General features: G+C 41.6%; 47 protein-coding genes (2 of these 47 running past the window's edge). 30 read left to right on the top strand and 17 right to left on the bottom strand.

Features of this window, described 5'->3' with window-relative positions:
* The 6 genes in view from DSM08_RS17985 to DSM08_RS17960 are tightly spaced (at most 21 nt apart) and all read left to right on the top strand, a layout consistent with a single transcriptional unit that may run on beyond the window.
* Positions 1-2,764: the 3' portion of a SusC/RagA family TonB-linked outer membrane protein gene (locus DSM08_RS17985; RefSeq protein ID WP_149527428.1), read on the top strand. Its footprint begins 200 nt before the window's first position; the window shows 2,764 of its 2,964 coding nt (coding positions 201-2,964); the start codon falls outside the window, past its left edge; it ends in the stop codon at positions 2,762-2,764.
* Between the two features lie 17 nt (positions 2,765-2,781).
* Positions 2,782-4,362 carry a RagB/SusD family nutrient uptake outer membrane protein gene (locus DSM08_RS17980; protein WP_149527427.1) on the top strand — a complete coding sequence of 527 codons (1,581 nt, stop codon included), beginning with the start codon at positions 2,782-2,784 and terminating at the stop codon, positions 4,360-4,362.
* Positions 4,363-4,379: 17 nt separating this feature from the next.
* Positions 4,380-5,396 carry a SusE domain-containing protein gene (locus DSM08_RS17975; RefSeq protein WP_149527426.1) on the top strand — a complete coding sequence of 339 codons (1,017 nt, stop codon included), beginning with the start codon at positions 4,380-4,382 and terminating at the stop codon, positions 5,394-5,396.
* Positions 5,397-5,409: 13 nt separating this feature from the next.
* Positions 5,410-7,245 carry a glycoside hydrolase family 13 protein gene (locus DSM08_RS17970; protein WP_149527425.1) on the top strand — a complete coding sequence of 612 codons (1,836 nt, stop codon included), beginning with the start codon at positions 5,410-5,412 and terminating at the stop codon, positions 7,243-7,245.
* 9 nt (positions 7,246-7,254) lie between these two features.
* On the top strand, positions 7,255-7,905 hold the full coding sequence (gene pgmB / locus DSM08_RS17965) for a beta-phosphoglucomutase (protein WP_149527424.1): 651 nt from the start codon (positions 7,255-7,257) through the stop codon (positions 7,903-7,905).
* Positions 7,906-7,926: 21 nt separating this feature from the next.
* Positions 7,927-10,236 (top strand): family 65 glycosyl hydrolase domain-containing protein, encoded by a 2,310-nt coding sequence (locus DSM08_RS17960; RefSeq protein WP_149527423.1) that lies wholly within the window; start codon positions 7,927-7,929, stop codon positions 10,234-10,236.
* Between the two features lie 76 nt (positions 10,237-10,312).
* On the opposite strand, the gene DSM08_RS17955 is transcribed toward DSM08_RS17960, so the two are convergent.
* Together DSM08_RS17955 and DSM08_RS17950 are read right to left on the bottom strand one after the other, a co-directional pair.
* Positions 10,313-11,227: a nucleoside hydrolase gene (locus DSM08_RS17955; protein ID WP_187773911.1), complete on the bottom strand. Its 915-nt coding sequence runs from the start codon at positions 11,225-11,227 to the stop codon at positions 10,313-10,315.
* A 98-nt stretch (positions 11,228-11,325) separates the two neighbouring features.
* Positions 11,326-12,384 carry a sugar phosphate isomerase/epimerase family protein gene (locus DSM08_RS17950; protein ID WP_149527421.1) on the bottom strand — a complete coding sequence of 353 codons (1,059 nt, stop codon included), beginning with the start codon at positions 12,382-12,384 and terminating at the stop codon, positions 11,326-11,328.
* A 313-nt stretch (positions 12,385-12,697) separates the two neighbouring features.
* On the opposite strand from DSM08_RS17950, the gene DSM08_RS17945 reads away from it, so the two are divergent.
* The gene (locus DSM08_RS17945; RefSeq protein WP_149527420.1) at positions 12,698-13,108 is read left to right on the top strand and encodes a putative periplasmic lipoprotein; all 411 of its coding nucleotides are present in this window, start codon (positions 12,698-12,700) and stop codon (positions 13,106-13,108) included.
* Positions 13,109-13,161: 53 nt separating this feature from the next.
* On the opposite strand, the gene DSM08_RS17940 is transcribed toward DSM08_RS17945, so the two are convergent.
* Entirely contained in the window at positions 13,162-14,379 is a 1,218-nt protein-coding gene (locus DSM08_RS17940) for a glycosyltransferase family 4 protein (RefSeq protein ID WP_246172349.1), read from the bottom strand.
* 78 nt (positions 14,380-14,457) lie between these two features.
* Between DSM08_RS17940 and miaE the strand changes: the two genes are divergently transcribed.
* From miaE to DSM08_RS17910, 6 genes are all read left to right on the top strand, one after another.
* Entirely contained in the window at positions 14,458-15,039 is a 582-nt protein-coding gene (gene miaE, locus DSM08_RS17935; RefSeq protein ID WP_149527418.1) for a tRNA-(ms[2]io[6]A)-hydroxylase, read from the top strand.
* Positions 15,040-15,116: 77 nt separating this feature from the next.
* On the top strand, positions 15,117-16,148 hold the full coding sequence (locus DSM08_RS17930; protein ID WP_149527417.1) for an LLM class flavin-dependent oxidoreductase: 1,032 nt from the start codon (positions 15,117-15,119) through the stop codon (positions 16,146-16,148).
* 538 nt (positions 16,149-16,686) lie between these two features.
* The gene (locus DSM08_RS17925; RefSeq protein WP_187773910.1) at positions 16,687-17,580 is read left to right on the top strand and encodes a DUF4349 domain-containing protein; all 894 of its coding nucleotides are present in this window, start codon (positions 16,687-16,689) and stop codon (positions 17,578-17,580) included.
* 71 nt (positions 17,581-17,651) lie between these two features.
* Positions 17,652-18,722, top strand: a complete 1,071-nt coding sequence (gene rlmN, locus DSM08_RS17920; protein ID WP_149527415.1) for a 23S rRNA (adenine(2503)-C(2))-methyltransferase RlmN — start codon at positions 17,652-17,654, stop codon at positions 18,720-18,722.
* Positions 18,723-18,772: 50 nt separating this feature from the next.
* The gene (locus DSM08_RS17915) at positions 18,773-19,201 is read left to right on the top strand and encodes a ComF family protein (RefSeq protein ID WP_149527414.1); all 429 of its coding nucleotides are present in this window, start codon (positions 18,773-18,775) and stop codon (positions 19,199-19,201) included.
* 18 nt (positions 19,202-19,219) lie between these two features.
* The gene (locus tag DSM08_RS17910) at positions 19,220-19,459 is read left to right on the top strand and encodes a ComF family protein (protein WP_149527413.1); all 240 of its coding nucleotides are present in this window, start codon (positions 19,220-19,222) and stop codon (positions 19,457-19,459) included.
* 115 nt (positions 19,460-19,574) lie between these two features.
* On the opposite strand, the gene DSM08_RS17905 is transcribed toward DSM08_RS17910, so the two are convergent.
* Positions 19,575-19,961, bottom strand: coding sequence for a VanZ family protein (locus DSM08_RS17905; protein WP_149527412.1), 387 nt, complete (start codon positions 19,959-19,961; stop codon positions 19,575-19,577).
* Positions 19,962-20,149: 188 nt separating this feature from the next.
* On the opposite strand from DSM08_RS17905, the gene DSM08_RS17900 reads away from it, so the two are divergent.
* The 4 genes from DSM08_RS17900 to DSM08_RS17885 all read left to right on the top strand — a co-directional run bounded on the left by DSM08_RS17900 (position 20,150) and on the right by DSM08_RS17885 (position 25,623).
* Positions 20,150-20,488 carry a PadR family transcriptional regulator gene (locus tag DSM08_RS17900; RefSeq protein ID WP_149527411.1) on the top strand — a complete coding sequence of 113 codons (339 nt, stop codon included), beginning with the start codon at positions 20,150-20,152 and terminating at the stop codon, positions 20,486-20,488.
* 20 nt (positions 20,489-20,508) lie between these two features.
* The gene (locus tag DSM08_RS17895) at positions 20,509-22,329 is read left to right on the top strand and encodes a PspC domain-containing protein (RefSeq protein ID WP_149527410.1); all 1,821 of its coding nucleotides are present in this window, start codon (positions 20,509-20,511) and stop codon (positions 22,327-22,329) included.
* Between the two features lie 100 nt (positions 22,330-22,429).
* Positions 22,430-24,847: a TonB-dependent receptor domain-containing protein gene (locus DSM08_RS17890; RefSeq protein WP_149527409.1), complete on the top strand. Its 2,418-nt coding sequence runs from the start codon at positions 22,430-22,432 to the stop codon at positions 24,845-24,847.
* Between the two features lie 188 nt (positions 24,848-25,035).
* Positions 25,036-25,623: an LOG family protein gene (locus DSM08_RS17885; RefSeq protein ID WP_149527408.1), complete on the top strand. Its 588-nt coding sequence runs from the start codon at positions 25,036-25,038 to the stop codon at positions 25,621-25,623.
* Positions 25,624-25,639: 16 nt separating this feature from the next.
* Here the strand turns inward: DSM08_RS17885 and uxaC are convergent, their stop codons facing one another.
* Positions 25,640-27,043: a glucuronate isomerase gene (gene uxaC, locus DSM08_RS17880; protein ID WP_149527407.1), complete on the bottom strand. Its 1,404-nt coding sequence runs from the start codon at positions 27,041-27,043 to the stop codon at positions 25,640-25,642.
* Between the two features lie 130 nt (positions 27,044-27,173).
* Here uxaC and DSM08_RS17875 point away from each other — a divergent pair, with 130 nt between their 5' ends.
* Complete coding sequence (locus DSM08_RS17875) at positions 27,174-27,995, top strand: SMP-30/gluconolactonase/LRE family protein (protein WP_149527406.1); 822 nt, start codon at positions 27,174-27,176, stop codon at positions 27,993-27,995.
* Positions 27,996-28,074: 79 nt separating this feature from the next.
* Here DSM08_RS17875 and DSM08_RS17870 read toward each other — a convergent pair whose 3' ends face one another.
* Entirely contained in the window at positions 28,075-28,740 is a 666-nt protein-coding gene (locus DSM08_RS17870; RefSeq protein ID WP_149527405.1) for a TlpA family protein disulfide reductase, read from the bottom strand.
* A gap of 265 nt (positions 28,741-29,005) precedes the next feature.
* Here DSM08_RS17870 and nagB point away from each other — a divergent pair, with 265 nt between their 5' ends.
* Entirely contained in the window at positions 29,006-30,925 is a 1,920-nt protein-coding gene (gene nagB, locus DSM08_RS17865) for a glucosamine-6-phosphate deaminase (protein ID WP_149527404.1), read from the top strand.
* 459 nt (positions 30,926-31,384) lie between these two features.
* On the opposite strand, the gene DSM08_RS17860 is transcribed toward nagB, so the two are convergent.
* Positions 31,385-32,293: a transposase gene (locus DSM08_RS17860; protein ID WP_149524797.1), complete on the bottom strand. Its 909-nt coding sequence runs from the start codon at positions 32,291-32,293 to the stop codon at positions 31,385-31,387.
* Positions 32,294-32,530: 237 nt separating this feature from the next.
* Here DSM08_RS17860 and DSM08_RS17855 point away from each other — a divergent pair, with 237 nt between their 5' ends.
* The gene (locus DSM08_RS17855) at positions 32,531-34,948 is read left to right on the top strand and encodes a TonB-dependent siderophore receptor (protein ID WP_246172347.1); all 2,418 of its coding nucleotides are present in this window, start codon (positions 32,531-32,533) and stop codon (positions 34,946-34,948) included.
* Between the two features lie 641 nt (positions 34,949-35,589).
* Here DSM08_RS17855 and DSM08_RS17850 read toward each other — a convergent pair.
* Both DSM08_RS17850 and DSM08_RS17845 read right to left on the bottom strand, forming a co-directional pair.
* Positions 35,590-36,708, bottom strand: coding sequence for an IS110 family RNA-guided transposase (locus DSM08_RS17850; protein WP_149527402.1), 1,119 nt, complete (start codon positions 36,706-36,708; stop codon positions 35,590-35,592).
* A 186-nt stretch (positions 36,709-36,894) separates the two neighbouring features.
* Positions 36,895-37,836, bottom strand: coding sequence for a helix-turn-helix domain-containing protein (locus DSM08_RS17845; protein ID WP_149527401.1), 942 nt, complete (start codon positions 37,834-37,836; stop codon positions 36,895-36,897).
* A 90-nt stretch (positions 37,837-37,926) separates the two neighbouring features.
* On the opposite strand from DSM08_RS17845, the gene DSM08_RS17840 reads away from it, so the two are divergent.
* Together DSM08_RS17840 and DSM08_RS17835 are read left to right on the top strand one after the other, a co-directional pair.
* Positions 37,927-40,347 (top strand): TonB-dependent receptor, encoded by a 2,421-nt coding sequence (locus DSM08_RS17840; RefSeq protein WP_149527400.1) that lies wholly within the window; start codon positions 37,927-37,929, stop codon positions 40,345-40,347.
* Positions 40,348-40,358: 11 nt separating this feature from the next.
* Positions 40,359-41,705 (top strand): hypothetical protein, encoded by a 1,347-nt coding sequence (locus DSM08_RS17835; protein WP_149527399.1) that lies wholly within the window; start codon positions 40,359-40,361, stop codon positions 41,703-41,705.
* 97 nt (positions 41,706-41,802) lie between these two features.
* On the opposite strand, the gene DSM08_RS17830 is transcribed toward DSM08_RS17835, so the two are convergent.
* Entirely contained in the window at positions 41,803-42,150 is a 348-nt protein-coding gene (locus DSM08_RS17830; RefSeq protein ID WP_149527398.1) for a phage holin family protein, read from the bottom strand.
* 151 nt (positions 42,151-42,301) lie between these two features.
* Here DSM08_RS17830 and DSM08_RS17825 point away from each other — a divergent pair, with 151 nt between their 5' ends.
* The 4 genes from DSM08_RS17825 to DSM08_RS17810 all read left to right on the top strand — a co-directional run bounded on the left by DSM08_RS17825 (position 42,302) and on the right by DSM08_RS17810 (position 46,567).
* Positions 42,302-42,715 (top strand): DUF2147 domain-containing protein, encoded by a 414-nt coding sequence (locus DSM08_RS17825; protein WP_149527397.1) that lies wholly within the window; start codon positions 42,302-42,304, stop codon positions 42,713-42,715.
* A 145-nt stretch (positions 42,716-42,860) separates the two neighbouring features.
* The gene (gene kbl / locus DSM08_RS17820) at positions 42,861-44,051 is read left to right on the top strand and encodes a glycine C-acetyltransferase (RefSeq protein WP_149527396.1); all 1,191 of its coding nucleotides are present in this window, start codon (positions 42,861-42,863) and stop codon (positions 44,049-44,051) included.
* Between the two features lie 267 nt (positions 44,052-44,318).
* Positions 44,319-46,124: a translational GTPase TypA gene (gene typA, locus DSM08_RS17815; RefSeq protein ID WP_149527395.1), complete on the top strand. Its 1,806-nt coding sequence runs from the start codon at positions 44,319-44,321 to the stop codon at positions 46,122-46,124.
* Between the two features lie 86 nt (positions 46,125-46,210).
* Positions 46,211-46,567 carry a Rieske (2Fe-2S) protein gene (locus tag DSM08_RS17810; RefSeq protein WP_149527394.1) on the top strand — a complete coding sequence of 119 codons (357 nt, stop codon included), beginning with the start codon at positions 46,211-46,213 and terminating at the stop codon, positions 46,565-46,567.
* Here DSM08_RS17810 and DSM08_RS17805 read toward each other — a convergent pair.
* From DSM08_RS17805 to DSM08_RS17790, 4 genes are all read right to left on the bottom strand, one after another.
* Positions 46,564-47,973, bottom strand: coding sequence for an aldehyde dehydrogenase family protein (locus tag DSM08_RS17805; protein WP_149527393.1), 1,410 nt, complete (start codon positions 47,971-47,973; stop codon positions 46,564-46,566). The two genes, DSM08_RS17810 and DSM08_RS17805, sit on opposite strands and share 4 nt — an antisense overlap.
* A gap of 170 nt (positions 47,974-48,143) precedes the next feature.
* Complete coding sequence (locus DSM08_RS17800) at positions 48,144-48,656, bottom strand: ecotin family protein (protein WP_149527392.1); 513 nt, start codon at positions 48,654-48,656, stop codon at positions 48,144-48,146.
* Between the two features lie 70 nt (positions 48,657-48,726).
* The gene (locus DSM08_RS17795; protein WP_149527391.1) at positions 48,727-49,479 is read right to left on the bottom strand and encodes an aspartate/glutamate racemase family protein; all 753 of its coding nucleotides are present in this window, start codon (positions 49,477-49,479) and stop codon (positions 48,727-48,729) included.
* 148 nt (positions 49,480-49,627) lie between these two features.
* Positions 49,628-50,716 carry a DUF4407 domain-containing protein gene (locus DSM08_RS17790; protein WP_149527390.1) on the bottom strand — a complete coding sequence of 363 codons (1,089 nt, stop codon included), beginning with the start codon at positions 50,714-50,716 and terminating at the stop codon, positions 49,628-49,630.
* Positions 50,717-50,876: 160 nt separating this feature from the next.
* Here DSM08_RS17790 and DSM08_RS17785 point away from each other — a divergent pair, with 160 nt between their 5' ends.
* Positions 50,877-53,003 (top strand): M3 family metallopeptidase, encoded by a 2,127-nt coding sequence (locus DSM08_RS17785; protein ID WP_149527389.1) that lies wholly within the window; start codon positions 50,877-50,879, stop codon positions 53,001-53,003.
* A gap of 197 nt (positions 53,004-53,200) precedes the next feature.
* Here DSM08_RS17785 and DSM08_RS17780 read toward each other — a convergent pair whose 3' ends face one another.
* Positions 53,201-53,668, bottom strand: a complete 468-nt coding sequence (locus DSM08_RS17780; RefSeq protein WP_149527388.1) for a hypothetical protein — start codon at positions 53,666-53,668, stop codon at positions 53,201-53,203.
* Positions 53,669-53,679: 11 nt separating this feature from the next.
* Entirely contained in the window at positions 53,680-54,153 is a 474-nt protein-coding gene (locus tag DSM08_RS17775; protein ID WP_149527387.1) for a DUF4293 domain-containing protein, read from the bottom strand.
* A 108-nt stretch (positions 54,154-54,261) separates the two neighbouring features.
* On the opposite strand from DSM08_RS17775, the gene truA reads away from it, so the two are divergent.
* Both truA and DSM08_RS17765 read left to right on the top strand, forming a co-directional pair.
* On the top strand, positions 54,262-55,020 hold the full coding sequence (gene truA, locus DSM08_RS17770) for a tRNA pseudouridine(38-40) synthase TruA (RefSeq protein ID WP_149527386.1): 759 nt from the start codon (positions 54,262-54,264) through the stop codon (positions 55,018-55,020).
* Positions 55,021-55,030: 10 nt separating this feature from the next.
* Complete coding sequence (locus DSM08_RS17765; protein WP_149527385.1) at positions 55,031-56,794, top strand: ABC transporter ATP-binding protein; 1,764 nt, start codon at positions 55,031-55,033, stop codon at positions 56,792-56,794.
* 206 nt (positions 56,795-57,000) lie between these two features.
* On the opposite strand, the gene DSM08_RS17760 is transcribed toward DSM08_RS17765, so the two are convergent.
* Positions 57,001-57,540, bottom strand: a complete 540-nt coding sequence (locus DSM08_RS17760; protein ID WP_149527384.1) for a tetratricopeptide repeat protein — start codon at positions 57,538-57,540, stop codon at positions 57,001-57,003.
* A 94-nt stretch (positions 57,541-57,634) separates the two neighbouring features.
* Between DSM08_RS17760 and ung the strand changes: the two genes are divergently transcribed.
* On the top strand, positions 57,635-57,671 hold the 5' end (the start) of the coding sequence (gene ung, locus DSM08_RS17755) for a uracil-DNA glycosylase (RefSeq protein ID WP_149527383.1). 635 nt of this gene lie beyond the right edge of the window; the window shows 37 of its 672 coding nt (coding positions 1-37); the start codon lies at positions 57,635-57,637; its stop codon lies beyond the right edge, outside the window.

Raw genomic sequence — 57,671 nt, 5'->3', positions numbered from 1 at the left:
GCAAGGAATAAATGCGGGGGCTATGATCGTACAGGCGTCCTATGTTGGCCACGCCAGCTCGGAACAAAGCATAAACCTGACGGCTTCGCAAAGTTTAAACTTCACTTTATCTTCTAATGCCGCTGAAATCGGTGAGGTTGTGGTGATTGGTTATGGCGCGGTCGAGCGTAAGCATGTGACCGGTGCGGTTTCCAATGTGCAATCGAAGGACTTTCAAAAGGGCGCAATCACTTCTCCGGATCAATTGATTCAAGGTAAGGTGTCGGGTGTTTCTATTACCTCCAATGGGGGAGCGCCGGGTGCAGGAAGTACGATCCGTGTGCGCGGTGGTGCTTCATTATCCGCAAGTAACAACCCGTTAATCGTTGTTGATGGAAACCCACTAAGTGGTGAGAATGTATCAGGAGCTGCAAACCCACTTTCGCTTATCAATCCGAATGATATCGAATCGATGACCATCTTAAAAGATGCGAATGCGACAGCTATCTACGGTTCTAGAGCATCTAACGGTGTCATCTTGATTACAACTAAAAAGGGCAAGATGGGCAGACCGAAGCTGAATCTCTCAACAGTGAACTCTCTATCGACTATCGCAAATCAAGTGGATGTCCTAACGGCTGATCAGGTGCGTTCTTATGTGAATGAATATGGAACTGCAACGCAGAAAGGCTTAGTAGGATCGGCAAATACAGATTGGCAAGACTTGATTTATCACAATGCGTTTACCACAGATAACAACATCTCGCTGTCGGGCGGTGTAAAAAATATGCCTTATCGTGTTTCCATCGGATATTTGGAGCAAGCAGGGATCTTAAAGACGGATATGCTAAGAAGAGGAACCGCAGGGGTAAATATCTCTCCTCGTTTCTTTGACAATCACTTGAAATTGGATATCAACTTTAAAGGTACATTGACGAATCAAGAGTTTGCAAATACAGGAGCGATTGGTTCTGCCATTGTATTCGACCCTACTCAAAATGTATATGATCCGAACAGTCCGTATGGTGGGTTCTTCGAATGGCAAGAGGGCGCAGTTCCGAATTCCTTGTCCCCAAGAAACCCGGTGTCCTTGTTAGAGAACTATGGTAATAGAGCGGCTGCGGGTAGAAGTATCGGTAATGCGCAATTGGATTATTCTTTCCACTTCCTTCCGGAGTTACACGCGAATATTAATGTCGGTTATGATATCGCTTCAGGTAAAGGTGCCACCAGCATTCCTGATTTTGCAGCATCAAACTTTGCAAACAAAGGCTTCTTTCAACGCTATAGAGGCAGACAGAACAATACCTTTATCGAGGGATATCTGAACTACGTTAAAGACATTGAAAGTATCAATAGCAATATCAACGTAACAGCAGGATATGGCTATTACGATAATAAAGAGACAAACTACAACTTCAATTCTTATAACGCGCATGGCGATATAATCACTACGCCAGTGCATGTGGACAATGTTCCACAGAATAGATTGCTTTCTTACTATGGAAGATTGATCTACTCTTTTGCTGACCGATATATCCTATCCGGTACCATTCGTGCGGATGGGTCTTCCAAATTTAATCCGGACGGACGTTGGGGTATTTTTCCTTCAGCAGCATTTACATGGCGGATTAAAGGAGAGAACTTCCTAAAGGATAACCACAGTGTATCTGACTTAAAGCTTCGTTTAAGCTATGGCGAGACTGGAAATAAAGATGGTATTACGAACTATGGTTATATCCCGGTTTACTACTACAGTACGAATGAGGCGCAATATCAAATCGGCGACCAATTCTACCATGTGTATTCGCCAATTGCATATGATAAAACTCTCCGTTGGGAATCTACAGCGACAACTAACATCGGTTTAGACTATGGATTCTGGGGAGGACGCATCTATGGTGCAATCGATGCTTATCATAAGAAAACAAAGGATTTGTTGGCAACGACGGAAATCTCTGTAGGAACGAACTACAGTAACCAATTATTGACTAACGTTGGTAACATGGAGAATCGCGGTATTGAGGGTAGCATCAATATTCAGGCTGTGAAGTCAGAAAACTTCAATTGGGACTTAGGTTTCAATATGACGGTTAATGAAAGCAAGGTGACTAATCTAACCTTGAATGATAACCCAGGATATCAGTTGGCAGCAGGTTGGATTACCGGTGGTACAGGTAATGTGATCCAATACCATACAGTAGGTTTGGCACCATTCCAATACTATGTTTACAAGCAAGTTTATGATCAGCAAGGGAATCCGTTAGAAGGCGTATATGAAGATCTGAATGGCGACGGCGCTGTTACTCCTGCCGACCGGTATTATTATCAAAAACCGGCACCAGATTACTTTATGGGTTTCACAACATCCATCAACTACAAACGCTTAACGTTGAATACGGTATTGAGAGCAAGCTTCGGAAACTATGTTTATGATAATATTTCTTCCAACTTCGGCGTGGCTCGTAATATTTTAAATCCTTCGGGCTTCATCAATAACGCAACAACGGATATATACAACACGAATTTTAATAATAACCAATACTCAAGCGATTACTACATCAACAATGCATCCTTCCTACGTATGGACAATCTAGGTTTAGTTTACAACGTCGGAAACTTAGATAAAGAAGGAACGGTGACAATGATGATCAATGCGAATGTTCAGAATGTATTCACAGTCTCTAAGTACAAAGGCATTGATCCGGAATTGTTCAATGGTATTGACTATACGCTATATCCAAGACCAAGAGTTTATTCATTAGGATTGAACTTCGGGTTTTAACATTAAATAAGAAATTCATGAAAAGATTAATAAAAAATACGATTTGGGGCAGCATGCTGATCTTGTCTGTTTCTTCATGTAGTGAAGACTTATTGAACTTAAGCCCAAAGAATGATATTACTGCAGATCAGGTTTATGGATCTGAGCAAGGTTATAAAGAAGCTTTCCTAAAAGTGTATGGCAGTCTGTCGATGACTTCTGGTGGTGGCGAAGGAGCAAGTGATCTAGCAGGTATTGATGCCGGCCAATCTGATTTCTTGCGTCTGTATTGGAATATTCAGCAATTAACATCAGATGAAACCTTATGTGGCTGGAATGACCCTGGCGTTCCTGACATGGTTTATGGTACTCCCGACGCAGATAATATCATGGTCAAAGGACTATACACCCGCTGTATCTACACCATCACCGTGGCAAACGAGTTCCTTCGTGAAAGCACGCCAGACAAGCTGTCTGCCAGAGGAATAACTAATACTGCGGAGATTGACGCTTATCGTGCAGAGGCGAGATTCGTCAGAGCTTACCAATATTGGGTGTTGCTAGATTTATTCGGTAATCCTCCTTTTGTAACCGAGGAAAATCTGATAGGTAAAGTCTCTCCTAACCAGATCAAACGTCCCGACCTGTTCAATTATGTGGAGAAGGAATTGTTGGAGATCGAACCGTTGATGAAAGCACCAAAGCAGAACGAATACGGGCGTGCAGATCAGGGGGCGGTTTGGACCTTGTTAACAAGATTATACTTGAATGCGCAGGTGTACACAGGAACTGCTAAATACACCGAAGCAATTACTTATGCGAATAAGATTATCAACGGAGGATATGCTTTAACGAGCAATTATGCGAACTTATTCTTAGAAGATAACTATGTGACGAGCAAAGATGAAATCATCTTTACCATCAATTATGATGGCGTAAAAACCAGAAACTATGGTGGTACGACCTTCTTGATCAACTCACTGATCAATGGTGAGATGGGACCTGCTTCATATGGAGTTCCTACTGGTGGCTGGGGGGGTAATCGCGCTACGAAAGCACTTCCTACCGCTTTCCCGGATTATAGCGGCAACACCGATAAACGAGCGATGTTCTTTGGCGACAAGCTAGAGAATGATGAGCTAGGTGAGTTTAAAGATGGCCTTCGCGTAACGAAGTTTAAAAATGTGAAATCAAACGGTACGCCTGGTGCTTCGCAAGGAGGAACATTCAGCTCCTTAGACTTCCCGCTATTCCGATTGGCAGATGTGTATTTGATGTATGCGGAGGCGGTACTACGTGGCGGATCCGGAGGTTCTACTTCACAAGCATTAGGATACTTCAACCAAGTGAGAGCTAGAGCTTATGGTAATGCCAGTGGCAACGCATCGGCAATTACGCTGGATGATATCTTAAATGAGCGCGCGAGAGAGCTATACTTTGAAGGATATCGCAGAACAGACTTAATTCGTTTTGGGAAATTCACAGGTGGCAATTACATATGGCCATGGAAAGGTGGAGTTAAAGACGGAAGATCTATCGCTGATTTCAGAGCGCTCCTTCCGTTACCATCATCTGATGTTATTGCCAATACCAACTTAACGCAAAACCAAGGCTATTAACATTAATACTAGAAATTATGAACCTTATTAATAGACTTCTGATATTATTCTGCCTGAGTAGCCTGATGTTCATTTCATGCGAAAAGGATGAAGTAAAAACAATAGCAAAAGACGGGCAATCAGGTAACCTGACGAGCTCAGCAACATCTGTTGCATTATCGAAAGCAACCTTGAACGACAAGGTGATTGAGTTTAACCATACGCTTTCTGATTTCGGCTATAATGCTGGAATTACTTATTCTCTTCAATTTGGATTGAAAGGAACCAACTTTACGCCAGCAAGAGAGGTCGTACTAGAAAACGGAGTGACTACGAAATCTTATACCGGGCTTGAGCTAAATAATCTTGTGTCGGCTATGAACCTATCATTTGATGAAAACTCAGATGTAGAAGTTCGTCTGAAGTCGGCAATATCAAATAGCGTTGCAGTTTACAGTAATGTGGTCAATATCAATACTAAACCTATTCCATTGACTTCATGGATCTATCTACCGGGAGCTTATCAGGGATGGAACCCTGCAACGGCCGATAGTTTGATCTCACCTACAGGCAACGGTATTTATACCGGTATCCTACGCTTCCCGGCCAAAGATTCGGAGTTCAAAATTACGCCTGCGAAGAACTGGAATGTGAACTACGGAGATGGTGGCAACGGAACTATTAGCCCAACAGGAGGCAACTTTAAGTCTATTGCCGAGGGCACCGTGTTGATCACTATGGATATGAACAGCAATACCTGGACGATGGAGACGGCAGCGACATGGGGCATGATCGGGGATGCGGTTCCAAATTCGAACTGGTCGGTTGATGCAGACATGAAATTCGTAAATGATGGCGCTGGAAACTGGGTACTTCAGACTGTTCTTAATCCAGGTAAATTCAAGTTCCGTAGAAACCACGATTGGGGAACCAACCTAGGTGGCAGTGGAGGTACATTGACATTGGGCGGCGCCGATATCGCGATTACGGAAACTGGAAACTACACCGTGACCATGAACCCGACTGCTTTAACTTATACAATCGTAAAAAACTAAACAACAAACAAATATGAGGATCGTTATTGCCATTATCTTTATTTTCATACATCTAGCCTCCTTTGCGCAGGTATATCGTATTGAACCATTGAACTGGTGGGTTGGAATGAATAATCCCAATGTTCAATTATTGATCTATGGCAATAACATCTCTAAAAAAACAGTCCGTATCGACTACCCCGGTGTTGAGCTAATCAAACAACAGCAGGTAGAAAACCCGAACTATCTATTCTTGGACCTCAAGATACATCCAGATGCAAAAGCTGGAAAGGTTTCTTTGGTATTCCAAGAAAAAGGAAAGAAAGATTATGTGAAAGCATATGAGCTAAAAGCGCGAGATGCCGCTAAGCGCGCCCTCCAAGGCGTTGATGCATCAGACTTTGTCTATCTCATTATGCCGGATCGCTTTGCCAATGGCGACCCTTCCAATGATCGTATTAAAGGGATGGCCGACCAATCCCTAAATAGGGATAGCATGTACCATCGTCATGGCGGCGATTTACAAGGAATCATCAATAATCTCGATTATCTGGAAGAGCTTGGCGTCACAGCTTTATGGCTAAATCCAGTATTGACCAATGATCAGCCGTTGACCTCCTACCATGGTTATGCAAATACTGAAAGCTATTATGTTGATCCTCGGTTTGGTGGTAATGAGGCATACCGTAAGTTGATTGAGGAATGCCACAAGCGAGGCATCAAAATGATTCAGGACCTAGTGCATAATCATTTCGGAACGGAGCATTTTACGGTAAAGGATATGCCGATGAAAGACTGGGTACATCAATGGGACAGCTTTACCAAAACTAATTACCGCGAGCAAGTGCATATGGATCCTTATGCGGCGAAGGCGGATAAGGACATCATGTTGAATGGTTGGTTTGATAGGCATATGCCGGATATGAATCAGCATAATCCATATGTTAAAAATTATATCACTCAAAGTCATATTTGGTGGATCGAGGAGATGGGCATCGATGGGTTCCGCTTAGATACCTACGCATACAACGATTTAGGCTTTATGGCAGAATGGGGAAAAGCAATCGATGCGGAATATCCTAAGATGACCTATTTCGGTGAAACATGGGTACATGGAATTCCGAATCAGGCTTACTTTACCAAAGCCGACAAGATCAGCCAGGGTATTGATACCAAGTTGCAGGGGGTGACGGATTTCCAAGCCTATTGGGCAATCAATGAAGCCCTGAATGGGAAGTTCGGATGGATGGACGGCGTAGTCCGTCTTTACAATACATTTGCCAGCGACTTTATGTACGAAGACCCTTATCGTAATGTCGTATTCTTAGACAACCATGATTTAAGCCGTTTCTTATCTGTCGTAGGTGAGGATTTCAATAAGTATAAATCAGGTATTGCGTGGTTATTGACGACGCGCGGCATCCCGCAACTGTATTATGGAACAGAGATTCTGATGAAAAACTTTGCCAGTCCTGACGGTCTTGTACGTGAAGACTTTCCAGGCGGATGGAAGAACGATAAAGCCAATAAGTTTACTGCTGCCGGACGTACTGAAAAAGAGAATGAAGCATTTAACTATGTTAAAACACTAGCGAATTATCGCAAGAACAATCCGGTTCTTCAAGACGGGAAGATGCTGCAATTTATACCCGAAGACGGTATCTATGTTTATTTCCGCTACAATGATGATAAACGCGTAATGGTGATCATGAATAGCAAGCAGGAAAGTGTAAAGCTTCAAACCAAGCGCTATCAAGAGGGCATAGGTCAATATACGCAAGCAACCAATGTCGTGACTGGGGCCAATATTGAAAACTTAGAAGAGTTGGATATCCCAGCGGTTAGCACACAGGTATTCGAGTTAAAATAATAGTTTAAGATGGGATTGCAAGCATGTTTATTTGATCTGGACGGTGTGTTGGTCGACACCGCTAAATACCATTACCTCGCCTGGAAGCAATTAGCAAACTCGTTAGGGTTTGACTTTAAGGAGCTTCAAAATGAAGAGCTTAAGGGCATCAGCCGCGTGGAGAGTTTGAAGAAAATACTCGCATGGGGCGGTCTGGATTTCCCTCAAGAACGACAGGATGAACTTGCCAGTTTAAAGAACAGCTGGTATGTGGAAATGATCTCCGAAATGAAGGCGGATGAAGTACTGCCCGGCTCATTTGAGCTGTTGGAAGAGCTTCGGACGAATCAGATTAGGATCGCATTAGGCTCCGCAAGCAAAAACGCACAGCTAATCTTGGATAACACAGGGCTAACGCCTTATTTTGATGCCATCGTAGATGGCAATGTGGTCAGTAAATCGAAACCCGACCCTGAAGTTTTCTTGAAGGGAGCCGAGATGTTGCATATTTCACCGAGCGGCTGTGTGGTCTTCGAAGATGCAAGTGCAGGTGTCGAAGCAGCATTGCGCGCGACCATGAAAGCCATTGGAATAGGCTCGCCCAAGGAGCTCAGCAAGGCGCACCTTGTTGTTGAAGATTTGACAAAAATACAATTGAAGGCTATTCAAAATCTGTTTTAGCACATACATAATTATCTATTTATGAAAAACTACATCCAAGCCGATCCCTGGAATATTATTGAAGAGGGCTTTGATCCTCACCTAAATAAAATATCCGAAAGTTTATTTAGTATCGGTAATGGTAAAATGGGGCAAAGAGCAAACTTCGAGGAAGCATATTCCGGTGAAAGTCTGCAAGGCTCTTATGTGGCGGGAATCTATTTCCCAGATAAAACCAGAGTGGGCTGGTGGAAAAACGGATATCCGCCAACATTCGATAAAGTTATCAATTCGACGAATTGGATAGGCATCGATATTTACATCAACAACGTATTATTGGATTTAGCCCAATGCCAAGTAACCCAGTTTAAACGGGTGTTGAATATGCAGGAGGGTTATCTGCAGCGCACTTTTAGAGCAACGATAAATGAGGGACAAGAGATTGAGGTGAATAGTATCCGCTTCTGCAGTATTGCTGATGATGAAATCGGTGCGATACAATACAGCTTAACGGCATTAAATTTTGATGCTGCGATTAAAGTCGTGTCGAAGTTGGATGGTGATATCGTCAATGAGGATAGTAATTACGACTTTAAGTTTTGGGAACCCGTAGCGGATCAGCAATCCGAAAATGGGGTATTCTTACAGACCAAGACTTTGAAGACGGGGTTCGAATTATGTGTTGGCGCGAAGACGCAGATATATGCTGATGGGCACTTAGTGAAACTAAATCAACAGGGCGTATTACAACAGAATAAATGGATAGCAGAAGAGTTTCACTTGGATATTACTTCGGGCAATACGATTAACATCGTTAAGCTCGCCTGTGTGCAATCATCGCTCAATCATCCTGCGGAAGCTTTAATGGCAACCTGTGAGGAAAAACTTGCAATCGCGAATACCGTGGGATTTGAGAAATTGAAAGAAACGCAGAAGGTAGCTTGGGCGAACAAATGGTTGCAAAGCGACATTCAGATCGAAGGCGATGTGAAAGCGCAACAAGCAATTCGTTTCAATATCTTCCAACTGTTCCAAACCTATACCGGTACGGACTCCAGACTAAACATTGGTCCTAAAGGTTTTACGGGCGAGAAATATGCGGGTGCTACCTATTGGGATACCGAAGCCTATTGCATCCCGTTCTACTTGTCCACGGCACCACAGGAAGTTGGCCGCAACTTATTGGTCTATCGGTATAACCATTTAGAAAAGGCGATTGAGAACGCCGAGATGTTGGGCTTCAAAAATGGCGCAGCCCTATATCCTATGGTTACCATGGATGGAACGGAAAGTCATAACGAATGGGAAATTACATTCGAAGAGATTCATAGAAATGGTGCAATCGCTTATGCGATTTACAATTACATCAACTATACGCAAGATTGGGACTACCTTGCACAATATGGCTTAGAGGTTTTGGTTGCCATTGCGCGCTTTTGGGCACAACGCGTAAACTGGAGCGAGGAACGCGAGAAATACGTTATGCTTGGCGTGACGGGTCCTAATGAATATGAAAACAACGTCAACAACAACTGGTATACCAACTACTTAGCTGTATGGTGCTTGAACTATACGCGTGAAGCGCTGGATTACGTAAAACAAAAGGACGTTGCGCGCTTCGAAGCGATCTTGGATAAGATAAGTTTCGATCTAGAAGAATTTGAACTATGGCAAGAGATTGCGGATAACATGTACTATCCTTATCATGAGAAGCTAAAAATCTATCTTCAGCAGGACGGCTACTTGGATAAAGAGCAATGGTTGGTGAAAGATCTTCCGGCTTCTGAGCGACCTTTAAATCAGAAGTGGAGCTGGGACCGAATTCTCCGTTCTTGTTTTATCAAGCAGGCGGATGTTTTGCAGGGCATGTACTTCTTCGAGGACCAGTTTGACTTAGAAGATATACGTCGGAATTTTGATTTCTATGAACCTCGTACGGTACATGAAAGCTCGCTGTCGCCCTGCATACACAGTATTTTAGCTGCTAAGCTCAATGACGAGGCAAGGGCATACGAATTCTATTTACGAACCGCAAGACTAGATTTAGACGATTATAACAATGACACCGAAGACGGGTTGCACATCACATCCATGGCAGGAACTTGGATGAGCATTGTACAGGGCTTCGCTGGAATGCGTATCAAGAATAATCAATTGTATTTTCAGCCCTTCCTTCCTGAACAGTGGGAATCCTTTACTTTTAACATTGGGTTTAGAGGTAAAATTTTATCCATCCGTATCAGCAAAGGAGAAATGGAAATCGAAAACACGTCCAGCGAGGTGCTAGACGTGCAAGTAGGAGATGCGAATTATTCCATTCCGGGAAATTCTTCGCAGATTATTAATATCTAAGGATTTATATTGAAAATCAGTTATAGTGTTGATGAAGCTGTCCGAAAGGACAGCTTCTTTTTTTTTTAACTTCTCTTTATCTCTTCGGCTGATGCATCATCAGGTCATCGATTACTTCTTCCAACTTCTCATATGGATACTTGTGGAAAATAAAGCGATGCAACCTCTTTTCGTCGGGAATCCAGGTATTGTAACCATCTTCTTCAACCTTAAACGTTCCATTGCCACTTAAATAGAAATAGTCTGCAGGGTTTCTCGCTGCCAACAAAACCGCCGTTTGGTCCCATGAACTCCTTGCCTTTTCGGGTTTATCCAAATAATGTGGCAGATTGAGTTGATAGCCCATTGAAACAGGACTGCTTTGATCGTTCTTTGCAGCAATCATGGCACCGGTTTTGATTTTGTTTCCCAGCTCAACCCCTGTAAAGAGGATAGGTCTTGGAAAATTATTGAAGACATAGAATGAAGAAGAAGCATCTTTAAAAACGTTGAACTCTCGTCCTTTCGGAAAACCCCCGGCCATACAGACCCAATTCTTCACCTTCTTTTTAACTAAGTCCATGCCGCTTAATTTGGAATACTGATCCGCCGGAGACTTAAGCAGTTCTGCCAGATTAGTCATAAAACCTACCGTAATAATCGTTACGGAGTTATCAGGTTGCTTGGCCAATACTTCGCGGTACACCTCGGCCGCAGGTTTATAGGTCTTATTTTTGACCTCAGGAGCAAATTTCTGAATTAATGCATCATTCCAATTTGTCTTTGCTGTAAAGTTTGGTGCAAGCTGCTTGTTTGCTTGTCCAATAGGTATATGTGGTTTATTGAAATACCTGTTGAAAACTTCGATAGTCGGTGCGATATCCGGATGTGCATCACTTGCTACAGTTGCCAGAATATCGAGTTCTCCACGATCGGCAAGCGCATGCAAAACCGCAATTGCGCCTACATCATCATAGTCTGGCCCCATATCGGTATCGAATATCACCTTCACAGGTTTTGACACAGTTTTCTGTGCAAAACAATGAGGTGAGAAAGACATTACTAGAACGGCGCCTACGATGTAGCTAATCAAAGTTTTCTTCATAACAACTATCCTCCCAATCCTAATATCTTTTTGTTGAATGCTTCATCCGTACCTGTTGCAGCGAAATCATCGAAAGCCTTATCGGTCACCTTGATAATATGATTTTTAATGAATTCAGCACCTTCAATAGCACCATCCACACTGTTCTTCAATGCACATTCCCATTCCAACACTGCCCAACCTTCGTAATCATAAGCCGCTAACTTGCTGAAAATGCTCTTGAAGTCCACCTGCCCGTCACCAAGCGAACGGAATCTTCCCGCACGTTCAACCCAGCCGCTGTATCCACCATAAACTCCCTGCTTTCCATTCGGGTTGAACTCTGCATCTTTCACATGGAACATCTTGATGCGATCATGATAATGATCGATATAGCTTAAATAATCCATGCCCTGAAGCAATAGGTGCGATGGGTCATACAATAAACAAGCACGTTCATGCATATTCGTCGCTTCGAGGAATCGCTCATAGCTAACCCCATCATGCAAATCCTCGCCGGGATGTATTTCATAGCATAGATCCACGCCATGTTTGTCGAATTCATCTAAGATCGGTAACCAGCGCTTGGCAAGTTCCTGGAAACCTGTCTCTACAACACCGGCAGGGCGTTGAGGCCAAGGGTAAACCATATGCCATAACAAAGCACCTGAGAACGTCGCATGTGCATTCAAGCCTAAGTTTGCCGAAGCCTTTGCAGCGAATTTTAATTGCTCAGTCGCCCATTCTGTACGCGCTTTTGGATTCTTTCTTACTGCTGCCGGCGCGAAACCATCAAAAAGCTCATCGTATGCCGGATGTACAGCAATCAACTGCCCTTGTAGGTGTGTGGAAAGCTCAGTAATTTCCAAGCCTATTTCCTGCAATTTGCCTTTAATCTCCTCTGCATAGGTTTTGCTTTCTGCGGCTTGCTGCAAATCGAAGAACGCGGGGTCATTGGTAGGAATTTGCACGCCTTTATATCCTAATGACTGCACCCATTTCCCGATGTTTTCTAATGTATTATATGGGGCTTCTTCCGCGATAAACTGTGCTAGGAAGATACCTGGGCCTTTTAATGTCTTCATGTTGATTTAAGTTTCGCTAAAGATAATGAAATTAAATCTTCTCTTTTTGTAAGAAAAACAAAAGCATACAACTCGAAAAGGACAGCAAATGCATACAAAAATATAAAGGCGGGCACTATTATAGCCGCCAAAAATAAACTGTAGAAAAATAATTCTGAAGACTAGAAAACTTTATTTTAACCGCTTTTAAGTAGAATTATTCTTGCTGAAAGGAAATGTAACAAACGTTAAAAAATAAAGGTGAACATTAATTGGCATAATGATTGGAACTGTCCATTCGAATTGAACAATATTTAACTAGAGGAATAAGACTATGAAAAAGGTATTGATGCTATTATTTGTTGCAATTGGCTTGGCTTCTTGTAGCAAGGATACGCTAGATAGTATCGAGCGTGATACAGCGCAAAACATTATCCGTATTAACAAATGGTATGACGTGATTAAGACGGTTAGTGTCGCAGATGCGGCTGATGTAACAACAGTGCTTGTTGGTGCAGGGGAAAACACTTATATGGAATTCAGAGCAAATAATAATGCTTACATCATGAGGACCGATAATAGCTGGTCCGATCCGATTCCATACCTGTTGAAAGGAGAGAAAGTGATGGAATTTGACGGTTTAGAATATCAAATCCAAGAAAACATTATTTCTACCATTGGAAAATTTACACTTAAGCGTGTAGATGGCCCTACGACTACGACAATTCAATTTAGAAGACGTTAAATATAAACTTGAGATGAGAATTGAGGCTGTCCGATTAGGGTAGCCTCTTTTTTTTACCCTTTATTCTTGGCTTCAATCCAGAGCGACATATACTTTGTTGCGCTAAATTGATTGCTCCATAGGATCTGCCCCATGATGTTTTGCCGCCTATGCGCATCTAAATTATCTTGGAGCTTTTCGATGGTTGACATAAATTCCGAGAATAACGCTTCTGAATTTAATGCTTTAAGCAGTTGCTCTCCCTTTTCCGAGGCTTGTTGCCAATCGCTTTCATGGGAAGCTAGTTGAACAGCATTCGCCACAAAGTCTTCATCCTCATCTGTGATATAGCCATTCCACAGCTCATTATTCGAGAATCCTTCGGCTCCAATTGTCGTTGTTATTGAAGGCGTCCCGGCTCGTAATGCATCAATGAACTTCCCTTTCAAGCCGGCGCCGAAAGGAATAGGCGCTAGCAGTACACGATATTGTGCCAGCGTTTCGATTGCATTTTCCGTACGCCCTTTAATGATAAATCCATCTTTAGGCTTATTCAATTCCCAAACTTTTTGACTAGGATAGGCTCCATATACATGGAGCTCTGCAGCAGGCAATTGCTTCCGTATTGAAGGCCATATTTTCTTCAATGCAAGTACGGTTTGCCAATTAGGCTCATGAATGAAATTTCCGATAAAAGCGAAGTTTGCGCGGTCTTGGAAACCGGGTTTTTCGCGTTGTTCAGCAGTAATATGGAAAGGCAAGAATTGCAAAAGCTCAGGGGCTACACGAAATACTCGGCCTAGCACCTCCATCTCATAGGATGAAATAATCAAGGATAAATCGCAGCGCAGTATTGCTGCAATTTCGCGCAGGCTATGAGCATTAGCATAGGAGTCTTCTGATAACTCCTTATTGCTTTTATGGGATTGCTGCCTAGCCAAACGAATACTATGAAGATCTTCCGTGTCCAAAATCAGCAGGGCGTTCGGACATGCCGATTTCACGCGCCAGCTATATTGTTCCTCGACCATAAAGCGATCGAATAGCACGATCTCCGGATGGAGTTCAGTAATGAAGCTATCGAAGGAACTGTCGTTCAATAGAATGTTATGCTCGCTGACCTGTAAATCAGTTAATGGGAAGGAATATTCCGATTTTCCGGCAGCACAGGCAAAATGGACGTCGTAGCCATATGCTAGGAAGCATTTTACTAATTCCAGCATCCGCCAACCCGCCGCCGAGGAGTTCGGCTCAGGCCATACTAACCCGATTATCAAAACACGCTTTCCCATGATGCAAATTAACATAATTAGGACGATTCCACCGGATGAATTTTGTTTTCGTACCTTTGCGCTATAATTTGAGCAGCTATGTTAGGATTAAAATTATTGACAGATCCCCGTTGGGCAAATATTGCGGAGTCGAACTTAGAAGAGATATTGACAGATCACGCTTGGTGCGAGCAGAAAGCGGCATCGAATGCGATTTCCTTGATCACACAGAACTCAGAGCATGAGGACTTGGTGCATGAATTGACGGCAATTGCCATCGAAGAGATGGAACACTTTAAAATGGTGATCGATATTATTCAACAACGCGGATATACCTTAGGGAGAGAGCGTAAGGATGATTACGTAGGCCAATTAATGAAATTTGCAAAGAAAGACGGTTCTCGCAATATGGCATTTATCGATCGTTTGCTATTTGCGGCAATGATCGAAGCTAGAAGCTGCGAACGCTTTCGCGTATTGTCTAAGAATATTGCCGACCAAGAATTAGCGAAGTTCTACCATGAACTGATGGTATCGGAAGCAAACCATTATACAACATTCTTGAACTTTGCAAGAAAATATACGATAGACGTCGATGTGGATAAGCGTTGGAAAGAATGGCTTGATTTTGAGGGCGAGCTAATCCAATCTTATGGAAAAAAAGAATATATCCACGGATAGTAGATCTTTCTTAACATATATCAATGTATAGCCTGTTCATTCAGGCTATTTTTGTTTAACATTTAAGGAGAAATATCATGGAATTAGGAATAGGCATGTTTGGTGATTTAAAAATAAATCCACAAACAGGTGAAATACAGAATACACAAGTTCGCTTAGGCGAAATCATAGAAGAGATCAAATTGATGGATGAAGTAGGCGTAGACTTCTTCGGTATGGGCGAGCACCACCGTGCAGATTATGCTGTTGCTTCCCCAGAGATAATCTTAGCAGCCGCCGCAACGGTGACGAAGAACATCAAACTAGGAAGCGCAGTTTCCGTATTGAGCTCCGCAGATCCCGTAAAATTATATCAGGATTTCGCTACGGTCGACTTGTTGTCCAATGGTCGTGCGGAAATTATGGCGGGACGCGGTTCGTTCATTGAATCTTTCCCACTATTTGGTTTTGATTTAAAAGACTACAGCTCGCTATTCGAAGAGAAATTGAATCTTTTAACACGCTTAAATAACGCTGAGACTATTACTTGGACGGGCAAGCATCGCCCAAGCCTGATCAATCAATCGATCTATCCAAGACCAACCAACGGTAAAATGCCGATTTGGGTTGCGGTAGGTGGTACAACAGAATCGGTTATCCGTGCCGGAAAATTAGGATTGCCCGTGATGTTCGCGATTATTGGCGGTTCACCAATAAACTTCAAACCTTTGTTTGAGGTTTATGAACAAGCTTTTGTAGACTCCGGACATAACCGTGAGGATATGCAAGTCGGCGTACATATGCATTCTTTCTTCGGGGAAGATTCGCAAGAAATTGCAAACTGGTACTACCCATTCTACGCTGCACAAATGGACAGAATCGGGGCTTCCCGCGGCTGGCCTTCCTACCAGCGTACGCAATACGATTACGGCCGCTCAAGACATGGCCACTTAATTGTTGGCGATGTCAACGAGTCGGTAGACAAAATCCTCCAAATGCAAGAAACTTTCGGTCTGACCCGTTTCTCAGCACATATGGACGTAGGTAGCCCGGACCATAGCAAAATGATGAAAGCTATCGAACTGTATGGTAATAAGATTATTCCACAGGTGAAGAAAGGACTTGTTTAGATATTAGATTTTAGATATGAGATATTAGAGCGAAGTCGGCTAAGTATAATTAGGCAGACTGCGTTGTAAGATAAGTCTACTTGAACAAAATCAGACCCAATACAAACCCCTTTCAAAGCCCTTTCGGAGCGGCTTTGATAGGGGTTTGTATTGGGTTTACATTGGGTTTGAATAGTATTTAGTATTTAGTATTAAGACCTATGGTTTCCATTGATGAGAGAGGGAAAGGTTAGAGTTTTCGGGATGGTTGTCTTGAATACCAGGAAAGGAAGGATATAAGGATGAACTGGATCAAGGTCATCCTTATATCCTTCCTTTCCTGGCTCAAAACAAATTTTCCTTACATGTTCAAAACAAACGAATACAATTTTACTTTCTCGTTCAAAACGAACAAAATGAACAAAACACCCCCGCTTTTCGCCAAAAGATAGCGACCATTTCTAGCCGTCATACTCTAATGTCTAAAATATAATGTCTAATATCTAAAAGATACTTTATGGAAAACCACTCTTTTCTGCATCCTCCTAAAAACATAGCTATGAAAAGAGTCTATTTGTTAATGCTAAGTGCATTATTGTTGCTTGGTTCTTGCAACCAAGCGCATAAGGGAGAAAATGCAGCGGTCGCTGAAGTTGCATTAGAGGATCATATGAGTGCGGCGGATTATGCGGATGCGGCGGCTACAGGAAAGATTGCGGCAGAGATGTCTTCTCCAGAACAGGTTTCCTCCGTCGATCCGGTCAAGCCTGTTGCGGAGAAAAAGATTATCCGTAGCGGGACGCTGTCCATCGAAGCGAAGGACGTTAAGGAGAGCAAGGCCGGTTTAGACAATACTCTAAAGAAATTTCAGGGCTATTACGAAAATGAGTCGGCAACCAATGCAGATACTTACACCTCTTATGACTTGGTTGTGCGTATACCGTCTGCCAATTTAGATAAGTTTTTATCGGAGTTGGAGCGTGGTAAGGATAAGATAACGGAAAAGAGTTTGAAGGCGGAGGACGTTTCTACGCAATATTACGATGTGGAGTCGCGCTTAAAGAGCAAGCGTGCCTATTTAGAGCGCTATCAGCAGATGGTTTCTTCGGCAAAGTCGGTTAAAGACTTGCTGGAGATTCAGGAGCAGATCAGGATGCTGCAGGAGGAAATCGATGCGAGCGAGAGTGTGTTACGAAGCATGAGCGGTCAGGTGAATTACAGCACATTGACTATTCGTCTTTTTGAGGAAAAAGCCAATCTTCCGATGGGGTCTAATTCTTTTATGACAAGGGTGAAAGAGGCGTTTGCATTCGGGTGGAATCTGATTGAAAACTTGGCTTTGGGCGTGATTGGATTATGGCCGGTAGTGCTATTAGTAGCTGCTGTGGTTTATGTTGTTCGGATGATTCGGAAGAGAAAAAGAGCGAAGCGAACAGGCACAGGTATCGAATAGTGTGACTGCGGATTTCTAGCAATAGCATCAAAATTACGTTCCACTGATAAAAAATAACTTATCTTTGCACCGTGGAAAAAGCAACAAAATTGGTAGATATCAGAAGTTTGAGCCTCGATCAGATTAAGGCTGCTCTTGTGGAAATGGGTGAGCAGGGATTCCGTGCGAAGCAGATTTATGAATGGTTATGGCAGAAATCGGCTACTGATTTTGATCAGATGAGCAATTTGAGCAAGTCGTTGCGCGAGAACTTAAAGTCTCGTTTTTCGATCAACGCTGTACAAGTTCGTCAGTCGCAGATTTCCTCCGACAAGACTATCAAAAGTAGTTTTACGCTTTACGATGGGAATGTTATTGAGGGTGTTTTGATACCTGCAGATGATCGGATGACGGCTTGCGTGAGTTCGCAGGTTGGTTGTAGTCTGACCTGTAAATTCTGTGCTACGGGCTATATGGATCGCAAGCGTAATCTGAATGCCGATGAAATCTATGATCAGGTTGTTTTAATCAGCAAGCAAGCCGAGGAGCAGTATGGGCACCCATTGACCAATATCGTGTATATGGGTATGGGCGAACCTTTATTGAACTATAGCAATATGCTGAAGTCGGTTGATCGTATCACCTCACCGGATGGTCTGAACATGGCTGCAAAGCGTATTACCGTTTCTACTGCGGGTATTGCAAAGATGATCAAGAAGCTCGGCGACGATCAGGTACGATTTAATTTAGCGTTATCCCTACACGCTGCTAATGACACGAAGCGTAATGAAATCATGCCTATCAACGAGCAGAACTCGCTGAAAGCACTTGCGGAAGCTTTGAAATATTTCTACGCTAAAACCAAGAACCCCATTACCTTCGAATACATTGTATTCCATAATTTCAATGATGAGCTGGAGGATGCTAAGGAATTAGCTAGATTCTGTAAGCATGTTCCTTGTAAAGTGAATATTATTGAGTATAACCCTATTTCGCTCGCTGATTTTGTGAATGCAGAGGCTGATAAGATCGACCAGTTTGCGAATTACCTTCGTAGTCAGGGAGTTACGACCAATGTGCGCCGAAGCCGTGGTAAGGATATCGATGCAGCTTGCGGACAGCTTGCTATCAAAGAGAAAGAAACCGAAAGTTCAGAAACCTAACCTTAATTATAAGGTAAATATTTGTTGATATTTGTTGTTTAGCTTTCGGCATGAAAATGCCAAAGGCTTTTAAGAGCGCTGTATTGAACTTGTTTTTCCCTGAGGTGTGCATGGCATGCTCCGGGATATTGTTGCATCAGGAATCCACAATTTGTACTAAATGTCTGTTTCATCTCCCTTATACAGACGATCATCTCATTCCCAACAATGAGAGTTTTATTCTGATGCAGGGAAAATTAAGAGTGGAGCGCGCTATTTCCATGCTCCGTTTCTGTCCGTCTTCACGCGTAGAGCATCTCATCCATCAGATGAAATATGCTAATAAACCACAGCTAGGGAAGTTTTTAGGTCATGTGTATGGTACGTTATTGGAGGAGATTCAATATTTCGACGATGTGGATGCCATCATTCCTATACCGCTTCATCCTCGACGGTTTGCGAAAGTGAGTATTTTGGGATGGGGATTGCTGAACGCTTAGGAAAACCAATGATGAGAGATGTATTGTATCGGGCTATACATAACGCTACCCAAACAAAGAAAGACCTGGTTTCTAGAGCAGACAGAGGGCGTGGATAAGATCTTTCGCTGTTCTAACGAATTAGATCTCCATGACAAACATATTTTATTGCTTGATGATGTGTTGACTTCCGGGGCTACTTTGGCATCAGCCGGAAATACATTGCTAGATAAATTTCCAGGCTGTCGTATTTCTATCGCAACGATTGCAAAAGCTTAGCGGCGTACTTTTCCGTTGTGAACGGATGGGCAGTCGCAATTGTTAAAGATGGAGCATGAGCTTACCGTGAAGCTGATCAATGCGGCAGCAAAGGCTATTTTAAAGAATCTTTTCATTATTGATACTGTGCTCTAGGGCTATAAAATAATAGGAAACTGAATAAGGCCATTCCTATTCCGACCATATCTGCAAATACATCCCACCAATCGGCTTGACGCGTGCTGGTGAAATACATCTGTCCGAGTTCAGTAATGGCAACAAAGAGTATCGCGATGAAGAACACGATGGACATGGTTTTCATTTTCACAGCTCTACGTTTTGTCTGTATCGCACTACCGAATAACATTAATGTGGTGAGGAGATAGAAGCTTCCGCAATGCACCATTTTGTCGGATCCGCAGAAGTAGTTTCCTGAAGGCAGTTCTGTAGCGGGCATAAACATAAGGACACACATTAAGATCGCCCAGATAATTGCCCACGCATAATTTAATATCCAATTCATTATCGTTAAAATTCGCTTTTTTAATTGAGATTAAAAAGAATTCATTCTTTTTTTATGTTTTTCCGGTAATGAATAATTCGTTGTAAAAAATTATTGTACTGTAAATCAGTTGTTTATAATTTTATTTTTAATTTTTATAGTACTATGTATTGCAAAGTACCATCCAAAGGATATATCTTTGTATTGTTATGATAGCAGAAAACACACAAACCCAGATGAGGAAAGGAATACTAGAATACTGTATTCTGTCTATAATTTCTCGGGGAGAGATATACGCCTCAGACATCATCGGCGAATTGAAGAAAGCCGAGTTGTTAGTGGTTGAAGGTACGTTGTACCCCTTGCTTACTCGACTTAAGAACAATGGTTTGTTGAGTTACAGCTGGCAAGAGTCTACGTCTGGACCGCCACGTAAGTACTATCAGATTACGGCCGAGGGCACTGAAGTGCTGCAGAAGCTTGATGTGACCTGGAAAGAATTGGTCTTCGCGGTACAAACCGCAATCGGGGACCGTGAGATTAACTAAGAAATTAACTAAATATAGCCATGAACAGAACGATAATTATTAATATAAATAGCATAGTCTTCCACATAGAGGAGGATGCTTACGAAATACTCCGGTCGTATATGATCGAGATCAAGCGACACTTTGGAAAAACAGCCGACAGCAAGGAGATTCTTGAGGATATTGAGAACCGTATTGCGGAGATGTTTGCGGAGAAGATTCAAAGCGGTCGCAAAGAGGTGATCAATGTACAGGATGTCAACGAAGTTATTGGTCAGATGGGTCGTGTGAGCGACTTTGATATGGATTTTCAAGAGGATACTCGCGAGGAACATGAGCCACAGTTTGCTGCGGCAACCGAAGGCGAGCCTAGTGATGTTTTTGAAGAGCCTGTTGAAGAAACAAAACAGGAGGAGCCCTACAGCGAACCGGCATTTTCTTACGCTACATCGAAGAAATTAATGCGTGATATGGATGATCGCATTTTCGGGGGTGTGTGTTCCGGATTAGGTCATTATTTTAACCTTGAGTCGAAGTGGATTCGTATAATCTTTGTATTGTTCTTCCTATTCGGCGGTTCTGGTGTCTTATTGTATGTTGTTTTATGGGCGGTAATGCCTAGGGCATTAACACGTGCTGATAAAATGGCAATGCGTGGAGAAGCGGCCAATCTGCAGAACTTCAAAAAGTCCTTTGATGAAGAAATGAAAGGGCTTGGAGAAAATTTTTCGGGCGCCGGCGAACATTTTAACAGAGGCGTTCGTACGGTAGGTGACCTATTGGGTCGCATGTTCTCCATGTTCGGGAAGTTTTTGGCTATCATTTTACTGATTAGCTTCGGATTCGCAATTATCGGCTTATTTATCACCTTTGTGTTCTGTACGTTAAACCTACTGGGCATTAAGAATGATATCATGATTCCACCATTAGAAGTCATGACGCCAGTATCTGCATTCTTTGCATTACTAGCCGGATTTATGGCAATCGGTATCCCTACTTTTGCGTTGTTCTACATTATGTTGCGCATCGTGTTCAAGGTGCAGCGCATGAACAACTACTTGAGCATGACCTTGTTCGCAACATGGATCGTTTCCATTGTCATGATCTTATACTTCGTTGTTATCACACAACAAGAATTCAAAGAGGTGAGTACGATCAGTGTTGAGAAACCATTAGATAAGAGCGCTTCATATGTATTCACGGAGAATGATGTTCGCGTGATAAAAGCTTCGGACGAGGAATTCAACAAAAAGAAATTTAATATCAACGTTAAGGGTGAGAACTTAGCCGATTATTTAAAACGCGATATTTCTATCCGCTTCGAAGCTTTAGATTCATTACAAGCGCCATATATACAATACAATTATAGAGCGAAAGGAAATACATATAAAGAAGCATCCGATCGTGCATCGCGTATTTCCTACCAAGTAAAGCAAGATAAGAATTTGGTTACTTTCGACAGCCACTTTGCGATGAATGAACAGGATAAGTTCAGAGATCAGCATGTAGGTATGGTCGTTTATCTTCCGGTCGGTACGAAGGTGTCTTTGAACAAATCTTTGCATTCAAAGGTTCACGATATTTCGGCATGGGAGTGTTCTCGATATGATGAGGAAGCGAAATCTACGGAATGGATTATGACGGCAAACGGTCTTCGTTGTATTCTAAAGATGGAAGATGATCGTTTGAAGGCGGAAGAGAAAGCAAAAGAAGAAACGGAAGATATCGAGGATGAAATCGACAAGAAAGCCAAAGAACTAGAAGAGGCTGCAGAGAAGAAAGCCAAAGAACTTGAGAAAGCAATTAAAGAATTAGAAGATAAAGCTGAAAAAAAAGATAATTCAGCTGCAACCAAAGCTTAACTAGTATCGTCAATAGAGTAAATTATTATTAACCGATCTAACACTTTTATAGACCGGACAGGGAAACTTATTTCAACAACCAACCAAAAGAAGAACAACAATGGGAAGAGTAATTGTGCTAATCGTCGCAACAATGGTTATGTTATTTAACCAGGCATTAGCAAAGTCGCAAGACGCAGATATTAAAGGGCGAGTCGTTAATCAAGATAATCAACCCGTTGCTTCGGCATCGGTTTATTTGATGTCTTCATCGTCAAATGTATTGATCAAAACAGCATTGACCGACCAAGACGGTAACTACGTTATATTAAAGGCGCCAAAAGGGAATTACTATATTCAGGTTTCTTCCGTAGGTTTTGCCAATGGCAGGTCAGCAAACTTTGATTTAGGTGAATCTGCCTATAATGTCCCTGAGATTAAGCTTTCCGCAGCGAGCCAAGCTATAGAAACAGTTACCGTTCGTGGACAAGCACCCATGATTCAGAATAAGGATGGTAAGTTGATCTTAAATGTAGAGAATTCTACGCTAGCAGCCGGCAATAATGCATTGGAAGTTGTAAAACGTGCTCCTGGCGTAAGTGTGGATAAGGACGATAATTTGCAACTGATGGGGCAACAAGGGGTAACTGTCACGATTGATGGCCGCCAGACCTTTATGACGGGCGAGCAATTGGCTACCTTCTTAAAATCTACAGATGCTGCGCAGATCAAAAGTGTGGAAGTAACAACGACAAGACAAGCTAAGGATGATGCCGAAGGTGCCGTGGGTACTATTAATATTGTCTTGAAGAAGAATAATACGGAAGGCTTCAATGGCTCGTTCGTAGCAAGTGCTGCTCATGGTAATCATTTTAGAGGAAATAGCTCGTTGAATCTGAATTATAAAAAGAACAATACTACGCTATTCGGTTCCTATGCTTACACAGATAATAAACGCGAAACGGAGTTGAATCTGGAAAGAACGATTGCTAATAATGGCAAGTCTACGGTCTTTGATCAGCAAGCCGGTTTGATTGAAAGAGAGAAAAACCATAACTATCGCTTTGGTATAGAGCAAAAGACTTCTGAAAAGAATACGATGTTGGTACAGTTTACCGGAAACAACAACGAAGAAGACGGGGACAACTTGAGTGCTTCCTACATCGGCCCCTCATTAAACGTGACGGATTCGATTATGCGAGCTAACTCTTACAGCTTAGCGAAGTTTAACCGCTATTCAGCGAACTTCAATAATGAATATAAGATCGATACAATGGGCAGCAAGTTGACTTTCGATTTCGACTGGAGTATGTTCCGTACGAAAACTGATGTCGATTACTTCTACACAACGGAAAACCCAACAGGAGGATTATTGCGCCCTGAAGAAAGAGAGCGTAGCAGCATGCCGGTTGATATTGATATTTATGTTTCCAAATTAGACTATGTGAAGCCTTTCAAAAAAGGGAAGTTAGAGGCTGGTTTGAAATATAGCAACGTGAAGTCGGATAACGACCTTGGATTTGAGCGCTTTGTCGGCGGTCAGTGGGAAGATTACGAGGGTAGACCTAATCATTTCGTGTATACAGAACAGGTGTCTGCCGGATATGTGGATTACAGTACGGAATTTGGTAAATGGACAGCAAAGGCAGGTGTCCGTGCTGAATATACGATCTCAGATGGTCATTCCATTACGAAGGATTCTCGCGTGAAACGCGACTACTTGGACTTCTTTCCTTCGGCAAACTTAGGATACAACATTAGTCCTAATCATATCCTGACCTTAAGCTATGCGCGTAAGATCAGCCGTCCGAACTATCGTTTCTTGAATCCGTTCCGTTATTATATCGATAAATTGACGTTCCAGGAAGGTAATCCATATGTAAATCCACAGTATACACATGGTTTCTCTTTGAACTACACACTGATGCAGATGTTCAACTTTACGTTAGGCACCGACATCACCAACGATGCGATGGTCGAGAGTATGGGGCAGAATAAAGAAACAAACGAGACTTGGATTACGCGTGATAACTTAGCTAAGTCCGTAACTTCATACTTGAACATGAATATCCCATATCGTGTGGGCAAGTTCTGGAGCATGAACAATAATTTTACGGGTATCTACATGCACTTTAAAGGGCCAATTGCTGGCTATTATGCAGACTTAGGGTCGTTTTTCATCCAAGCAAACAGTATGCATACCTTTAAATTGAACAATCAATTTTCTGCGGAAGCCAATATTAATGGAAATACGCCGTTTATATATAATGTATACAAGATTAGAGGCCGTATAAACTTAGACCTAGGCTTAAATTATAATTTCAAAGATCAGAAAAGCTCGTTAAAGCTTGCTGTGAGCGATGTATTCCGGTCGAACAGAAATAATGTGGACACTGACTTCGAAGAGTTTAATTCAAAAATCCGTCAATATAATGATAATCAATCCGTTCGTCTTACATATACCTACAAATTCGGTAACTTAAAACAACAGATTCGCCGTCGCGATTCAAGTAACGAAGAAAAGGAAAGAGCGAACTAATAAAAAGAGTTTTGTTTCAATGTTTAGTTAAGTTAAAGGCCCGCAGGTTCTCCACCTGGGGCCTTTCTGTTGATTAGAGGTTAGATATAAGATATTAGACATTAGAGTATGGCGGCTAGCGATAGGCGCCATACTCTAGTCTAAAATCTAATGTCTAATATCTAAAATCTAATTCCTATACTTGTTCTATGAAATTAAAGCAAATTGTAGTGTTCTGTGCTTCTAGTCAGGGTTTCGGGAATTCCTTTGTTGATGCTGCAAAGGCTGTAGGGAAAGCATTTGTAGAACGAGATATCCAACTTGTATATGGTGGTGGACGTGTGGGGCTGATGGGCGCTGTTGCTGATAGTGTTATGGAACATGGTGGGGTAGTTGTGGGAGTTATTCCACAGTTTTTGAACAGCAAGGAAATTGGGCATTCGGGAATCACGCAACTCATCGAAGTGGATACCATGCATGAGCGTAAAGCGAAGATGAATGCGCTATGCGACGGTATTATCGCCTTGCCGGGTGGATTCGGGACAATGGAAGAATTATTCGAAATGATTACCTGGGCTCAGTTAGGGTTGCATAAGAAGCCGGTGGGAATCTTGAATGTGGATGGGTTCTACGACCACCTGATCCAGTTCATCCAGCAAATGGTGGATACAGGACTGTTGAAGGTGGAAAACCAAAAGATGCTTCAATATGCAGACAATATCGATGAGTTAATCGATTTGATGGAACAATATGAACCACCTCCGGTACCTAAATGGTTAAATATTGAACGGTCTTAAATTCTAAGAATCGATGCTATTTAAATGGGAAGTAGGCCTTCGCGTTATAATAGCAGATGTCCTGAATAATCTTGCCTATCCATTCCATGTCGTGTGGTAGTTCGCCTTTTACGATATCCTCAGCGAAGATATCACAAAGGATACGGCGGAAGTACTCATGCCTAGGGAAGGATAGGAAGCTTCTGGAATCCGTTAGCATTCCTACGAAGCGGCTGATCAAACCGATATTCGATAGCGCAGTTATCTGGCGTGTCATCCCATCCTTTTGATCATTATACCACCATCCCGATCCAAACTGCATCTTCCCAATCGTCTTTCCATCATTAAAATTTCCACCCATAGCTGCAAACAGCTCGTTATCCATGGGGTTTAAGTTGTAAAGGATGGTTTTCCCTAAAGTGTCTTGACTGTCGAGACGATTTAGAAATTTCACAAGTGCTTCGCCTTGCTTATAATCACCTATGCTATCATAGCCGGTATCAGCGCCTAATGTTTTAATGGCTTTTGCATTGGTATTCCGGAATGCTCCTACATGGAACTGCTGCACCCATTCTTTCTCATGGTCCCACTCTGCAAACTGCACTAACATTGCTGACTTGAACTGATTGATTTCATGTTCGCCTAGCTGTTCTTTGCGTCTAATCTTTGCGAAGATATTCTTAATGTCAGCTTCGGTGTAATCATCAGCATATAAATGGCTAAGGCCATGATCGGAGACACAGCAACCGTTTTCTGCGAAGAAGTCGTGTCGCGCTTTCAGCGCGTCCAGATAATCTTGATAACTATTAATCTCCTGATTCGATACCTGGGCCAGCTTATCAATGTATTGATTGAAGCTTTCTGTATTCTCAGGACTCATTGCTTTATCCGGTCGGAATGCAGGAAACATCTTCAGCTTTTTACCGCTTTGTGCATAAGCTTGATGATACTCCAGACTGTCTATAGGATCGTCCGTTGTGCAGATTACTTCCACGTTCATCTTATTCAGCAAGCCATCTACTGCAAAGTCTGGCTGCTGTAGCTTGGCAGAAGCGGCTTCATAGACGTCGTCGGCATTCTTTTCCGTAAGGAGGTCATGTATATCGAAGTACCGTTGAAGTTCTAGGTGCGTCCAATGATAAAGTGGGTTTCTGACTGTGTAAGGCACAGTTTTCGCCCATGCTCTAAACTTATCTTGATCAGATGCATCACCTGTGATGAATCGCTCATCTACACCGTTAGCACGCATTGCGCGCCATTTATAATGATCGCCGTATAGCCAGATAGCGGTTAAATTGTCGAATTGTTTGTTAGCAGCTACCTGATCCGGAGGAAGATGGTTGTGGTAATCGATAATAGGAAGGTCCTTCGCATATTGATGGTATAATTCTTCCGCCACCGAGCTGTGCAGAAGAAAGTTGTCATCAAGAAATGTTCTCATGTCTAAGGGTTTTGGTTAATGCCATTGTAAAATGAAATTCAAAATACGGTTTTCTAAAACAAAATGTCTATAAAAATGGTATAATTAAGTATATTTAATTTGTAACTTGATAAATATTAATGTTTTAACGATGATGAAATACGCACTATCTCTAGCCCTTATCTTCTCTTTATGTACTGCTTTCGGGCAGAAGAAACTTACCCAACTGTGGGAGTCCAAGGAACAATTGCCTGTTCCTGAATCAGTCCTATACGTTCCGGAGCGTTCTGAACTTTTCGTAACATTAATTGATGGCGATGGCTCTACGGCCGATGGCAAAGGTGGGGTTGCTATTCTCAATTTGGATGGATCTATGAAAAATGCAACCTGGGTGGAAGGTTTAAATGCACCTAAAGGAATGGCGCTCTATAAAGATCAACTATATATTGCAGACATCAATGAGGTCGTTGTTGTCGATATTATCACAGGGAATGTAATCAATCAGATTAAGATTCCGGAGTCGAAGTTCTTAAATGACGTTGCGGTTGATCGCGCAGGTAAAGTTTATGTCTCAGACACCCGTGATGCGAAGATTTACCAGCTACATAACAACCGTCCGACGCTATTTATGAGCGATGTACCTAATGTAAATGGCTTACGTGTTATTGATGGCAGCTTATATGCGATGGCGGGCCCGGAATTATGGAAGATAGATGGAAAAGCTAACAAAACAGTCATTGCGAAGGGATTAAAGCTAGGCGGAGATGGATTAGAGCCAGTAGGTGATGGAAGCTTCCTGGTAACTTGCTGGGGAGGATTGATCTATCACATTACAGCGCAGGGACAGGTAACGGAATTGCTTGATGTACAAGGCAAGATGAATACTGCTGACCTTGGTTATAATCCAAAGGATAGAATCTTATATGTTCCAACCTTCAACAGCAATTCGGTGGTAGCCTATCAACTAGACTGATCAGACAAATACAAAATAAAAAACCGATGCTTATGTTCTTTCAAACAGCATCGGCTTTTCTATTTATTGTATTTAACGCCTATTTCAATACCTCACGAAGTTTTGCGTTTAAAGCATCGCCATGTAGATTCTTAGCGATAATAATTCCATTAGGGTCAATTAGGATGTTTTGAGGAATAGCTTTCACCCCATAAGTTTGGCCGGCAGAATTATTCCATCCTTGCAGATCCGAAACATGTTTCCAAGTCAGCTTATCATCTTTAATCGCTTTGTCCCAGTTTGCAAACTCTTTGTCAAAGGATACTCCCAGGATCTCGAAGTTCTTATCTTTAAATTCAGCGTAGGTCTTTACTAACCTAGGATTCTCTTCGCGGCAGGGCGGACACCAAGATGCCCAAAAGTCTACCAAGACGTACTTGCCTTTTAAATCTGAAAGAGCATAAGGTTCGCCCGAAAGGTCTAATTGTGTAATGCTAGGTGCTTTCTTGCCCACTTGCGTATTCTTCAGCGCATCTAAATATCGTTCAAATAATCTCCCGGAGTTGCTTTTGCGTACTTTCTTATCCAGCTTCTTAAATAAGCCTTGAAGCTCCTTGTAATTGGGATCATAGACTCCGATGCGCTGTAAAGTCTGTAAGGTCTGCACATCCTTCGGGTTTGCTTTTACCGTTGCGATTAGCTCTTCCTTCGTTTGAGCAAATAGCAAAGTCGGGACAAACGCCAATATGAATAGTAATTTTTTCATTCTGAATCTGTTTTATGCTCAAATATAAGGATATGCTACTAAGTTGGTAGAATATGAAATGTCAAAAAAATTTAAACTTTGTTTCTTAGCGGATAACACACTTATTCAAAGGCGCCAATTTTTAGGTGTTAATTATGAATTTTACAATTGAGCATTTTGGACCTACGGAGAAATTTCATATTTGTGCAAAAGAAATTGCAAATTTTACGCTAACAGCCCAATTTATTAGTAAATTTGTTACTCACTAAGGTATTTTTCAATTTAAATGGCAAGATTAAATTTATTAGAGGAAACCCGTTTTGAGAAAGTGCCGGTCTCGGTATACCCCTCTCAAGATGAAGCTTCTATCCAAGTTGCTCAACGCATTGCCGCTATCATCCTTGATAAGCAGGCAAAAGGGGAAAAGGCCGTACTCGGATTAGCTACCGGTGCGACGCCCGTTAAAGTCTACAAAGAGCTTGTGCGCTTGCACAAGGAAGAAGGTTTAAGTTTTCAGAACGTAGTAACATTCAATTTGGATGAATACTACCCGATGCTTCCTAATGCAGAGCAAAGCTACGTGGCTTTCATGAAAAAACAATTGTTCGATCATATTGATATCCCTGAGGAGAACATCAATATCCCTGATGGAACATTAGCGCCAGAAGATGTACAGGCATTCTGTATAGCTTACGAACAAAAGATCTCTAGTTTCGGAGGATTGGATATCCAAATCTTAGGAATTGGTCGTACAGGTCACATTGGTTTCAATGAACCTGGTTCTGCTCCTAACTCTGGTACTCGCTTGGTAACCTTAGATGACCTTACTAGAAGAGACGCGTCTCGCGACTTCGGTGGTAAGGAAAATGTACCAACAAAAGCGATTACAATGGGTGTGGGCACTATCTTCAAAGCAAAAGAGATTGTGTTAATGGCGTGGAATGAGAAGAAAGCTGAAATTGTTAAGAAAGCAGTAGAAGGCGAAATCTCTTCAGATATTCCAGCAACTTACCTACAGATGTCTGATAATGTGGAGTTTGTTTTAGATACAGACGCAGCATCCGCATTGACGCGTTTTAACCTTCCATGGTTAGCACACGACGTTGTGTGGGAAGACACATTGGTTAAGAAAGCGGTCGTATGGTTGTCTCTTCACTTGAAGAAAGCAATCTTGAAGCTTACAGATGATGATTACAATAACTATGGTATGGCTCAGTTAATTACCGAGCAAGGCCCTGCTTATAGTATCAACATCCGTATTTTCAACGAGCTACAACGCACAATCACCGGATGGCCAGGTGGAAAGCCAAATGTTGACGACTCAAACCGCCCGGAGCGCGCTGAGCCAGCAAGAAAGAACGTAATCCTATTCTCACCACACCCTGACGACGATGTCATCTCTATGGGCGGTACGTTCATCCGCTTAGCAGATCAAGGACATAATGTACACGTGGCGTATCAAACATCTGGAAATACAGCTGTATGGGATGATGATGTATTGCGTTACTTAGAGTTCGTTCAGGACTTCGCTGTAGCAATCGATGACGATAATGGTGTAACTACCAATATCTATAACGAAGCACGCGAGTTCTTTAAGATCAAAAAACCAAATCAAGTAGATCCAGAGATTATCCGTACAATCAAAGGCTTAATCCGTAAAGGTGAAGCGATTGCAGGTGCACGCTTTGTGGGATTACCTGATGAGAATATCCACTTCCAGAACTTACCGTTCTACGACCGTGGTAAATTCTCGAAGGAAGTATCTTTCGAAGATGATATCCAACAAACCATGGAGCTATTGCGCCAAGTAAAACCTCATCAAATCTTTGCTGCAGGTGACTTTGCCGATCCACACGGAACACACAAAGTATGTTTCGATATCATATTAGCAGCAATCTTACGCCTTCGCGAAACTGACGAATGGACAAAAGACTGCTGGTTATGGTTATACCGCGGAGCATGGCATGAATACCCAATCCACGAGATCGAAATGGCCGTTCCACTATCTCCACAAGAGGTTAAACGCAAGCGCCTAGCGATCTTTAAACACCAATCACAAAAAGACCTTCCTGTATTCCCAGGAGACGATCCAAGAGAGTTCTGGGTGCGTGCCGAAGACCGCACTAGCGAAACCGCAGGCCTATACCATGACCTTGGTTTAGCGAACTACGAAGCTATCGAAGCTTTTGTGAGATGGAAATTTTAGGGTAGTAGTTAGTCTAGTAGTTAGTATTTAGTAGTTAGTATTTAGACCTATGGTCGAATACATAACTCGAGTATATTAAGAGGGATATCAGAAGTGGTATCCCTTTTTTTAGAGATTAGTTTTTAGATATAAGAGTGTAGCGCCTAGTTTTTCTGGGCGCTTTTTTTGTTTTTATATTTTTGGAGGGAAGGATGGCGTTGTCTTGAACCAGGAAAGTAAAGATAAAAGGAATAACAAGATCCTGCTCATCCTTTTAATCCTTCCTTTCCTGGTTCAAGACGACCTTCCTGTCAAGGCCAAAGGTATAAGACAAAAAGTCCTGACAATCCTTTAATCCTTCCTTTCAAGACCAAAGGTTCAAGACAAAAACTTTACTCAATCGCCAATGCTTTAATATCTAAAATCTTATATCTAAAATCTATAACAGCCATAGGTCTAAATACTAACTACTAATGCGAATTAAGGGTTGAAAATAGGCTTTATGAAACAGGCTGTTAATTTACCGAACACATGTACTAATAGTCCTTTGGTAGATCTGACCTTACTTGCGTTTTGTATCTGTGTTTTTTCATTTATCCAATTAAAAAAGGATTCGATTGGTTGTCTTACCCTAGATACTGCTCTTGAAAACAGATCATTATAAGCACGATCCCTGTTTTTTAAACAATCCGGCTTTCCTTGGGTTTCCCTTATCGGGGTATACATAATTGATTTCTTTTCTTTATAAAACCACTCGAAGAATGGGGCGTCACGGTATATCTTGTCACCAAAGAACGTCCTACCTGCGATGGATGCCCAATTCTCCTTAAATATGTTCAGGTCACTTTCAGATGCCTTGCTTATTACTATGCTTTCCGGACGAGGCAGCGTGGATTTGTTATAGCTGTTGAGCGCATGAAGTTTTAATCCAAAATACCAAAGCCTCTTCGTTGAGCAGAAGCTTTTATCCGTTATCTCCAGAGCTACCTTTGCTCTTCTAGTCCCACTGCAGGTTATGATGGGCATAGAGTCCAGTAGGGAAAATTCTCTGGAGCACTCTTCTGGAGCAAAGTCCTCTATAACTGACTGACAGAGAGATCTCAAAACATCAAAAAGGCGGTTGATACGGGTGTTGAATGCTACGTACGAAGTTAGCTTGGGAAACCAATCCATCAGATAATCCGAGGCGAATTTATGGATCTGCTTGATCCTTAGCCGCTGTTCCTCGTGCACACTGAATAAATAGATGGTCAAAACCTCCTGATCAGTAAAGTCAGGTTTGTTATTGTTTGAAAATCGCTGACAGTAATATTGCAGTTCACTGTCATATTTATCACACACATACTGGTATAATTTTATTAATTTTAGAGCCTTGGCCTGATTGATCATGTTGTTTAATAATGCGTAAGGAACATTATAAATATACTGATAATCAGGCTTTTATACAAGTTTTCAACCCTCTTTTTAAGAAGGTTTTTCCAATATATTTCAACCCTTAATTCGCATTACTAAATACTAACTACTACTCACTTTTTCCGATTATTAAAGTTTTTAGCGGAATGTTTATTTTTTCTGAAATATCGAGGGATTACATTTGTACTTTATTTAGATTTAGTACAAATAAACATGAGAATTACTAAAATATTAACCTTACTATTCATGCTATCCGCTGGAACTACTGTGATGGCGCAGACGACAATTAAAGGAAAGGTCGTTAATCCGAAGGGTAAGGGCTTATCTGAAGTTAATATTTCATCGAATGGTTATGCTGCCAAAACGAACGGTAGTGGTCATTTTGAATTATACATCGGACATCCGGGCGAGTTTGTTCTTGTTGTGAGTGCGGTGGGCTATGAATCTCGTAATATACAGGTGCAGCCGGAAGGACTGGAAACAAGAATTGCTGAATTAGTATTGAATGATAATCATAACAGTATTGATAGTGTTGATGTTGTAGGGTATCATACGGTGAACGACAAGAAACTGGCGGTCGGCAAGGGGGGCATATTAGTGCGCGATCTGCCTCAATCGGTACAGATTATCAATTCTCAAGTTATCCGCGATCAGCAGGTGAACCGCTTGAGTGACGTTTTGAAAAATGCGAATGGTGTTGCTTTGGGAGCTAACCGTGGAGGGGTGAATGAAAATTTCTATGCTCGCGGTTATAGCTTGGGATCGAATAATATCTTTAAGAATGGCGCACGAACCAATAATGGGGGATCTATCGAAGCAAGTACGTTAGAATCCGTGGAGATCCTGAAGGGATCTGCTGCTTTATTATATGGTGGTGTATCGGGAGGTGCTGTCGTCAATTTGGTAACCAAGAAGCCAAAGTTTGAGCACGGCGGAGAGGTATCTATGCGTGTCGGCAGCTTCAATCAATACAAGCCTATCGTTGATGTGTATGGCCCGATAAGTAATCGATTAGCATTCCGAATAGTGGGGACCGGCGAATACGCGGAGAGCTATAGAGATAATGTAGAGAGCAAACGTTTTTATGTAAACCCGTCCTTATTGTATAAAATTTCAGAGAAATCAACATTAAATGCGATGTTCGATTACTTAAAAAGTGATTTCACGCCGGACTTCGGAATTGGTTCAGTCGACGGGAAGATCGATCATCGTGTTGGAAGAAGCACTTTCCTAAATACGGAATGGGCATACAATAAGACGAATTCCAGCAACGGTCAGTTGGCTTTTTCGCATGACTTCTCCAGCAATTGGAAACTCGACTTGAACGCTAGCTACCAACAATACAACAGAAACTACTTCGGCGCGGAACGAATCCAAGCTAAGGCTGATGGTACAATTTCACGTGCATTGAACAGAACCGAGTCGGAGGAGTTAACTTTCAACCAACAAGCTAACCTAACAGGTACAGTATATACCGGTACGATCAAACATCAGGTGTTGGTTGGCGCGGATTTCGATCAGTCGAACGCAAAAAACTATGCATTCAATATCTATGCAGGTGCCGATCCTTCGAAACCATCCACAGCATATGATGAAATCAACGTTTTTGAAAAGGATTCCTATAAATCAAGAACGGATATACCGAAGACTGATCTGAAAACAAGAACGGCAACCAATGTCTATCGCTACGGCGTATTTGCTCAGGACTTAGTAAGCCTGACATATAAATTCAAAGTGTTAGTAGGTATTCGCTATACGGAACAAAAGAATAAACAATCGGAGGGTTATGACTATGCTAAAGATTCATCCTATGTCGTTGAGAACAAAACTAAGGACGGTCAGCTGTTAGGAGACAAAAAGGAAAGCGCGTGGTCACCGAAATTCGCTTTGATCTATCAACCGATAAAATCGACTTCCTTCTTTGTGAGTTACGCCAATAACTTCACTTCGAATTCGGGTTATGATAGCGAATTCAGACCAATGGGCCCTTCCATTATCGACCATTATGAAGCTGGGGTGAAAAATGAACTATTCGCGGGCCGCTTGACTGCAAATCTAACGTGGTACCGTATTATCAACGATCGTTTTGCGCAAGCCATCATGGATGAGAGCGGAAATGTTCCGGATGCAAACATGAAGGAATTTACAGGAAAAACCGCTTCTGACGGCCTAGACCTAGATATCACCGGTACGATTATCGACGGCCTAGAGGTCATGGGTGGATATGCTTATAACTTTATGCGCTATCTGGAAACCAATGATAATGGCAGCGTAGAAGGCGTTCGTTTGGTAGGAACTACAGCCCATACAGGAAATGCATCGTTATTCTATACGATCCAAAACGGAGGTGCAAAAGGCCTGAAGTTAGGTTTTTCAACCTACTACACCGGAAAGCGTAACGCCGGCTGGAACAATACTAAAATCAATGAAAGCAAAGGTGAAGATCGTGTAATTCCAATCGATCCATTTACAACATTTGATTTCTCCGCAGGATATACCTACAGAAATTGGAGTATTCTCGGAAAGATCAGCAATATCAGCAATGAGTTTAACTACTATGTACACGAAAACTATAGCGTGAATCCTATTCCGCCAAGAAGTTTTACTACGACGTTGAGCTATAGATTTTAGATTTTAGATTAGATATAAGATTTTAGATATAAGAGTATGGCGCCCTGTTTTTCTGGGCGTTTTTTTTGCTTTTATGTTTTTGAAGGAAGGATGTTTTGATTTGAAGAAGGGAAAGTTTGTCTTGAATACCAGGAAAGGAAGGATAAAAGGATTGGTAGGATCGGGTTTAAAGGTTAAATATTCACTACGATACTTTTCGGTACTTTTTGTCTTGACCTAGTCGTAAACTGGTTTACTTACTCCCATCTCAAACCCAATTCAAACCCCAATCATAACCGCTCCGAATTGGCTATGATATGGGTAAGAAAGGGGTGTCATATGCTATTCAGTAACAGCAGGTATGTACAGATCCTGTCCATCCTTGTATCCTTGGTTCAGAAGTAGTATTTAGTATTTCCTCTATAAATACTAATCGAACAAGCCTTTAAAGATCATCTAAAGGCTTGTTTCTATTTGATTAGGCATAGTCTTGCTTTACCAGGCATTTGCCTAGTTCGCTTTTAAATAATAATAATTTTCTCTACGAGCTTTTAGCTCACACGCAATTTCTTGCCAGAAAGTTCCTTATTATGCCAGTTTAGAAATCGGGGTATAGTCCACCATAAATACTAGGGCCTTGGTACTTTCCTTTAAAAGGCCTGCTAGATTGCCTGAGCAAAATAGGGTTCCTTTTTGGCTAATATGTTCCAAATTATCACCAACAGCTTTCTAGCATTTGCTATAAGCGCTTTGTTGTGGTGCATTCTTTTTCTGAATCGTTGATATCGCGCCATAAAAGCGCTTCCCTTTGTTCTGGATGCTCCCCAAGCACATTGTACGAGCATTAAGCGAAGATATTTATTTCCGTGTAGGGTCTTTCTTCCTTTAATCTTACCCGCACTTTGGTCGTTCCGCGGTCTAAGACCGGTCCAGCCTACTAAGGCTGTTGCCGATGTAAAGAATTTCATGTCCGTCCCTATTTCAGAAATGGTACAGGCAGCTGCGTGCTCTTTCACTCCAGGTATGGTCACCAATAGTTCCATTTGAAGATTGAAATGCTGATAGCATAGCTTCAGTAACTCTTTCTTGCAGAATTCGAGCTGATCATGGTGGAAATTGAGATCCTCCACGATCATCCTCAATATCTCGATGTCTACTGAAGTGAATGTTCCTGTAAGCGAAGCTCGGATCGTTTCCGCGCCGCTCTTCCTAACAATCCGAGCATGGACCAAGCTCAATAAATAATCCAGGTTCAAATGATTCTTAGCGATAGCCTGAACAACTTTCTTCATGGACTTGCAGCCGATATCAGAGACGTAATTGCTCAAACGGATGTTGCATCTTTGAAGCATCTCATCCATTTCCTGTTCACTGCGACGCAATTGTTTGTTGAGCTTGGTAATCTTACGGTTGTAAAGCCGCAATTGTTGGATGATGCTTGGAGGAACAAAGCTCCCTTTAATCAGATCCTTCATCAATACCGTAGCGATCCACTCGGCATCCTTGACATCGGACTTCCTTCCAGGAACCTGCTTGATGAACAGTGGATTGATCAATTTAACATCAAAATCCGATTCTAGAATATTCCATAACGGGTACCAATAAATACTGGTGCTCTCCATGGCTCCGAGTCCGACACCATGATCAACAAGCGTGTCACGAAGCCGTTCAAGGTCAGGGGTTAAAGTTTTAAAAACTTCTTCATACTTTTCGTTGTTTTCACTTAAACCGCACATAAAAACACTATCTTTATGTACATCAAGACCACAAAATTTTTCCATAATTATGTTCTATAATTAATACTATAATGGAAACAAAGTTGTGGTCTTCTTGATTTTTATTCCACGCAGTTATAATTCTACAAATTCATATATCAGTTTAGTACTTAGTAATAAGACCTATGGCACCTATCTCTAGCCGCCATACTCTAATGTCTAAAATCTATTATCTAAGACAATGTCTAATATCTATAAAGAAATTTTCCCTAACATATCTACCATTTCCGTTATTCCTTCGTGCGCAACGAGGAAGGTGTATCTCAGGGAATTTGGGATAATTCCGAAATACTTTTTGAAGGCGGTGGTGAAGTGGGTGGAGTGTTTGTAGCCGGTCATGCGGGCAACATCGGAGATGCGATGTTTGCCGGTCAATATTAGGGACTTAGCATGCTCCATCTTTTTCTCGGTGATGTAGTTCATGACGGTCTTTCCGTAATATTGCTTGAAATGTTGCTTTAAATACTGTTCGTTGGTGCCGGCATATTTTGCGAGGCTGGATATCGAATGGTTTTGGGAGATGTCTTCGTCGATCAACTGTTTTACCAGCACAATTCTCTCGTAATGGTTTTTGTTGGCGATCAGTTCTTTGTTCTCATTTTCGGCGTATAGGCCTTCGATTTGATGGACAATGGTCTCCAACAGGAGCGACTGCACGCGCAGTTGGTTGATAAAAGAATCGGCAGCGTATAGATCAATGATTTGATTTACAGCTAGACTGATGCGCTTATCTGATTTGGTTAATAAACCATTTTCGAAGCGCTCTTCCTGTTCCGAATAGGTTTTGTGGAAAGACAGTATCTTCTCGCTTGGAATGATAAGGAGGAGTAGGGTGCAGTCGGAGGAGAGGCTTTTGACGTCAATTGCTGTTCCTTTTTGGAGGTGCTTGAGCAGGTTTTCATCCGCATGCAATATATATTGCTGCTGTCGTACCTGTAAGCTTACATTGGTGGAGTTTTCGGCAATCAGTACATTCAAATAACCATCCACGGGGCTATTGAAAGAAAAGCGCTGCCTTCCTTCCAGCACCGTGAAATACATCTCTGTTCCTAGAGCCATAATGCTATGCTCGTCGGTGGCTTCAGGGATGCCCAATATTTCTGAATGTGTAGCTTTTTTTTCTGATTGCGTCATTTTGCTATTTAGAATAATTCTAGATTTGCAGCAACATTTATTTAGACTTGTTCTAAATGATGCTCCAAAATTAGGTATTAATCTGGTATAATGAAATTTTTTTACTCTACCTTATTCTTTTTTCTGTGTTCAATCGCTTGCTTCGGGCAAACAGCAAACATCAAAGGTATTGTACATTTATTGGACGGAACCCCTGTTAAACAGGCTACAGTACGTATAAAAGGCACCACAATCGCTTCTGTCTCCAATGAGAAAGGCGAGTATCTTCTAGCCGAAGTTCCTTATGGCTCACAAGTTATTACCGTAACTTCTGTTGAGGTTCAGACGAAGAACTTACCGCTGAATGTCGATAAGAAGAAGTATGATTTACATATTCATATTGATCCACGTGGCGATGTGAGTTTGGACGAGATTCGTGTAACGGGAAACTCCGCCAAGCGAGAGATTGAAACAAAGGGCTTTGCGGTAAATGTGATTGAAACAAAAGAAGCAGCAATTCGTAACATACAGACTAATGAACTTCTGGACCGTACGGTAGGTGTTCGGGTTAGACAAAGTGGTGGTCTTGGGTCGGAAGTCCAATATAATCTAAATGGAATGACTGGACGTTCTGTCGGTATTTTTATCGATGGAATTGAAATCTCGACCTATGGTTCTTCCTTTAATTTAAATAATATCCCTCCTGCGATGATTGAGCGCATCGAAGTTTATAAAGGTGTACTTCCAGCGCACCTATCGGGGGATCTGTTGGGCGGAGCAATCAATATTGTTTTGAAAAAAGCCGGTCTTACCAACAATCTTTCTGCGGCGGTTTCTTATGGATCCTTCAATACGCTCCAATCTGATATTAGTGCAATATATCGCGATGCAAAAAGTGGATTTACAACCCGCGTTGCTGGAACATATATGAGTTCGGACAATGATTACGAAATTTGGGGTAAATTCTCAAAATATATTGAGCCAAATGGGGTTCTGCGCCGGTACTATCGCACAAAGCGATTCTTCGATGGCTATCGTTCTGTTTCTGGACGATTTGAATTTGGATTTACTGGTGTGAAATGGGCAGATTCATTCTTTTTGGGTTATAATATTTCTGATTCATACAACGAAATACAGCATGGGCAAACTATGGGAACTCCATATATGGGAAGGACCTCAGAAGCAAATGCCAACGTGTTAAGCTTAAGTTACAATAAGAGAAATCTAGGTTTAGAAGGGCTGAACTTAAGCATAAACGGAGTGTACAGTTTCCGAAATACCTATATACAAGACACTATTCCTTGGGCATATAATTGGGATGGCAATGTACAATTGGACATCAACGGAAATCCAGTAAGGAATACCGATGGTGCACAACAGGGCCGACCGATGATGACAGATATTGACCGACAAGTCGCAAATATTAGGTCGAATTTGAGCTATGACATTGTAACTGGACATCGAGTTTCTGTGAACCATGTTTTCTACTCAGTTGACCGTAAAGATCAGAATCTTCTTACGGATGTCGGCAAGACAGGTTTGAATAGTAAAAATGATTTTTCCAAGAATGTCGTTTCTTTCAACTATGAAGCGCAAACGCTGAACAACAGGTTGACGACTAATTTATTTTATAAGCTTTATCAGCAATCGATTGGGAAGACTTCTTTTGTCGGAACGGTTAACAATGGTCAAGTCGTTATATCAGAAGAAAGAGAAAAGAACAACAGAACTAATGCTGGCTATGGTTTGGCAGTTTCCTATAAAGTTAAGCCGCAAGTGGTTCTGTTAACTTCGGCAGAGCGTGCTGTGCGTATGCCCGACGATAGCGAAACCTTCGGTAGCCCTGAAGAAAACGTATTGCCAAATACGGGGATTTCTCCCGAGATCAGCGACAACTATAATGCAGGTTTCAGACTAGGAACATTTGATTTTTCGGGACATAAAGTGTCATTAGGAGCGAATGCCTTTTGGAGAAATATCAAAGATCGTATCATGCCATTTGCAAATGAATTGATGAACTCCCAGGAGCTGGAATTGACGCAATTTGTGAACTTGTCTTCTGCTCAGTCGTTAGGATTTGAAAGTGAATTGATGTATACCTATAAAGATCTAGCGGTAAACTTCAACTTTTCCAAATTCAATTCTAAGAATAAACAACGCTATAGTCCTATAACAGGTTTAGAGAGTGATAATTATAATAAGCAAATTCCAAATGAACCATTCTTTACGATGAATGGGAATATCCATTATCGTTTGAAAAATGTGGTTCAAAAGTCTTCTGAGCTTAATCTGTTTTATACCGTCGGATATGTTGCTCCGTTTAGTACGGTCTGGTTCGATTCAGAGTGGTTCATTACACCGACGCAGGTTTCTCAAAACTTTGGAGCAAGCTATACCTTTCCGAGCCGTAAGCTCATCGCGAGTGTAGATTTGAAAAATATTTTTAATGCGGAGATCTACGACAATTTTGGGGTGCAAAAACCAGGACGTGGAGTCTATTTAAAACTGAATTATTCAATTAGTAAATTATAACATATAACAGTATGAGAAATAAATTTTTAAAGTTTGCCATATTAGGTGCTGTAACTTCTACTGTATTTTTTAGCAGTTGTGAAAAAGATAATAATGGCGGCGAAATTAAGGATGTAGATCGCTGGATAACCGTGTCTGGTGCTAAGATGCAAGATGAGGCTGGAGACGGTGATGGTGGAACAATGGTTTTCAGCATGACGGTTGATGAAGCAAGAGACCCTAAATATTCTGTGAATGTATTTGATCAGGGTGAAGGCGTTCGCTCTGCTAGAACAGCGCGTTTGCAGGGTTCTCCAGACGGTAAATACCTATACAATATTCAGTATACCGGTGACGACGGTGGTGTTTTCAACAAATATCGTGTCGGAGGTGGTAAGAATATTATTCCTGAAGGCAATGAGGTCGCTACAGCCAATTATGTGAGCAAGTCGCCAAGATGGCTAATTGCTGCTCCTGGTGTAGGTATTGCTGTGCGTGGTACGGCAAACCCTGTTGTTTTCACTGGAACTTCTCCGAACTTTGTTTACAAAGAAGTGTCTACTAAGATTGATGCGATTAGTTTGGATTTAAATGATCCAAAGATCACACATACTTCTACTGCGGAGATTCGTTTGCCGGAGGCAGAGATAAAAGCGGGGTATCATATTAGCCGTATTGATGTTCCTATTGTAAACAAAGCTGGCAATAAGGTATATATTGGAGTTCAGATTTCTCGTATCAACACGACAGGTTTTACCATTGACGACAAAGGTAACCCAGTATTTGCGACAGACAGAAATGCGGCAAAGGTTGATGCTCGTACTTTGGTACTTGATTATCCAAGCCTGAAAAACCCGAAATTAATTACTTCCACAAAAACGAAGGCGAATACAAACGGATACCGCAGTACAATGCAATACATCGGTACGGATGGACATGTGTATCAAGCAACGTCAGGCGAAGCTACTGGAGGGTCTAGAATCTTGCGAATTAACTCAGCAACGAATGACTATGATAATGCTTTTGAGTTTAGCCTAGATAAGGCTTTAGGCGTAACGAATTCTTATATCGAAACTTGGAAGTATGTAGGCGATGGAATCGGTTTTGTGGTGTACTCTATTGCAGGACAAAAAGGTGGACATATCGCTCGTATCAACTTAAAGGATAATTCTGGAACAAAATATACTATTCCGGGAGAGGAGAACTTGGCATTCCGCCAAATTCAAAATATAGCAACCTACGGCGACGAAGTATTTATCGCAGTAGCTGAAGTTGGCAAAGATGGAAATGTCTATGTATTCAATAAGAAAACAGGCGATATGAAAGTTGGAGCTACCTTGAAGAACAAACCAGGAAACCAATATATTGGAGTGTATTAATACTTGATAAATTTGACATGAGAAAGCCGGCAAACGATCGTTTGCCGGCTTTCTTTTTTCTTTGTAGTGGAGACTAATGTAATTTCCTGTAGGTAGTTTATTTTTTGTCGGATGTCATTGCGCCGATAATCATTTCTATCACTGCAACAGCGATAGCGAAGAAGAACGCTGGCCAGAAGCCATCTACTTCAAACTTAGTACCCATGATTTTGTCTGATAACATAATCATCAATACCGTTATGATAAAGGAAACTAATCCGAACGTCAACCAATTCAAAGGGAATGTAAATAATCTTAGAATGCCCCCAACAATAGCGTTAACAAGACCAATAACAAGACCTGTTAAAATCGCCCAACCGAATCCAGCAACCGACACGCCCGGAATCACCCAAGACGCTAGAGCGACTACTAAACCTGTTACTAAAAGACTGATGATAAACCTCATAATTCGTACGTTTTGACTTATAATTAATCATTCAAATTTGATGCCAATACGCGTAATCAATCGATTGAAATGAAGAGGTAACAAAAATAATATTATGCTAACATAGAATAATTTTGTTATCTTGACTTGACAATTTTAAACGATGTGAACTATGAAAAGATTATTGACAACAGTATGCGCGATATTCATTGGGCTAATGGTCTTTGCACAAAGTAATGATCCAATTCTTGGGAAATGGCAAAATCCAAGTGGAGAAGGACGTATTGAAATCTACAAAAAGGGCGATAAGTATTATGGGAAGTTGTATTGGATAAAGGACTCTAGCAAGAAGGATTTGAAGAATCCGACGGAGTCATTGCGTTCGCGCAATATCCAAGGCTTGGAAATTTTAACGAATTTCACCAAAAACGGGAAGACCTATGAGGGCGGACAGATTTACGATCCTAAGTCTGGAAAGACTTATAGTTGTAAAATGACGTTGAAGAGTAATGATGCGCTGGATATTCGCGGCTATGTAGGCGTTAGTTTACTTGGGCGTACCGAAACATGGAAGAGAATTAAATAGCGAATTGCTATGTTGAAAAAAGGAAGAGTCGTAAACGTATTACGGCTCTTTCGCTATTTAAGGGCTTTTTGAAATTTCAAACAAACGTTTTCGTGGGTTTGACTTTAAAAAAAAGCTTATCTTTATCGCAAATAAATTTACCGATATGTACAAAACCTTAAAGCCCGCTTTAGAAACGGAATTGGCAGCCATTAAAGATGCTGGTCTATATAAAGAAGAACGCATTATCACAACGCCTCAAGGTGCTGATATTAAAATTAGTACGGGTCAGGAAGTAATCAACTTCTGTGCGAATAACTATTTGGGATTGTCTTCACATCCGAAAGTTGTTGCTGCAGCAAAAGCGGCAATTGATTCACACGGATATGGCATGTCATCAGTACGTTTTATCTGTGGTACACAGGATGTTCATAAAGAATTGGAGGCGAAGCTTTCAAAATTCTTAGGCACGGAAGATACGATCCTTTATGCAGCGGCATTTGATGCAAACGGTGGTGTATTCGAGCCTTTATTCTCTGCTGAGGACGCGATCATCTCAGATGAGTTGAATCACGCTTCTATTATAGACGGTGTTCGCTTATGTAAAGCGCAAAGATTCCGTTATAAAAACGCGGATATGGCAGATCTGGAAGCGCAATTGCAAGCAGCTGCTGGCGCACGCCATAAAATCATTGTTACAGATGGCGCCTTCTCGATGGATGGTTCTGTTGCTCCTTTGGATCAAATCTGCGACTTAGCAGACCAATATGAAGCATTAGTGATGATCGATGAGTCGCACTGTTCTGGATTTATTGGTAAGACGGGCCGTGGTACGCACGAATTATTCAACGTAATGGATCGTGTAGATATTATCACAGGTACATTAGGTAAAGCGTTGGGTGGTGCATCCGGTGGTTTTACTTCCGGTAAAAAGGAAATTATCGATATGCTTCGCCAGCGTTCTCGTCCTTATTTGTTCTCCAACACATTGGCGCCTGCAATAGCTGGTGCTTCCGTTGCGGTTTTAGATATGTTGAGCGAAACGACTGAGCTTCGTGATAAATTAGAAAGCAATACGAAATACTTCCGCGAGAAGATGACAGAAGCTGGTTTCGATATCAAACCGGGTTTCCATCCGATTGTTCCAGTGATGTTATATGATGCTAAATTAGCTCAAGAATTTGCTTCTAAGATGTTAGCAGAAGGAATTTATGTAATCGGTTTCTATTATCCGGTTGTTCCTCAAGCAAAAGCACGTATCCGCGTTCAGATCTCTGCAGGACATGAGCCAGCACACTTGGATAAAGCGATTGCTGCCTTTACAAAAGTGGGTAAGGAATTAGGCGTGATTAAGTAAGTCAAGCCGACAAGATAAGAAAGAGCGGGTATATTCTATGAGAGGTATCCGCTCTTTGTTTTGTAATGATTCTAGGGAATAGATCCCATTGTAAGCCTTCGCATGAAGTTTTTAAGTGCTTAATTATTGTGTTTCAGGGACTAATTTTATTATTCTTAATCGAGAATAAATACTGGGCTAATAAAATATTAACAAAAAATAGTGAGTTTTGAGGTGCAAATTGTATATCTTTGCACCTCTTATTTTTATATAACACATTATTGCTCAATGCAGAACATCAGAAACATAGCGATTATTGCGCACGTTGACCACGGTAAAACTACGTTGGTTGACAAAATTCTTCACTTTACTAACCAATTCAGAGACAATGAAAATTCAGGAGAGTTAATCCTGGACAACAATGATTTGGAGCGTGAGCGTGGGATTACCATCGTATCTAAAAACGTATCTGTAAAATATAAAGACACTAAAATTAACATTATCGATACTCCGGGCCACGCCGACTTTGGTGGTGAGGTAGAGCGTGTATTGAAAATGGCAGACGGTGTTGTTTTATTGGTAGATGCTTTCGAAGGTCCGATGCCTCAAACTCGCTTTGTTACAGGTAAAGCATTGGCATTAGGTATTAAACCGATTGTTGTAGTTAACAAAGTTGATAAAGAAAACTGTCGTCCAGACGAGGTTTACGAAAATGTATTCGACTTATTCTTCAACTTAGGTGCTACTGAAGAGCAATTAGATTTCCCGGTATTGTACGGTTCATCAAAACAAGGATGGATGTCTACAGACTGGAAAACTCCAACAACAGACTTTACAGACCTTCTTGAGGCTATCATTACACATATCCCTGCACCACAAGTATCTGACGGTACTTTACAAATGCAGGTAACATCTTTAGACTACTCTACATTCGTAGGTCGTATTGCGATCGGTCGTGTAGTACGCGGTAGCATCAAAGAAAACCAACCGGTTTCATTAATGAAGCGCGACGGTAAGGTGGTTAAATCTCGTGTTAAGGAGTTACAATTGTTCGAAGGATTAGGTCGTGTTAAAGTTTCTGAGGTTAAGGCTGGTGATATCGTTGCAGTTGTAGGTATTGAAGGATTTGAAATCGGTGATACTATCGCTGACTTCGAAAACCCAGAGCAATTAGAAGTAATGCACATTGACGAGCCAACAATGAACATGTTGTTCACGATCAATAACTCTCCTTTCTTCGGTAAAGAGGGTAAGTTTGTTACTTCACGTCACATTTATGACCGTCTTCAAAAAGAATTAGAGAAAAACCTAGCATTACGTGTTGTTCCGACGGAATCTCCTGATGCATGGTTAGTATATGGCCGTGGTATTCTTCACTTGTCTGTATTGATTGAGACCATGCGTCGCGAAGGATACGAGTTACAAGTAGGTCAACCACAGGTAATTGTTAAAGAAATCAATGGTGTAAAATGCGAGCCTATCGAGGAGTTAGTAGTTGATGTACCTGCAGAGGTTTCTGGAAAGGTTATCGAATTAGTAACTCAACGTAAAGGTGAGTTGTTGATCATGGAGTCGAAAGGCGAAATGCAACACTTAGAGTTTTCGATTCCTTCTCGCGGTATCATCGGATTACGTAACAACGTATTGACGGCTACTGCTGGTGAGGCTGTAATGGCGCACCGTTTGAAAGGATATGAGCCTTGGAAAGGAACAATTCCTGGACGTTTAGCTGGGGTATTGATTTCATTAGATACAGGTAGTACAACAGCATACTCGATCGATAAATTACAAGATCGTGGTCGTTTCTTCGTTGATCCGGGAGTAGATATCTACGAAGGACAGATCTTAGGAGAGCACATCCGTGATAATGACTTAACAATCAACGTAACGAAAGGTAAGCAGTTAACCAACATGCGTGCTTCAGGTTCAGATGATAACACACGTATCGCTCCTGCAATTAAATTCTCATTAGAGGAGAGCATGGAGTACATCCAAGCGGATGAGTACATCGAGGTAACTCCACAGAGCATGCGTCTTCGTAAGATCTATCTTACTGAAAACGAGCGTAAAGTTAATGCTAAGAAATTCCAATAAGACTGGAATCAAAATAGAGATAAGAGAAGCTGCCCAATTTGGGCAGCTTTTTTTGTTTTTAGCTAAAAAAGCCTGACATTTAACTTATGGAAGAATTCGAGGATGACGACTTAACCTGGCATAAGGTGCCTGCAAAGATTGATGAGAGCAGAAATTATGTGAAAGCTTTGCATGTTGCAGGGAAGAAGCTTTGCTTGATTAGCGAGGGCGGCATCTTATCGGTAACCTCGAGCCGTTGCCCTCATGCAGGCGCCGACTTGACCCATGGATGGTGTGAAGAGGGAAAACTCATCTGCCCATTTCATCGACACCGATTCGATATCGAAACGGGCAAGGGCGATGAGAAACAGCATAATTTTATACGCGTTTATCCTTTGAAAAAGGAAAATGGCGAGTTCTTCGTTGGTATCAAACGGAGTTTATGGGATAAGATCTTCGGTTAGATCAATTTCTTCATCCATTTCAAGAGCTTAAAGGTCTTTTCGGTGTATGGAAACCAGAACATCTTCGACATTGGCATCAGCTTGACATCGGCAATAGCACGTTCATGCGAGAATGATTTAAAACCATACCATCCTGTCGACTGCCCAATCCCTGAATTATTGACCCCACCAAAGGGCAAACTAGGGTGCAATATTTGTATCATGGCGTCATTGACGCAGGTTGACCCTGCACTGGTATGTCGAATAACATGATTACTGAATTTGCTGTCTTCACTAAAGATATAAAGTGCTAAAGGATTCTCTTTCTTATTGATAAAACTGATCGCATCGGCAATTTGATTGTAATAGACAATCGGTAGGATAGGACCAAAGATCTCATCGGTCATCAAAGGGTTGTTCTCCGCAACATTGCTGAGTACTGTAGGCTCTATATAGCGCTCTCTCTCGTCTAAATTTCCACCAGCAATCAATTGTGCTCCCAACGACCTTGCATCCGTTAGGGCATCGCTAAGGCGCTTGTATTGCTTGTCATTGATAATGCGGGCAAAGTCTGGCGAATGCTGCGCATTCGTCCCGAAAGCATGTTCCAATTCTTTTTTGAATAATTGTTCTATTTCCGATTTAAGTGGTCTAGGGACGAGTAGATAGTCTGGTGCTATACAGGTTTGTCCTGCATTGACAAACTTAGCCCAGATAATGTTCTTAACAGCACGTTCAAGTGATACATTCTTGTCAAAAATAGCAGGTGATTTTCCGCCCAGCTCCAACGTGATGTCCGAGAGGTTGGCACTGGCTGCTTTCATCACAATCTTGCCTACCGCAGGGGACCCGGTGAAGTGTATATGGTCGAATCGTTTTGTCAACAAATGGGTGGTTTCATTGACCTCGCCTTCGATGACGGCAACATGCTCCTCTTTGAATATGCCTCCCAGTATTTTTTTGATGACCTGGTTCGTATGTTTCGAAAATTCGGATAGCTTCAGCATCGTGACGTTGCCAGCAGCTATAGATGCAACGAGATGCACTAATGGCAATTGGAAAGGGTAGTTCCATGGGGTAATAATGAGAACTTGGCCTTTGGGCTCATAATGCAAAGAGGCTGAAACATTGGGGAACAATAAAGAGCGGCTGACCGACTTTCCTTTCGCCCATTTCTCAACATGCTTGATAAATTGTTTCAGTTCGAACTCGACAGCGAATATCTCGGTGATAGCAGTCTCCATCGCCGACTTGTGGAAGTCATGGTATAAAGCTTTCTGTATGGCATCTTCGTTCGATCTTATTTCTGCGAGCAGTCGTTCTAGCAACTTCTTGCGCTGTTGAGCGGTGCTATGTTTTGCTACATCTTTGTGTTTTTCTTGTGCAGAATAAACGTTGTCTATCTCGCTGATTGAAGTATAAGCCATAGTATTAAAGATAATGAAAATAGGAATAAAAGGTATCGGAGAACTGTTTTTAGACGTTGCGCTGACAACATTTAGTACAGCGCACTAGACATCCACGTCCTATATAGACAAAAAAACCTGAACAACATTATGCTGTCCAGGTTTTGCATGTTTCATAGGATTTAATGTTTTTATTTCGATTTCGACGGAGCTTCTGCTGCTTGGTAGATCTCATCTGTCGTTGTGAAAATTTTAAACTGTACGGAGTATTCTTCCGGAACATAAATTACGATTGGCATTTTACCGTTGTATCGTAAGTTGGTAGGAGCCGCGGAAACAAAGAGGTTGCGTTTTGGCAAATCAGGGCAACCCATTTGGGTAGAAATGACGTCTCCGTTGGTTTTGAAGATATAGTATTGATATCCCCAGCCTTGCAAGTCCTTTACCTCTGTCTCGCCTTGTAATCCGTAATGATTACAACCATCGACTTCCATGTATTTCCCGATGCTGAATTCAATGCGTTTTGAAGCATCGCGATCGGAATAGGGCACTTCAATTACCATTTTCTTATAGCCTTTCTCCGCTTCCGGAAAAATATCGGTATCTACTTTTGAAATGGTTTCTTGTGCCGTGGCATTGGAAACTGCGAAAGTTAATGCAAAGACCAATGTTGCAAATAACTGAAATATTTTTCTTTTACACATATACTTTAATGAAAATTTTAATTAATACGTCCAAATATCTTAAGTTAAGAGTCTATTTGAAATAGAAGGTTTAAAGAACATCTTCTTTTAATTTCGTTGCGTCCTGCGTTCTGATGAGTGCGCGTGCTAGGATGCGATTGGGATCAAGTACTGGTAAACCATAGTATGATTTCTCTCGTAATGCCATAGGGATATCCGTGCATCCCATGATGATAAGTTCTGCTCCATGGCCCTTTAGCTCTTGAATTGCCGCAACGAGCGCGTCATGTGATCGATTGGTTACAGGCGAGGATACATGTTTCAATCCATAGGTTTTATCATAGATCGCCTCGTGAATCTTTTCTTGTAGGCTTTCATGGCTATCGATGAATGTAATTCCCTTCGCTTCTAGACTGTTTTTATAAAGTCCATTGTTTTTGGTTCCATTGGTAACCAGAACGGATACGGCTTTTCCAGGGTAAACTTCATTAATGTAGTCTGCCACCTCATCGATCATGTTTAAAAACCTAACTTGAGAGCCCTGTCGGGTCAATTCCTCTTTCACTGTATCGAAGATGGGGCCCGTATGGGCGGTATTGCTTGGCATCCCGATGACGGATGCACCAGCCTTTTCTAATTCAATGGCGATATTCGCGATATCAATCCCTGGATTTCTGGGCTCAAGGCCTAATAAATAGTCAACCCGATTGGGAATTTTGTTGGGTTGTGAGGATAATAGAACAGGTAGATGGCCTTGGTCATTCTGCGCATTGGTTTCCTCGATGATTTTTCTAACAATATCAATCCCTGCTAACGGTCCTAGACCTCCAATAATTCCAATCATAACACGTTCTTTTTATATTTAACAAACAATTGATTACTATCTGTAATCAGCGTATAAGCTATTCAAAAATAACGCCAATAGCAAGAAAGAGCGACAAGTCTTTGCCGCTCTTTCCTGTGTAAATATTTTTAAATGAGATATTTAAAGTTTAGGAATTTGAGAATTCCTCGCATAACTTGTCCATACGGCGCTTGATGGAGGCATCTACTCGATAATCTTCGATTTTATCAATTGCCGTTTTTTCGACTCGTACGCTGGTATCTGATTCATACTCATGGATTTCCTTCTGATTTTTCAAAGCATTATCATAAGCGTCTCGTCCGCTCATCAGCTTGACGAAAACCGGAAGGCATTCGAAGAAGATAAACAATAGTGCAATGAAGATGACCGCATATTCGGTAGACTTATTCACGGTTCCATCGGGTTTCTTATGCAGGTTGCTAAGTGCCGCATTGCGATCGGCGAAGCCAGCTACATTCACTGCACTATCCAAGGAACGATCTGATAGTATCCGCTGGTCCATTAAGCCCTCTGCCGATTTCCGCTGTAGCAAGGATGACTCCTTCTGTTGTATCCGGCTTCTTAAGGTATCTAAATAAGACTGTTGCTGATTCAGCGAACCTTCTTTCATCTTCGCATACGGACCATAGCCCATCACTCCGGAGGTTTCATCGGTCTTGGTACCGAATATTTCATGATTCAGCTGCTGGCGTGAGGTTTTAATCGAAGATTCCAAGGAGTCGGCTTGTGTTTTTAATGCATTCAGCTGACCATATTCAACCAAATATTTGTTTTCGAACGTTTTATTCAGGGTATCGATCTTTGCATTCTGCTGCACGAGATACTCAGCGCGTAGGTATTCGCGGATTTCTTTGTCGAATATTTTAAGTTCTAAAGGACGTGAGATAATCAAACCAATAAGTATAGCCAATAGGATACGCGGCAAGGCTTGCAGAAACTGCATCCCTCCGGAACGGCTTTTATCAATACTGAGAACAATATATCGGTCTAAATTGAAAATTGCCAATCCCCAGATTAGCCCGAAAACAAAGGCATAGAGCATGGCAAAAGGGCTTCCGCTAAAGACAAAATACAAAGCGTATCCACCCGCTAAAGCTGCAAATAAACCGGTAAAGAATATGGTTGCACCAATGCTGATATACTTATTCTTTTCTTCAGGATATCTTTCTAATGTGTCGCGGTGGACACCTGCACACCACCAAAAAAATGATTTCATCTTTAATACTTTGTCAGTTAGACGCTTAATAGGTGCTATTGTTACATCAAATGTCAAAAAAAATTAGCATATTTCCGATAGGTCAAAAGAATACGTTTGTAGTGTCTTTACTTAAATAATAATTACCTTTGCACAAAAAATTGAATTAAAACATCTAATAATGAACAAAAAGCGTTTTCTACCCTACCTGGCTATCGTCGCTAGCTTAGTTGTAGGGTGTAACAATCAAGAGAGTAAACAAAAACAAGAAGACTTGAAAAACCCATTATTAACGGCATACGAAACTCCATTTGAAGTTCCTCCATTCGATCAGATTAAGGATGAACATTTCAGACCGGCTTTCAAAGAAGCATTGTCTGTTCATAATGCCGAAGTAGACTCGATCTTAAATAACCAAGCAGAAGCATCTTTTGAAAATACCATCCTAGCATTAGAGAATGCTGGACAGTTGTTAAATCGTGTTTCTACTGTTTTCTATAATTTAAACTCAGCGAATACTAACGATACGATTCAAGCTATTGCCAAAGATATGGCTCCTGTCATGTCTGCGCATAGTGATGAGATCTCTTTAAATTCCAAGTTATTTGACCGTGTGAAGGCAGTATATGCGAAGAAGGCGGAGCTAGGTTTAGACGCTGAAGACCAAAAATTATTAGAAGAAACATATAAAGACTTCGTTCGTTCGGGTGCAAACTTGAAGGAAGAAGACAAAGAGAAGTTAAAGAAAATCAATGCAGACTTATCTGTATTGACGACTCAATATGGTCAAAACCTATTGAACGAGCTTAATGCTTATGAATTGGTTGTTGATAAAGCGGAAGATTTAGCTGGATTGCCAGAGGAATTGAAGACGGCAGCAGCAAACGAAGCGAAAGCTAAAGGAAAAGAAGGTAAATGGGTGTTTACATTGCAGAACCCTTCTATCATGCCTTTCCTTCAATATGCGGACAACCGCGAATTGCGCAAGCAGATTTGGGAAGCTTATCAAATGCGTGGAAACAACGGTAATGACCAAGACAACAAAGAAACCTTGGTTAAAATTGCAAACCTACGTTTAGAGAAAGCGAAGCTATTGGGATATTCTTCACATGCAGCTTATGTATTAGAAGAGTCGATGGCGGAGAATCCTACGAATGTCAACAATCTATTGAATAAGTTGTGGGCTCCGGCGCTTGCGAAAGCAAAAACAGAAGCGGCGGATATCCAAAAAGAGATCGATGCGGCGAAAGATACTTTCACAGTTGCACCTTACGATTGGCGTTATTACCAAGAGAAAATCCGTAAAGCGAGATATGCATTGAACGAAGAAGAGATTAAACCTTATTTCAGCTTGCCAGCAGTGCGCGAAGGTGCATTTGAAACGGCTAAGAAATTGTGGGGTATCAGCTTCGTAGCATTGAATAACGTTCCGGTTTACCATCCGGAAGTAGAAGTGTATGAGGTTCGCGATAAAGACGGATCACACTTAGGATTATTGTATGCTGACTTCTTCCCTCGCGAGTCAAAACGCTCGGGCGCATGGATGACTTCTTACAGAGGTCAGAGCAGAAAAGACGGGAAGCGTGTGGCTCCGGTAATCTCTATCGTATGTAACTTCACAAAACCGGTAGGCGACAACCCAGCGTTATTAACATTTGACGAAGCAACTACATTGTTCCATGAGTTTGGACATGCATTGCACGGTTTATTCTCTAATGTAAAACATAGAAGTTTAGCAGGAACATCTGTTCCACGTGACTTCGTAGAGTTGCCATCTCAAATTATGGAAAACTGGGCTGGAGATCCTGAAGTATTGAAATCTTACGCAAAACACTACCAAACGAAAGAAGCTATCCCTGATGCATTAATCGAGAAAATGCAAAAAGCAGGGACTTTCGATCAAGGTTTTGCAACAGTAGAATACCTTGCGGCATCTATCCTGGATATGAATTATCACGCAGCAACTGCGCCCATTGCGGCAAAAGCGAATGATTTCGAGAAAGCAGCGATGTCAAAAATCGGTTTAATTGATGCGATCATCCCTCGCTATAGAAGTACTTACTTCCAACACATTTTCTCTGGAGGATACTCTGCTGGATACTATAGCTATATCTGGTCTGAAGTATTAGACTCTGATGCTTTCGCAGCATTTAAAGAAAAAGGACTTTACGATCAAGGAACAGCAGCAGCATTCCGTAGCAACATCCTAGAAAAAGGTGGAACAGGAAACCCTGCAGAAATGTACCGTAAATTCCGCGGAGCAGATCCGAATCCAGTACACTTAATGGTGAAAAGAGGATTAAATTAAGTTAGATATTAGACGTTAGATTTAAGACATTAGAGCTGACGGAATATAGAAAAAGGGGTTATGCAAATAGCCCCTTTTTCTATGTATTATTGAGTAAGATTAGTATCCAATCGACCCCAGTTTAATATGTATATCCAATTCCTCAATACAATCCCGCATATTCTAAGGTCTAATGTTTAATATCTTACATCTAAACTCTAATGTCTAATCCCAATAATTGACTCAACAAACTTTCCTTCTTCTTCAAAGTCTGCAAAAACTAACTTTACTTGCTTTGCTTTTTTAATAGCATCCGTTGCTGGTGCAAGCTTGAGTTGGATTGCGACAGGCACATCTTGATTCAATAGGTAGTTCAAGTAATTCTGTCTGTCTGCAATATTTACGATTACTCTCCCTACTTGAATAGATGTTAGGAAATGCTCTTTTCCATCGGCATCCGTTAGGTTGGATCCAAATACATTGAGGCGGAATTCGCGCGGGTTCTTTTCATAAGAAATGGCGAAGAGATCAACAACAAGGGTATCAGCGACGGTCTTAAAAGACTTTAGGTCGAACTGAATTTCATTCACCACATGCACGCTTGGATCTTCGGTTTCCTGCGCCTTCAAATACTGAGGTGCAACAAAAAGACCGATAAAAAATATGGCTAATAGTAGTTGCTTCATGGCATAAAGAATTAACGTAATCTATCCGCAGATTTAATCAATTTGTTATCATTACGAATACCGCGGATTGCCAAGCCCAAAAACAGAATGGATACCGGCAATAGGAAGAAACCAATACCGATATTATTAGCACCAATACTTTGATTGATCAGGCTCAGGATATTGTTTGCAGAAATAAACATCCAGACAGCAAATAAACAGATTAGGATGACCTGTACAAGGATAAGTGATAGCTGCGTTTTACGGTTCTTATATTTAAAAATAATGAACAACGGAATCAGTGCTAATACTACCGTAGCGATAGTCATCAACAGAAATGAGGATTCTTTCGTAGCCACGTTGTTTACCGATGAATAAACTCCAGAAACATAAATGTTTTTTCCTAGTCCAACCAAGTCGATATAACTCACATAAGGGAAGAGGAATAGCGCGAAAAGTACAAGGCTAGATAATAACAACCAAACGGTTTGAATACGCTGTATCATAGTTTAATTTTAAGTATATGTACAAATATAGTATAAACAGTTCAAATTGGGTTTAGTTTCGGACGGCTTTTGGTTTCCGCAAAAGTTAGTTTTGCGTACCTTTGCTTCGTGGAACAAACATCATCACGTTATTTTTTGGAGATTGCATATAATGGTACTGCTTATCATGGTTGGCAGGTGCAGGAGAATGCAGTAAGTGTGCAAGAAAAACTTAACGGGGCCTTGCAGATCTTGCTTCGGGAGCCTGTAGAGACCGTCGGCGCGGGTAGAACCGATACTGGGGTACACGCCAAGCAGCTGTTTGTACATTTTGAGAGCAATGCAGCGGTACTAAAAAATGCAGATCGTTTTATCCATTCTCTCAATGCTTTACTGCCCTTCGATATCGTCGTCTATAGACTTATTCCTGTGGATAGTGCGGCCCATGCGCGCTTCGACGCAACTTCCAGAAGCTATGAATATCATGTTCATTTTATAAAAGATCCATTTCTACATTTGCAATCCTGGTTATTGCGTGATATCCCGGACATCGATAAGATGAATTTGGCAGCTATAGACCTTTTGGGGAAGCAAGACTTCAGTTGCTTTAGCAAATCGAACACACAGGTGTTCACTAATATCTGTGAGATAACCCGCGCTGAATGGGAAATGAAGGATGGCAAGCTGATCTTCCATATCACTGCAGATCGTTTTTTAAGAAATATGGTTCGGGCAATCGTGGGGACATTGATGGAAGTAGGGCTAGGGAAAAAGCCTGTAGAACATGTAAAAGCTGTCATTGCGAGTCAGGATCGCTCGATGGCGGGGACTTCTGTTCCGGCATGTGGCCTATATTTAACAAAAGTTTTGTATCCTTATATCGATTAATCACATCACCTTGGAAAAAGAATCAATCTCCGGAAAAGCATATGATAGTAAGTTATTGGGGCGCCTAGCGAAATATATTCGCCCTTATCGCACTATTTTCTGGGTTTCCGTGGTGCTGACCATCTTATTGGCGGCCGTGGCTCCGGCTTTGCCGCTGTTGATCGAGTACACGTTAGACCATTATATTTTATCGGGATCGGGCAAAGGCTTAACACAAATGCTGTTACTTATGCTTGCATTATTAGTGGCACAAACACTGATTCGATATTTTCACACATTAATGACAAATACGCTCGGGCAGTCGGTTATCCGCGATATCCGTATCCAAGTATTTAATCATATTACCAACTTACGCCTTAAATATTTCGATAATACACCTATCGGTCGGTTGATTACTCGGACGATCTCGGACTTAGAAACCATCGCCAATATCTTTTCCGAAGGACTAATTCAGATTATTGGTGATTTGTTGCAATTAGTCGTTATTCTAGGTGTGATGTTCTATACGGATTGGAAACTGACTTTAGTCGTCTTGATTCCAATGCCATTAATGATTGGCGCGACGTATATCTTCAAGGAAGCTATGAAATCAGCCTTCCAAAGCGTGCGTCTGTGGGTTTCCAATTTGAATACCTTCCTGCAAGAGCATATTACCGGGATGGCGGTCATTCAATATTTTGCGCGCGAAGATCAAGAGATGCGCAAGTTCAAAGAGATCAACAAAGAACATAGAAATGCGCATATTCGTGCCAACTGGTACTTTTCTATATTCTTCCCTGTATTAGAGATTATTGTTGCCATTGCCACCGGACTTCTGGTTTGGTATGGCTCCAAACAAATTCTAGCCGATGCCATCTCTCCGGGTGTTGTCGTTGCATTCATTATGTATATCAACATGATCTTCCGCCCAATCCGGGAGTTGATCGACAAGTTCAACACCTTGCAGATGGGGATGGTTTCCGCGGAACGTATTTTCGATGTCTTGGATACCGATGAGTTTACACCAGATGCCGGAGAATATAAGCCGGAGCATGTTGCCGGAGCAATCGAATTTAAGAATGTTTGGTTTGCCTATAATGAAGAGAAATGGGTACTGAAGGACGTTAGTTTTTCGGTAAAGCCAGGTGAGACGCTTGCGCTGGTGGGAGCAACTGGTGCGGGGAAATCTTCGGTTATCAATATATTGAGCCGTTTTTATGAGATCCAAAAAGGGCAGATCCTGTTGGATGGTGTAGACATCCGTGAGTACGATCTGACTTTCTTGCGTCAAACGATTGCTACGGTATTGCAAGATGTTTTTCTCTTCTCAGATACCGTGCTCAACAACATTCGCTTGAACAATCCAAATATCTCGATGGAGAGTATCGTCGATGCTTCCAAGAAAGTCGGTGCCTATAACTTCATTATGCGCTTACCGGGCAACTTTGAGTATCAGGTGCAGGAACGCGGTTCAACTTTATCTGCCGGACAGGCTCAGTTGATATCCTTCATCCGCGCACTAGTACATGATCCGAAGATCCTCATCCTGGATGAAGCAACGTCTTCTATCGATACTGAAACAGAGCTGATGATTCAACACGCCATCGACAATATGATGGACGGAAGAACTTCTATTGTTATTGCACACCGCCTATCGACAATACAAAAAGCAGATAAAATCATTGTACTCGATAAGGGCGAAATCATGGAAATCGGAAGCCACCACGAGCTTCTCGAAATCGATGGACACTATAGAAAACTATACGAATTGCAGTTTAATTCGGCAGGGATTTGATGAATCTGTGTCTGAACCAGGAAAGGAAAGGATGTAAGGATGGTCGGGATGTGTTGCCTTTGAACCAGGAAAGGAAGGATGAAAGGATTAGCAGGATCTTGTTCATCCTTACATGCTTCCTTTCCTGATTCAGACCTCGCTAATAAAAAAAAAGACGCCATTGGCGTCTTTTCAATATCTAAAATCTAATGTCTAAACTCTAACATCTACCTCGAATAGCGGAATTGTTGTTTATCCATCATTCCCATTTGAGATTTCATCATTTTGATTTGCTCTTCAAGGAGTTTGTTTTTATCTGCTTTTTTCGCTTCGGCAAGAAGTTTTTCGGCTTCGCGTTTATTGCGTTTTGCCATGGCTATACCTGCTAAGCTTAACTTCGTTAGTGCCACGTTGTGATCCATATGAAGTCCCATCGAAAGGGCTTTCTTGAAGTATTTTTCCGATTGTAATGGTGCGCGTTGCGACTCGATCAATCCTAATAACATGTGGTAGTATCCATGTTGAGCAGAGATAAGCTCTTTTTCATAGTTGTTGATCTTTTTCAACCATGCTTCTGCTTTGTCCATGCGTTCTTTTCTTAGGAACCATTGTGCTAGTAACATCTTCTCGTTGAAGAATACGGTCACCCAAGCAAGGATTGTTATCAAAATGGCTAGAATTCCCCAACCCCATTGGCCAATCCAAAACAACGCCACCGTGCCGATCACCAATAAACTACAAATTATAATTCGAACAATATTTGACATAATTATACATTATACTGTAAGTTTGCAAATATCCGTTAATTTGCTGTCTCTTACAAATGTCGACGGTAAAAATTCGAAATAATAACAGTAAAACATGTCAGAACGTTTTGATTCCACTTGGGACCCAATCT

It is taken from the genome of Sphingobacterium hotanense (assembly GCF_008274825.1).
Taxonomy (GTDB): Bacteria; Bacteroidota; Bacteroidia; order Sphingobacteriales; family Sphingobacteriaceae; genus Sphingobacterium; species Sphingobacterium hotanense.
Note: the sequence above shows the minus strand (reverse complement) of the source record. Positions and strands in the feature narration are given on the sequence as shown.

Excerpts from the sequence above, each read along its gene's own strand:
- DSM08_RS17980 (WP_149527427.1), top strand. The coding sequence starts at position 2,782 with ATGAAAAGATTAATAAAAAATACGATTTGGGGCAGCATGCTGATCTTG.
- DSM08_RS17975 (WP_149527426.1), top strand. The coding sequence starts at position 4,380 with ATGAACCTTATTAATAGACTTCTGATATTATTCTGCCTGAGTAGCCTG.
- DSM08_RS17970 (WP_149527425.1), top strand. The coding sequence starts at position 5,410 with ATGAGGATCGTTATTGCCATTATCTTTATTTTCATACATCTAGCCTCC.
- pgmB (WP_149527424.1), top strand. The coding sequence starts at position 7,255 with ATGGGATTGCAAGCATGTTTATTTGATCTGGACGGTGTGTTGGTCGAC.
- DSM08_RS17960 (WP_149527423.1), top strand. The coding sequence starts at position 7,927 with ATGAAAAACTACATCCAAGCCGATCCCTGGAATATTATTGAAGAGGGC.
- DSM08_RS17950 (WP_149527421.1), bottom strand. The coding sequence starts at position 12,384 with ATGAAGACATTAAAAGGCCCAGGTATCTTCCTAGCACAGTTTATCGCG.
- DSM08_RS17945 (WP_149527420.1), top strand. The coding sequence starts at position 12,698 with ATGAAAAAGGTATTGATGCTATTATTTGTTGCAATTGGCTTGGCTTCT.
- DSM08_RS17940 (WP_246172349.1), bottom strand. The coding sequence starts at position 14,379 with ATGGGAAAGCGTGTTTTGATAATCGGGTTAGTATGGCCTGAGCCGAAC.
- miaE (WP_149527418.1), top strand. The coding sequence starts at position 14,458 with ATGTTAGGATTAAAATTATTGACAGATCCCCGTTGGGCAAATATTGCG.
- DSM08_RS17930 (WP_149527417.1), top strand. The coding sequence starts at position 15,117 with ATGGAATTAGGAATAGGCATGTTTGGTGATTTAAAAATAAATCCACAA.
- DSM08_RS17925 (WP_187773910.1), top strand. The coding sequence starts at position 16,687 with ATGAAAAGAGTCTATTTGTTAATGCTAAGTGCATTATTGTTGCTTGGT.
- DSM08_RS17915 (WP_149527414.1), top strand. The coding sequence starts at position 18,773 with ATGAAAATGCCAAAGGCTTTTAAGAGCGCTGTATTGAACTTGTTTTTC.
- DSM08_RS17910 (WP_149527413.1), top strand. The coding sequence starts at position 19,220 with ATGTATTGTATCGGGCTATACATAACGCTACCCAAACAAAGAAAGACC.
- DSM08_RS17905 (WP_149527412.1), bottom strand. The coding sequence starts at position 19,961 with ATGAATTGGATATTAAATTATGCGTGGGCAATTATCTGGGCGATCTTA.
- DSM08_RS17900 (WP_149527411.1), top strand. The coding sequence starts at position 20,150 with ATGATAGCAGAAAACACACAAACCCAGATGAGGAAAGGAATACTAGAA.
- DSM08_RS17895 (WP_149527410.1), top strand. The coding sequence starts at position 20,509 with ATGAACAGAACGATAATTATTAATATAAATAGCATAGTCTTCCACATA.
- DSM08_RS17890 (WP_149527409.1), top strand. The coding sequence starts at position 22,430 with ATGGGAAGAGTAATTGTGCTAATCGTCGCAACAATGGTTATGTTATTT.
- DSM08_RS17885 (WP_149527408.1), top strand. The coding sequence starts at position 25,036 with ATGAAATTAAAGCAAATTGTAGTGTTCTGTGCTTCTAGTCAGGGTTTC.
- uxaC (WP_149527407.1), bottom strand. The coding sequence starts at position 27,043 with ATGAGAACATTTCTTGATGACAACTTTCTTCTGCACAGCTCGGTGGCG.
- DSM08_RS17875 (WP_149527406.1), top strand. The coding sequence starts at position 27,174 with ATGATGAAATACGCACTATCTCTAGCCCTTATCTTCTCTTTATGTACT.
- DSM08_RS17870 (WP_149527405.1), bottom strand. The coding sequence starts at position 28,740 with ATGAAAAAATTACTATTCATATTGGCGTTTGTCCCGACTTTGCTATTT.
- nagB (WP_149527404.1), top strand. The coding sequence starts at position 29,006 with ATGGCAAGATTAAATTTATTAGAGGAAACCCGTTTTGAGAAAGTGCCG.
- DSM08_RS17860 (WP_149524797.1), bottom strand. The coding sequence starts at position 32,293 with ATGATCAATCAGGCCAAGGCTCTAAAATTAATAAAATTATACCAGTAT.
- DSM08_RS17855 (WP_246172347.1), top strand. The coding sequence starts at position 32,531 with ATGAGAATTACTAAAATATTAACCTTACTATTCATGCTATCCGCTGGA.
- DSM08_RS17850 (WP_149527402.1), bottom strand. The coding sequence starts at position 36,708 with ATGGAAAAATTTTGTGGTCTTGATGTACATAAAGATAGTGTTTTTATG.
- DSM08_RS17845 (WP_149527401.1), bottom strand. The coding sequence starts at position 37,836 with ATGACGCAATCAGAAAAAAAAGCTACACATTCAGAAATATTGGGCATC.
- DSM08_RS17840 (WP_149527400.1), top strand. The coding sequence starts at position 37,927 with ATGAAATTTTTTTACTCTACCTTATTCTTTTTTCTGTGTTCAATCGCT.
- DSM08_RS17835 (WP_149527399.1), top strand. The coding sequence starts at position 40,359 with ATGAGAAATAAATTTTTAAAGTTTGCCATATTAGGTGCTGTAACTTCT.
- DSM08_RS17830 (WP_149527398.1), bottom strand. The coding sequence starts at position 42,150 with ATGAGGTTTATCATCAGTCTTTTAGTAACAGGTTTAGTAGTCGCTCTA.
- DSM08_RS17825 (WP_149527397.1), top strand. The coding sequence starts at position 42,302 with ATGAAAAGATTATTGACAACAGTATGCGCGATATTCATTGGGCTAATG.
- kbl (WP_149527396.1), top strand. The coding sequence starts at position 42,861 with ATGTACAAAACCTTAAAGCCCGCTTTAGAAACGGAATTGGCAGCCATT.
- typA (WP_149527395.1), top strand. The coding sequence starts at position 44,319 with ATGCAGAACATCAGAAACATAGCGATTATTGCGCACGTTGACCACGGT.
- DSM08_RS17810 (WP_149527394.1), top strand. The coding sequence starts at position 46,211 with ATGGAAGAATTCGAGGATGACGACTTAACCTGGCATAAGGTGCCTGCA.
- DSM08_RS17805 (WP_149527393.1), bottom strand. The coding sequence starts at position 47,973 with ATGGCTTATACTTCAATCAGCGAGATAGACAACGTTTATTCTGCACAA.
- DSM08_RS17800 (WP_149527392.1), bottom strand. The coding sequence starts at position 48,656 with ATGTGTAAAAGAAAAATATTTCAGTTATTTGCAACATTGGTCTTTGCA.
- DSM08_RS17795 (WP_149527391.1), bottom strand. The coding sequence starts at position 49,479 with ATGATTGGAATTATTGGAGGTCTAGGACCGTTAGCAGGGATTGATATT.
- DSM08_RS17790 (WP_149527390.1), bottom strand. The coding sequence starts at position 50,716 with ATGAAATCATTTTTTTGGTGGTGTGCAGGTGTCCACCGCGACACATTA.
- DSM08_RS17785 (WP_149527389.1), top strand. The coding sequence starts at position 50,877 with ATGAACAAAAAGCGTTTTCTACCCTACCTGGCTATCGTCGCTAGCTTA.
- DSM08_RS17780 (WP_149527388.1), bottom strand. The coding sequence starts at position 53,668 with ATGAAGCAACTACTATTAGCCATATTTTTTATCGGTCTTTTTGTTGCA.
- DSM08_RS17775 (WP_149527387.1), bottom strand. The coding sequence starts at position 54,153 with ATGATACAGCGTATTCAAACCGTTTGGTTGTTATTATCTAGCCTTGTA.
- DSM08_RS17760 (WP_149527384.1), bottom strand. The coding sequence starts at position 57,540 with ATGTCAAATATTGTTCGAATTATAATTTGTAGTTTATTGGTGATCGGC.